The 57,671-nt window shown below is 38.2% G+C and carries 55 protein-coding genes and 1 riboswitch (1 of these 56 running past the window's edge); of the genes, 35 read left to right on the top strand and 20 right to left on the bottom strand.

Annotation, left to right across the window (positions count from 1 at the left end):
* From J7E52_RS09215 to J7E52_RS09205, 3 genes are all read left to right on the top strand, one after another.
* Window positions 1-619: the 3' portion of an ABC transporter ATP-binding protein gene (locus J7E52_RS09215; RefSeq protein WP_034308746.1), read on the top strand. The gene continues 164 nt to the left of window position 1, outside the view; only the last 619 of its 783 coding nucleotides appear in the window; the start codon falls outside the window, past its left edge; the stop codon is at window positions 617-619.
* Complete coding sequence (locus J7E52_RS09210; RefSeq protein WP_214745196.1) at window positions 619-1,326, top strand: ABC transporter ATP-binding protein; 708 nt, start codon at window positions 619-621, stop codon at window positions 1,324-1,326. The genes J7E52_RS09215 and J7E52_RS09210 overlap by 1 nt, the downstream gene beginning before the upstream one ends.
* Before the next feature lie 794 nt (window positions 1,327-2,120).
* Window positions 2,121-4,004, top strand: coding sequence for a S8 family serine peptidase (locus J7E52_RS09205; protein WP_214745194.1), 1,884 nt, complete (start codon window positions 2,121-2,123; stop codon window positions 4,002-4,004).
* A gap of 49 nt (window positions 4,005-4,053) precedes the next feature.
* Here the strand turns inward: J7E52_RS09205 and J7E52_RS09200 are convergent, their stop codons facing one another.
* From J7E52_RS09200 to J7E52_RS09190, 3 genes are all read right to left on the bottom strand, one after another.
* Complete coding sequence (locus J7E52_RS09200; RefSeq protein WP_214745192.1) at window positions 4,054-4,527, bottom strand: VOC family protein; 474 nt, start codon at window positions 4,525-4,527, stop codon at window positions 4,054-4,056.
* Window positions 4,528-4,654: 127 nt separating this feature from the next.
* Complete coding sequence (locus J7E52_RS09195; RefSeq protein ID WP_048681418.1) at window positions 4,655-4,846, bottom strand: hypothetical protein; 192 nt, start codon at window positions 4,844-4,846, stop codon at window positions 4,655-4,657.
* A 166-nt stretch (window positions 4,847-5,012) separates the two neighbouring features.
* A complete protein-coding gene (locus J7E52_RS09190) occupies window positions 5,013-6,191 on the bottom strand; it encodes an MFS transporter (protein ID WP_214745190.1) in 1,179 nt (392 codons plus the stop codon).
* Window positions 6,192-6,750: 559 nt separating this feature from the next.
* On the opposite strand from J7E52_RS09190, the gene J7E52_RS09185 reads away from it, so the two are divergent.
* On the top strand, window positions 6,751-6,954 hold the full coding sequence (locus tag J7E52_RS09185; RefSeq protein WP_214745188.1) for a hypothetical protein: 204 nt from the start codon (window positions 6,751-6,753) through the stop codon (window positions 6,952-6,954).
* 199 nt (window positions 6,955-7,153) lie between these two features.
* Here J7E52_RS09185 and J7E52_RS09180 read toward each other — a convergent pair whose 3' ends face one another.
* Window positions 7,154-7,453, bottom strand: a complete 300-nt coding sequence (locus J7E52_RS09180) for a helix-turn-helix domain-containing protein (RefSeq protein WP_214745187.1) — start codon at window positions 7,451-7,453, stop codon at window positions 7,154-7,156.
* A 463-nt stretch (window positions 7,454-7,916) separates the two neighbouring features.
* On the opposite strand from J7E52_RS09180, the gene J7E52_RS09175 reads away from it, so the two are divergent.
* From J7E52_RS09175 to wecB, 12 genes are all read left to right on the top strand, one after another.
* Window positions 7,917-8,606: a YveK family protein gene (locus tag J7E52_RS09175; protein WP_214745184.1), complete on the top strand. Its 690-nt coding sequence runs from the start codon at window positions 7,917-7,919 to the stop codon at window positions 8,604-8,606.
* 36 nt (window positions 8,607-8,642) lie between these two features.
* Complete coding sequence (locus J7E52_RS09170; protein ID WP_214745181.1) at window positions 8,643-9,320, top strand: CpsD/CapB family tyrosine-protein kinase; 678 nt, start codon at window positions 8,643-8,645, stop codon at window positions 9,318-9,320.
* 134 nt (window positions 9,321-9,454) lie between these two features.
* Window positions 9,455-10,228, top strand: coding sequence for a tyrosine-protein phosphatase (locus J7E52_RS09165; RefSeq protein WP_309476870.1), 774 nt, complete (start codon window positions 9,455-9,457; stop codon window positions 10,226-10,228).
* A 110-nt stretch (window positions 10,229-10,338) separates the two neighbouring features.
* On the top strand, window positions 10,339-11,214 hold the full coding sequence (gene galU / locus J7E52_RS09160) for a UTP--glucose-1-phosphate uridylyltransferase GalU (protein ID WP_214745177.1): 876 nt from the start codon (window positions 10,339-10,341) through the stop codon (window positions 11,212-11,214).
* Window positions 11,215-11,242: 28 nt separating this feature from the next.
* On the top strand, window positions 11,243-11,923 hold the full coding sequence (locus J7E52_RS09155) for a sugar transferase (protein ID WP_286197601.1): 681 nt from the start codon (window positions 11,243-11,245) through the stop codon (window positions 11,921-11,923).
* A gap of 19 nt (window positions 11,924-11,942) precedes the next feature.
* Window positions 11,943-13,217: a UDP-N-acetyl-D-mannosamine dehydrogenase gene (wecC, locus tag J7E52_RS09150; RefSeq protein ID WP_214745175.1), complete on the top strand. Its 1,275-nt coding sequence runs from the start codon at window positions 11,943-11,945 to the stop codon at window positions 13,215-13,217.
* 28 nt (window positions 13,218-13,245) lie between these two features.
* Window positions 13,246-14,004 (top strand): WecB/TagA/CpsF family glycosyltransferase, encoded by a 759-nt coding sequence (locus J7E52_RS09145; protein ID WP_309476869.1) that lies wholly within the window; start codon window positions 13,246-13,248, stop codon window positions 14,002-14,004.
* Window positions 14,005-14,045: 41 nt separating this feature from the next.
* On the top strand, window positions 14,046-15,101 hold the full coding sequence (locus tag J7E52_RS09140; protein ID WP_214745171.1) for a glycosyltransferase family 4 protein: 1,056 nt from the start codon (window positions 14,046-14,048) through the stop codon (window positions 15,099-15,101).
* Between the two features lie 69 nt (window positions 15,102-15,170).
* A complete protein-coding gene (locus J7E52_RS09135; RefSeq protein WP_214745169.1) occupies window positions 15,171-16,250 on the top strand; it encodes a glycosyltransferase family 4 protein in 1,080 nt (359 codons plus the stop codon).
* Window positions 16,251-16,334: 84 nt separating this feature from the next.
* Window positions 16,335-17,567, top strand: coding sequence for a hypothetical protein (locus tag J7E52_RS09130; protein ID WP_214745167.1), 1,233 nt, complete (start codon window positions 16,335-16,337; stop codon window positions 17,565-17,567).
* 72 nt (window positions 17,568-17,639) lie between these two features.
* Window positions 17,640-18,911 (top strand): oligosaccharide flippase family protein, encoded by a 1,272-nt coding sequence (locus tag J7E52_RS09125; RefSeq protein ID WP_309476868.1) that lies wholly within the window; start codon window positions 17,640-17,642, stop codon window positions 18,909-18,911.
* A gap of 47 nt (window positions 18,912-18,958) precedes the next feature.
* Complete coding sequence (gene wecB / locus J7E52_RS09120; protein ID WP_214745165.1) at window positions 18,959-20,098, top strand: non-hydrolyzing UDP-N-acetylglucosamine 2-epimerase; 1,140 nt, start codon at window positions 18,959-18,961, stop codon at window positions 20,096-20,098.
* A 611-nt stretch (window positions 20,099-20,709) separates the two neighbouring features.
* On the opposite strand, the gene J7E52_RS09115 is transcribed toward wecB, so the two are convergent.
* Complete coding sequence (locus J7E52_RS09115; RefSeq protein WP_214745162.1) at window positions 20,710-21,462, bottom strand: heparin lyase I family protein; 753 nt, start codon at window positions 21,460-21,462, stop codon at window positions 20,710-20,712.
* Between the two features lie 699 nt (window positions 21,463-22,161).
* Here J7E52_RS09115 and J7E52_RS09110 point away from each other — a divergent pair.
* Complete coding sequence (locus J7E52_RS09110) at window positions 22,162-23,085, top strand: hypothetical protein (protein ID WP_214745160.1); 924 nt, start codon at window positions 22,162-22,164, stop codon at window positions 23,083-23,085.
* Between the two features lie 169 nt (window positions 23,086-23,254).
* On the opposite strand, the gene J7E52_RS09105 is transcribed toward J7E52_RS09110, so the two are convergent.
* From J7E52_RS09105 to J7E52_RS09060, 10 genes are all read right to left on the bottom strand, one after another.
* Window positions 23,255-24,796 carry a glycoside hydrolase family 55 protein gene (locus J7E52_RS09105; RefSeq protein WP_214745158.1) on the bottom strand — a complete coding sequence of 514 codons (1,542 nt, stop codon included), beginning with the start codon at window positions 24,794-24,796 and terminating at the stop codon, window positions 23,255-23,257.
* Window positions 24,797-24,901: 105 nt separating this feature from the next.
* Window positions 24,902-25,948 carry a glycosyltransferase family 4 protein gene (locus J7E52_RS09100; RefSeq protein WP_214745156.1) on the bottom strand — a complete coding sequence of 349 codons (1,047 nt, stop codon included), beginning with the start codon at window positions 25,946-25,948 and terminating at the stop codon, window positions 24,902-24,904.
* 5 nt (window positions 25,949-25,953) lie between these two features.
* Window positions 25,954-26,757 carry a glycosyltransferase family 2 protein gene (locus tag J7E52_RS09095; RefSeq protein WP_214745154.1) on the bottom strand — a complete coding sequence of 268 codons (804 nt, stop codon included), beginning with the start codon at window positions 26,755-26,757 and terminating at the stop codon, window positions 25,954-25,956.
* Entirely contained in the window at window positions 26,735-27,955 is a 1,221-nt protein-coding gene (locus tag J7E52_RS09090; protein ID WP_214745152.1) for an O-antigen ligase family protein, read from the bottom strand. The genes J7E52_RS09095 and J7E52_RS09090 overlap by 23 nt, the downstream gene beginning before the upstream one ends.
* Window positions 27,936-29,402, bottom strand: coding sequence for an oligosaccharide flippase family protein (locus J7E52_RS09085; protein WP_214745150.1), 1,467 nt, complete (start codon window positions 29,400-29,402; stop codon window positions 27,936-27,938). Before J7E52_RS09085 ends, J7E52_RS09090 begins: the two co-directional genes overlap by 20 nt.
* 17 nt (window positions 29,403-29,419) lie before the next feature.
* On the bottom strand, window positions 29,420-30,412 hold the full coding sequence (locus J7E52_RS09080) for an NAD-dependent epimerase/dehydratase family protein (RefSeq protein WP_214745148.1): 993 nt from the start codon (window positions 30,410-30,412) through the stop codon (window positions 29,420-29,422).
* A gap of 22 nt (window positions 30,413-30,434) precedes the next feature.
* Complete coding sequence (locus tag J7E52_RS09075) at window positions 30,435-30,986, bottom strand: sugar transferase (protein WP_286197610.1); 552 nt, start codon at window positions 30,984-30,986, stop codon at window positions 30,435-30,437.
* Window positions 30,987-31,090: 104 nt separating this feature from the next.
* Window positions 31,091-31,711, bottom strand: a complete 621-nt coding sequence (locus J7E52_RS09070; RefSeq protein ID WP_214745144.1) for a CpsD/CapB family tyrosine-protein kinase — start codon at window positions 31,709-31,711, stop codon at window positions 31,091-31,093.
* Window positions 31,701-32,444 carry a YveK family protein gene (locus J7E52_RS09065; protein ID WP_214745142.1) on the bottom strand — a complete coding sequence of 248 codons (744 nt, stop codon included), beginning with the start codon at window positions 32,442-32,444 and terminating at the stop codon, window positions 31,701-31,703. Before J7E52_RS09065 ends, J7E52_RS09070 begins: the two co-directional genes overlap by 11 nt.
* Window positions 32,445-32,519: 75 nt before the next feature.
* Window positions 32,520-33,695, bottom strand: a complete 1,176-nt coding sequence (locus J7E52_RS09060; protein ID WP_214745140.1) for an acyltransferase family protein — start codon at window positions 33,693-33,695, stop codon at window positions 32,520-32,522.
* 909 nt (window positions 33,696-34,604) lie between these two features.
* Window positions 34,605-34,686, top strand: a riboswitch (cyclic di-GMP riboswitch).
* Window positions 34,687-34,702: 16 nt separating this feature from the next.
* Here J7E52_RS09060 and J7E52_RS09055 point away from each other — a divergent pair.
* Window positions 34,703-34,837, top strand: a complete 135-nt coding sequence (locus J7E52_RS09055) for an anti-repressor SinI family protein (protein ID WP_214745138.1) — start codon at window positions 34,703-34,705, stop codon at window positions 34,835-34,837.
* 870 nt (window positions 34,838-35,707) lie between these two features.
* Window positions 35,708-35,839: a YwzD family small protein gene (locus tag J7E52_RS26870; RefSeq protein WP_255294649.1), complete on the top strand. Its 132-nt coding sequence runs from the start codon at window positions 35,708-35,710 to the stop codon at window positions 35,837-35,839.
* A gap of 976 nt (window positions 35,840-36,815) precedes the next feature.
* Here J7E52_RS26870 and tagU read toward each other — a convergent pair.
* The gene (gene tagU, locus J7E52_RS09050) at window positions 36,816-37,745 is read right to left on the bottom strand and encodes a polyisoprenyl-teichoic acid--peptidoglycan teichoic acid transferase TagU (RefSeq protein ID WP_214745136.1); all 930 of its coding nucleotides are present in this window, start codon (window positions 37,743-37,745) and stop codon (window positions 36,816-36,818) included.
* 702 nt (window positions 37,746-38,447) lie between these two features.
* Between tagU and J7E52_RS09045 the strand changes: the two genes are divergently transcribed.
* Together J7E52_RS09045 and J7E52_RS09040 are read left to right on the top strand one after the other, a co-directional pair.
* Window positions 38,448-39,491, top strand: coding sequence for a hypothetical protein (locus J7E52_RS09045; protein ID WP_214745134.1), 1,044 nt, complete (start codon window positions 38,448-38,450; stop codon window positions 39,489-39,491).
* A 245-nt stretch (window positions 39,492-39,736) separates the two neighbouring features.
* Window positions 39,737-40,384 (top strand): DUF2642 domain-containing protein, encoded by a 648-nt coding sequence (locus J7E52_RS09040; protein WP_214745132.1) that lies wholly within the window; start codon window positions 39,737-39,739, stop codon window positions 40,382-40,384.
* Between the two features lie 29 nt (window positions 40,385-40,413).
* Here J7E52_RS09040 and J7E52_RS09035 read toward each other — a convergent pair whose 3' ends face one another.
* The 3 genes from J7E52_RS09035 to J7E52_RS09025 all read right to left on the bottom strand — a co-directional run bounded on the left by J7E52_RS09035 (window position 40,414) and on the right by J7E52_RS09025 (window position 42,876).
* Window positions 40,414-41,679: a replication-associated recombination protein A gene (locus J7E52_RS09035; RefSeq protein WP_214745255.1), complete on the bottom strand. Its 1,266-nt coding sequence runs from the start codon at window positions 41,677-41,679 to the stop codon at window positions 40,414-40,416.
* Between the two features lie 226 nt (window positions 41,680-41,905).
* A complete protein-coding gene (locus tag J7E52_RS09030) occupies window positions 41,906-42,763 on the bottom strand; it encodes a nuclease-related domain-containing protein (protein WP_214745253.1) in 858 nt (285 codons plus the stop codon).
* Window positions 42,670-42,876 (bottom strand): hypothetical protein, encoded by a 207-nt coding sequence (locus J7E52_RS09025; RefSeq protein ID WP_214745130.1) that lies wholly within the window; start codon window positions 42,874-42,876, stop codon window positions 42,670-42,672. The genes J7E52_RS09030 and J7E52_RS09025 overlap by 94 nt, the downstream gene beginning before the upstream one ends.
* A gap of 460 nt (window positions 42,877-43,336) precedes the next feature.
* Here J7E52_RS09025 and cymR point away from each other — a divergent pair, with 460 nt between their 5' ends.
* The 14 genes from cymR to J7E52_RS08955 all read left to right on the top strand — a co-directional run bounded on the left by cymR (window position 43,337) and on the right by J7E52_RS08955 (window position 57,039).
* Window positions 43,337-43,756, top strand: a complete 420-nt coding sequence (gene cymR / locus J7E52_RS09020) for a cysteine metabolism transcriptional regulator CymR (protein ID WP_034308657.1) — start codon at window positions 43,337-43,339, stop codon at window positions 43,754-43,756.
* 61 nt (window positions 43,757-43,817) lie between these two features.
* Window positions 43,818-44,963: a cysteine desulfurase family protein gene (locus J7E52_RS09015; protein ID WP_214745128.1), complete on the top strand. Its 1,146-nt coding sequence runs from the start codon at window positions 43,818-43,820 to the stop codon at window positions 44,961-44,963.
* Between the two features lie 30 nt (window positions 44,964-44,993).
* Window positions 44,994-46,109, top strand: coding sequence for a tRNA 2-thiouridine(34) synthase MnmA (gene mnmA, locus J7E52_RS09010; protein WP_101222649.1), 1,116 nt, complete (start codon window positions 44,994-44,996; stop codon window positions 46,107-46,109).
* Window positions 46,110-46,231: 122 nt separating this feature from the next.
* Window positions 46,232-46,897 carry a tetratricopeptide repeat protein gene (locus J7E52_RS09005; protein WP_214745126.1) on the top strand — a complete coding sequence of 222 codons (666 nt, stop codon included), beginning with the start codon at window positions 46,232-46,234 and terminating at the stop codon, window positions 46,895-46,897.
* Between the two features lie 36 nt (window positions 46,898-46,933).
* Complete coding sequence (gene recD2 / locus J7E52_RS09000; protein ID WP_214745124.1) at window positions 46,934-49,339, top strand: SF1B family DNA helicase RecD2; 2,406 nt, start codon at window positions 46,934-46,936, stop codon at window positions 49,337-49,339.
* An 80-nt stretch (window positions 49,340-49,419) separates the two neighbouring features.
* Entirely contained in the window at window positions 49,420-49,989 is a 570-nt protein-coding gene (locus J7E52_RS08995) for a LemA family protein (RefSeq protein WP_396020264.1), read from the top strand.
* Window positions 49,989-50,759, top strand: a complete 771-nt coding sequence (locus J7E52_RS08990) for a TPM domain-containing protein (protein WP_214745120.1) — start codon at window positions 49,989-49,991, stop codon at window positions 50,757-50,759. The genes J7E52_RS08995 and J7E52_RS08990 overlap by 1 nt, the downstream gene beginning before the upstream one ends.
* A 304-nt stretch (window positions 50,760-51,063) precedes the next feature.
* Complete coding sequence (locus tag J7E52_RS08985; RefSeq protein WP_214745118.1) at window positions 51,064-51,522, top strand: PRC-barrel domain-containing protein; 459 nt, start codon at window positions 51,064-51,066, stop codon at window positions 51,520-51,522.
* A complete protein-coding gene (locus J7E52_RS08980) occupies window positions 51,512-51,727 on the top strand; it encodes a hypothetical protein (protein WP_034311361.1) in 216 nt (71 codons plus the stop codon). Before J7E52_RS08985 ends, J7E52_RS08980 begins: the two co-directional genes overlap by 11 nt.
* 226 nt (window positions 51,728-51,953) lie before the next feature.
* The gene (locus J7E52_RS08975) at window positions 51,954-53,030 is read left to right on the top strand and encodes an AI-2E family transporter (protein ID WP_214745116.1); all 1,077 of its coding nucleotides are present in this window, start codon (window positions 51,954-51,956) and stop codon (window positions 53,028-53,030) included.
* Between the two features lie 309 nt (window positions 53,031-53,339).
* Entirely contained in the window at window positions 53,340-55,976 is a 2,637-nt protein-coding gene (alaS, locus tag J7E52_RS08970) for an alanine--tRNA ligase (RefSeq protein ID WP_214745114.1), read from the top strand.
* A 66-nt stretch (window positions 55,977-56,042) separates the two neighbouring features.
* A complete protein-coding gene (locus tag J7E52_RS08965; RefSeq protein WP_034311358.1) occupies window positions 56,043-56,312 on the top strand; it encodes an IreB family regulatory phosphoprotein in 270 nt (89 codons plus the stop codon).
* On the top strand, window positions 56,312-56,737 hold the full coding sequence (gene ruvX / locus J7E52_RS08960; RefSeq protein ID WP_034308633.1) for a Holliday junction resolvase RuvX: 426 nt from the start codon (window positions 56,312-56,314) through the stop codon (window positions 56,735-56,737). Before J7E52_RS08965 ends, ruvX begins: the two co-directional genes overlap by 1 nt.
* Before the next feature lie 11 nt (window positions 56,738-56,748).
* On the top strand, window positions 56,749-57,039 hold the full coding sequence (locus J7E52_RS08955) for a DUF1292 domain-containing protein (protein ID WP_063232962.1): 291 nt from the start codon (window positions 56,749-56,751) through the stop codon (window positions 57,037-57,039).
* Window positions 57,040-57,253: 214 nt separating this feature from the next.
* Here the strand turns inward: J7E52_RS08955 and J7E52_RS08950 are convergent, their stop codons facing one another.
* Window positions 57,254-57,409: a hypothetical protein gene (locus J7E52_RS08950; RefSeq protein WP_214745112.1), complete on the bottom strand. Its 156-nt coding sequence runs from the start codon at window positions 57,407-57,409 to the stop codon at window positions 57,254-57,256.
* Window positions 57,410-57,671: the final 262 nt, after the last annotated feature.

Here is a 57,671-nt window from a genome sequence, read left to right as displayed (position 1 = left end):
AGGAGTTTACGTCCCGACGGAGGGCACGATTTCTTTGGAAGGTGAGAACTTAAGAAAACTGCCTCCATATAAAATCACGCAAAAAGGGATCAGCCGGACATTCCAGAACATTCGCTTATTCAGTGAACTATCCGTGATCGATAATGTAAAAGTGGCCTATCATTCACTTTCGAAGCATGGCATCTTAAGTTCGATCTTCCGCATGCCGATCCATTTTAAAGGCGAAAAGGAAATGGATGAAAAGGCGATCGAGTTCCTGAAGATTTTCAACCTCGATCAATATAAGGATGAAAAGGCGAAGAACCTGCCATATGGAAAACAAAGACGTTTGGAAATCGCCCGTGCACTTGCAGCCAACCCGAAACTTCTTTTGCTGGATGAACCGGCTGCGGGGATGAACCCCCAGGAAACGCACGAACTAATGAACCTAATTGCCCTCATCCGTGAGAAATTCGATTTGACCGTATTATTGATAGAACATGATATGCCGCTTGTCATGGGTGTTTGCGAGCGCATATACGTACTCGATCACGGACAACTGATCGCTCAAGGAAAGCCTGAGGAAATCCGTAACAATCCAAAAGTCATCGAGGCCTATCTGGGCGAGGAGGTTTCATAATGTTAAAAATCGAGGACATCAACGTCTATTACGGAAACATTCAAGCCTTGAAGGGAATCTCGCTTTCTATTAATGAAGGCGAAATCGTAACCCTGATTGGGGCGAACGGAGCCGGGAAAAGCACGCTGCTTAAAAGCATTTCCGGCCTATTAAAACTAAAACAAGGGAAGATCATATACGAAGGGCAATCCATCGGCGGTAAGGCAGCACAATCGATCGTGAAAATGGGCATCTCCCATGTCCCTGAAGGCCGGCGGGTCTTTGCTAACATGTCCGTTGAAGAAAACCTTCAGCTTGGTGCTTATTTACGCAAAGATAAGGCAGGCATCAAGCAGGATATGGAGAAAGTCTATGAATTATTCCCGCGTTTGCTGGAGCGCCTGAAACAGCAATCCGGAACCCTTTCCGGCGGGGAACAGCAAATGCTCGCAATGGGAAGGGCACTCATGGCCAAGCCCCGGCTTCTGTTATTGGACGAGCCATCGATGGGACTTGCGCCATTATTGGTGAAGCAAATCTTTAATATCATTGAAGAAATCAACAAAACAGGTACAACGATCCTGCTGGTAGAACAAAATGCCAACTTGGCACTATCCATCGCGGACAGAGCCTATGTTGTCGAAACCGGCCGTATTGTCCTATCAGGTAAATCAGAGGAACTGACCGCAAGCGAAGAAATTAAGAATGCCTATTTAGGAGGACATTAAACCGCATTATAGCGGTTTCAGACTGTAGGGAAACTCGAAGGAAAGCGAGTTTGCCTGCAGTTTTTTTTTGAGGGTTTGTAAAATAAGAACGTTGATTTCCTTTCCAGGAACTCGCTTTCCGCGGGCGGTCCGGGAGCCTCCTCGACGCTTCGCGTCTGCGGGGTCTCCCTTGGACTCGCTTTTCCCGCAGGAGTCTCGTACCTTCCGATCCAATCAACTTTGTTTTAACAGTAAGATAAACTTCTTTTGCCTACAGTATTTTTGAGGGTTTTGATTTCCTCTCTAGGCACTCGCTTTCCGCGGGCGTCCGGGAGCCTCCTCGCCGCGTCGCGCCTGCGGGGTCTCCCTTGGACTCGCTTTTCCCGCAGGAGTCTCGTACCTTCCGTTCCAATCAATTTTATTTTAACGGTAAGATAGAACTCCTTTTGCCTGCAGTTTTTTTGAGGGTTTGTAAAATACGAACGTTGATTTCCACTCCAGGCACTTGCTTTCCGCGGGTGGTCCGGGAGCCTCCTCGACGCCTTTACGCCTGTGGGGTCTCTATTGGCCGCGCTTTTCCCGCAGGAATCTCGTACCTTCCGTTCATTTAAAATATAGGTAGAACCCCATTTTGCCGACGAACTGAAGCCGCTTTATGGCGGTTTTTTTTGTGCAAATAAGTTAATTTAACTAGATAAAAAGGTTAGTAAATCCAAATCAGACGGTATACAATCTAGTTAGGAATAATAGTAGAATTGGTTCATGATATAACCTCATCGATAGCTATTCTTAATCATATTTTTTGGAGTGATTGTATGAACAAACTTATTCAGGTTATACTGCCGGTATTATTACTGTTTATTATTCTGCCAATCTACGAGCCAGATGCTGCTTCTGCGGAAGAGACGCCGCAATCTGATGGTGTCATCGTTAAATATAAAGAGAAAAACGATGAGCCGATCAACGAGTTGATAGAAAAGGTGGAGGTTCCTAAAGGGGAAACGACCGACAACCTGATCGAGGAACTTGAAGAACAGAAGAATGTGGAATATGCAGAACCAAACTATCTTTTCAAGAAGATGGAAAGCCCGAACGATCCAGCCTACATAGACCAGTGGCACCATAAAAAGCTTGGTACGAATGCAGCGTGGACAAAAACAATGGGATCAAAGGAATTGATCGTGGCCATCATTGACGACGGCATCGATCGCAACCACGAAGATTTAAAAGGGAGGATTGTCAATGCCTATGATACGATACGCAATCGGAAGCATATCGTACCAAAAGGGGCGCATGGAACGCATATCGCTGGCATCATTGCCGGTTCTGCGAACAACGGCATCGGCGGAACGGGTGTTGCTCCGAACGTTAAACTAATGCCGATCAATGTCTTTGATGGGGAGTATGCAGATACTGCCGATATCATTGAAGCGATACATTATGCCGTTCAGCAAAAGGCAAACATCATCAATATGAGTTTAGGAGACACCAGTTACTCGGAGGCCTTGAACAAGGCTGTCCAGGAAGCCTATAAAAAAGGCGTACTGATTGTCGCGGCTGCCGGGAATGAAGGGGATATGGGGAAAAATGTACAGCGTGTGTACCCAGCGGCATTCAGCCACGTCATTTCCGTTGCTGCCACTAACTCAAGTGACAAGCGTCCCAGTTATTCCAATTACCATTCAACAGTTGATATTGCGGCACCTGGAGATGATATCCTTTCAACCTTGCCATATGGTAGATACGGCTGGATGAGCGGAACATCTATGGCCACGCCGATGGTTGCTGGTGTAGCGGCACTGATTTGGTCACATGAGCCCAAACTCAACACAACGGAGGTCGAATACCGCCTCTATGATTCAGCCGTGGACCTAGGCGCAAAAGGGAAAGACATATACTATGGAAACGGGCGGGTCAATGCCAAAAAAGCACTCGAGATGAAGACGCTGACCAAACCGGCCGTGACCGCGATATCCGATAGAGACACCAAGATCAATGGGAAAATCCCGACCGATTTCAAAACGGGGACCGTCACCATTTATACCGATAAAAAACAACTCGCCACAGTGAAAATCAACGGCGGAAAAACGTTTACAGCGACTATTGCAAAACAAACAGCAGGCACGACCATATTTACTAGGGTCATCGATAATTCGGGAAATAAAAGTATACCTGTTTCATTTAAAGTGGCAGATAAAACGGCTCCTGCAAGACCGTCGGTAAATACGGTAGGTGACAATACCGTCAAAGTAACCGGCAAAGCGGAAGCAAGCTCTTCCGTCACTGTCAAAGCCGGCAGTACGGTTCTAGGCAAAGCAAATTCGAACAGTGCTGGGAATTTCACTGTAACGATGACAAAAAAACAAAAAGCCGGAAAAGTCCTATCCGTTACAGCAACCGATAAAGCAGGAAATATAAGCTCGATCAAAACCGTGACCGTCGCAGACAAAACAGCACCAAGTAAACCTACGGTCAACACCGTAACCACAAAAACAACAAAAGTAACAGGCAAAGCAGAAGCCAACTCCACGGTATCCATCAAAGCATCAGGAAAAGTGATCGGCTCTGCCAAAGCAACGGCCAAAGGCACATTCTCGGTGAAAATCCCCAAGCAAAAAGCCGGGAAGAACCTATATACCTATGCCAAAGACAAAGCGAAAAACATAAGTGAATCAAGAAGAGTAACGGTTAAAAAGTGATAGAAAAACAAAAGCAGCCCCCAATAATAAATTGGGGGCTGCTCTTGTATCAATCTTTATTTCCATACATCAATTCCGTGCTTCGGCTGTAAAGCTCAATGATATTGCCGAAAGGATCCTCACAATAGATTAAATAATAGGGCTTATTCTCCCAGGTATTCCATATATCGCTTCGCCTTCTTCCGCCAGAAGCAGCAATATCATCAGCGAGCTTTTCAATATCATCCGATATTAAGCAAATATGAAAAAAGCCCTCATAACCGCGACTCTCACCTTTAGGCATTCTCGGCTCCTCAAACTCAAAAAGCTCTATCCCCACTCCATTATCCGCCATCAAATGAGCATTACGCATCTTCTTAACAGTATCACCAAGAAGATCATTCGTCATATTATATTCATTCTCCTCACTCGCATCAAACGAATAGGGACCCGCCAATAACCTGAAACCCAACACCTGCTCATACCACTTAATCGCAGCATCCAAATCAGGTACAGCCAATCCAACATGAGTAATTGCTGTCATATGTATCCCCCCTGATAATAAAATACCCTTTTAGGTGAGGGGCAAACGGCACTGTTTTGGGACAAAAAAAAAGAAGCAATAGCCAATATTGCTTCTTTGATTACATATATCGACCTCATGAAATTCATTAAATCTCACCCTCTTCAAGCCTCCTATTATACTCAACTTTACTTATTAACCCTTTTGCATTACAGGTAAGACAATCTGTATAAATATCGTAGGCACCTGTACCTGCACAAACATGGCATTTAACATGAGTTTCCGGTATATCCTTATGCATGAATGAAAAAACTTTTCCAATATACTGCAGAATAATCATTCCCAAAACTCCTTTTTTTTCTATAATACAACGAAAAAGAGAGAAGGAAACAGGGATTACAATAACATTACTTAAAACAAATAAAACCATAACATAGTTTACATGGGATTAAAAAATGTGCTGATGCAAATAAAGAACATCCACAAAGATGTCCTTTAATGTGTAATTAATTCATTTTTCTTAAAATCCATAGGTAAGCCAATATTGAAATCCCCACAGAGACTGCTGCCATTATGTAAATGCTTATATACCCGAAAAGATAGCCGATTTGACCGAAGAGGATGGCCCCGAAACCGATTCCAAGATCAAAGAAGGAATAGAAAGTGGCATTGGCCATGCCTTTTCGATTTCGGGCAGCGTGTTCAAGAGACCACGCTTGAAGAGCCGGTTGAACAGCACCGAATCCAATGCCATAAAAAATAGCTGCCATATACAGAATCATGTTACTTGGCATCCAGGCTAGCAATAGCATCGCCACTACGATAAAAAGAGTGGATGGAATGAAGACAGCTTGATGTCCTTTTTGATCATAGATTTTTCCAGCAAACATCCGTGTGAAAAAAAGCGCTAAAGCGTAAAGAAAAAAGTAACCTTGAATACCTGTCAGACCTTTTTCGATTGTATAAAGCGGTAAGAAGGTAGCAGTCCCGCCAAAAGTTACCGTAATGAAAAAAACAAGAACGGACGGAGCAACAGCGCTTTTTTCATAAATGTCAAACCTATTAGTTTTAACAGGGACAGAAGCATGATCTACTTTTTTATAAGTAATTGTTGAAGCCATGATCCAAGCTGCCAGGCTTAATACACCGCAAAATAAAAACAAATGTTGAAAGGTTAAAACATCCGCTAACAAAAGCCCAAATGAAGGACCAAAAGCCATCGCCAAATTACCCGATAAAGTGAAGTATCCCATTCCCTCACCCCGACGCTTTGCTGGGATAAGATCGGAGGCAATCGTACCTGATGCGGTGGTCGTATATCCCCAGCCAATCCCCTGTACAGTCCTCATAGCACATAGAAGGAAAATACTCATCATAAATCCAAACGAACCAATCGCTACAGCCAAAAGAGCTAGACCGAACAGGAAAACAAAACGTCTGCCTTTTGTTTCCAGGGCCTGTCCAGCAAAGGGTCGGACAATCAGGGCAGAAAATAAAAACATGCCAGCAACTAACCCAATATACCGTTCATTGCCGCCAAGCTCCTTTACAAAAAGCGGAAGGGTCGGGGAAGTCATCTGAAAAGATAAAAAAACAAAAAAGTTAGCCAAGAAAATCATAATAAAATCACGCGACCAGATTTTATTAACAACCGGAAGTTCTTCTTTTAACAAGGGTACACCCATAATAGTTATTCTCCTTAATTGATAGTAATTATCATTCTCATTTTACTAAAGTTATAAAGAACAATCTATAAAAATTAAGTGATCACTATAAATCTAAGTAATATTGACTACAACAAAATAAAAAGAGCCCTAGGGCTCTCTAAAATAAACTATTAATAATCAATTTTATCCAACCAATAAAAGAAATCCATAACGGTATGCTCAAAGATGTACCAAACAAAAGTCCTTTTAAAAAATTCCCTTCATTTTCACCTACCATATTGAACACACCTTTCGGCTTGGTTTTCTTGTGATAATTATAAATGAAAGCGCTTTCTTTTTATATGAGACATTTGATTCATTTCTACTAAATTATGCAGGGCGCTTAGAAAAGAGTTTGCGCGTGACACTTCGTTTCATTAATCATGGACATTAGGGGTTTTCAACAGAGGATTTGATAAAAGGAAAGAAAATTGATTGAAGCGTTCATACAAGAAGATCCAGATCTGATAATTTTGCTAATAATAAACATTATCAATCATTAAGCTTTGAACAGACGGAAAAAGATTTGGAAAGCATCATGACAAAGTTACAGAAAGAGCTGCCAAATGCAAAGGTTCTAATATTTTCACCAAACCCAGTTGCCAATTGTAAAACGAAGAATAGTTTAGGGTTTAATTATTTGGATTATATTCAAGCTTCCGAGCAGGTCACCAAAACGAATAAATGGGCATATATGAATAGTAAAGAAGAGATAGAAAAGAAGCTGAAAAAAAGAATATGAGATTGGCTGATATACTGACTAATGATAACATCCATCCCTATGACCAAGGGCATTACATATGGTTCGAGGTTTTACAGGAATATTTTAAGTTGAAGAAGTAGTAAAAGGGGGGAAAGTGGCTAAATCGACGTTCCCCCTTTAATTTTATTTATTGCACCTAAAAGAAAGCGATTTCATAGCTTCTCAATCCTTATAGGCATCACTTTCTATCTTGAATAAATTCGCGCATTTCCTCTTTCGATATTCCTGACCCCATAACATCCTGCATGATTTCCATCCACTCTTCATCCATGACCTTGACTGCTTGTTCATTTAACAGAGCATCGACCTTAATACATAGGATTCTAGCGATTTTTTCCAAGACTAAAATAGTTGGGTTTGTTTGAAGGTTTCTTTCCAGTGAGCTTATATAGGACTTGGCAACGCCGGATTTTGCGGAGAGTTCACTAATTGACATTTTCCTTTCTTCCCTAAGCGACTTGACTCGGTAACCTATCATAATGACCACACCTAACCATTAATATGAATATTATATACACATTTAAACTATCACTTTCAGTTTACACATTTTCCTTACATTTTTAATGATAACTAGGCACTAAAATACTTGACACAATTATATGTATAAACGGATTTTTATGTTTAGGTAGGCATTTAGTTAGGTTTGTTTTTAGAAAATATTGTTAAATCACAAAAAGGCATAACAAAATATGGTAATGAGTGTATACTTAGGTTTATTAAAATTTCAGGCGCAAATATTCTGGAAAATGAGTAATTTAATTGTCATTAATACAATATTTTAAATTTAGAAATTTGGTGTTTTCTTTTTTGTAAAATTAATTTGGTATTTGAAAAGTATTCTTAGATTGTAAGTTTCATGTAAATTTCCTTGAAAATACATAAAAGTAGGCAATATTATGGTATAATGCAATAGGTCATTTTTAACATATCAGGAGGATGAAATGGAAGAAACTATTAGTATTAAAGATATTTTTAAAACATTAAAGAAACGTTGGAAGCTAATCATGCTGCTGACATTAGTTGCCGCTTTGATTAGTGGAACAATTTCTTATTTCTTATTAACACCCGTTTACGAATCTTCAACACAGATTCTTGTTAATCAGAAAAAATCGGATAACTTATTGGACTCTAATCAAATACGATCTAATATCGACATGATCAATACATACAGTGTGATCATAAAAAGCCCCGCCATTTTGGATAAGGTTATTGATGAGCTTGAATTAGACCAAAGCGTAGAACAACTAAGTGAAAAAATCACGATTAATAGTCAAGAAAATTCGCAGGTCTTCTCTTTAACGGTTCAAGATAGTAAACCGTCACAGGCTGTAGAAATAGCAAACACTGTTTCTGAAACTTTCCAAAAGGAAATCAAAAATATCATGAACGTCGATAATGTTAGTGTTCTTGCCAAGGCAAAAATAGAGGAGAACCCTACTCCTGTAAAACCTAATCCATTATTGAATATCGCAATTGCGGTAATAGTTGGATTGATGGCTGGAATAGGCTTGGCATTCCTACTAGAGTATATGGACAATACGATTAAGGACGAGGAAGATATTGAGAGACTCCTAGAGTTACCTATACTTGGATCTATTCAAAAGATTACACAGGTACATAATAAAGGATAAACAAGATAAGAAGCAGTATGAAAGGAAGCGGGATTTTTGAGAAGTAAAGATAAAAAAAAGGTGAATTTGATTGCAGAGACAAACCCTAAGTCACCTATCACTGAACAATATAGATTAATTAGAACGAACATTCAATTTTCCTCAGTTGATAAGGAAATACAAACCATTGTGGTAACTTCTTCGGAGCCTAATGATGGAAAATCGACCACAGCCGCCAACCTCGCCATCGTTTTGGCGCAGGAGGATAAAAAAGTTGTGCTTGTGGATGCAGACTTAAGGAAACCATCGGTTCATTATGCTTTTAGCCTTAGTAATATAGAGGGACTTACGAGTGTGCTAACGAAGGATATGAGCATAGAAAAAGCAGTCATAAAAACGAATGTGCCTAATCTGGAAATTCTCACAAGTGGACCAATACCGCCAAACCCTTCGGAATTGTTGAATTCCAAAGCGATAGAAACAGCCATTGATGAACTAAAAGGAATGTATGATTATATCATTTTTGATACACCGCCCGTTCTGGTTGTGCCGGATTCTCAAATTGTAGCCAATAAATGTGATGGCGTTATAATGGTAGTGGCAAGCGGCAAGACAAATAAACAAAGTGCAGTAAAAGCAAAAGAGCTTTTAGTGAAAGCTAATACATCCTTGCTTGGAGTCGTTTTGAATGGTGTAGAAACGGATAACAGCAATTATTATTACTATCAATCTTAATGAACATAAAACAAAATTCGACAAAATAACACCCTGTTTAATGGCAGTTTTATATGCTACTATTAGTCAGGGTAATAATTCCTATCTGATTTCTTAGTGATTAAGCCCATTATCCCGTTTTTATAAAAGGAAGTGTGAGAAATTTGATTGACATACATTGTCACATTCTACCAGGAGTTGATGATGGATCCGCTGACATGAAGGAAAGCTTGAATATGGCAAAAAAGGCGGTAGAAGCAGGAATCACCCATTTATATGCAACGCCACATCACTTAAATGAGAAATATGTAAATGTTAAGAGTGGTATCATTGATCGTGTAGTGCGATTAAATGAAAGGTTACAACAAGAGGATATTCCTCTTACCATTCATCTCGGACAAGAAGTAAGAATTCACCGGAACATATTTACTTCAATTGAAAAGGAAGAAATCTTAACGTTAGACGATAATGGTACATATTTGCTACTAGAGCTTCCGTCGGGAAGTGTCCCTACATACACCCAAGAAGTGATTTACGAGCTGCAGCTAAGAGGAATAACACCGATTATCGTACACCCGGAAAGAAATAAAGAATTGATCGAGAATCATAAACTATTATTTGAGTTGGTTCAGGAGGGTGCGTTAACTCAACTTACCTCTGGTAGTATTATCGGTCTCTTTGGGAAAAACGTTAAATCGTTTTCAAAAAAAATAATTGAGCACAATTTAACTCATTTTATTGCAACAGATGCCCATAACATTGGCTCGAGGGGGTTCACGTTACAACAAGCCTATGAAAAAATTACAAAAGAATATGGGATAGAACGTACATTTTATTTCAAAGAAAATGCTGAACAGCTAATAAAAGGACAAAGTCCTGCTGTTGAAAAAACAGTGCCATTCAAAAGGAGAATATTAGGAATCTTTTAGAATGATAGATAATTAGGAAACGCTTTCATCATTATAATATAATTTTTGCCTATGTAAAACTATATATCGTTTTTTTTTTGAATAAAAGAGCTAGAAAGGGCTGATATCTTATGAAAAAAGTACGTAAAGCAATAATACCAGCAGCAGGATTAGGAACAAGATTCTTACCAGCTACCAAAGCAATGCCAAAGGAAATGCTTCCTATAGTAGATAAACCGACCATTCAATATATTATTGAAGAGGCTGTAGCATCTGGAATCGAGGATATTATTATTGTTACCGGAAAAGGTAAACGAGCAATTGAAGATCATTTCGATAACGCGTTTGAGCTGGAAAACAATTTAATGGAGAAAAATAAATTTGAATTATTGGAGAAAGTCCAAGCACCTTCTAAAGTAGATATTCACTATATCAGACAGAAAGATCCAAAGGGATTGGGCCATGCGGTTTGGTGTGCAAGAAAATTCATTGGTAATGAACCATTTGCCGTATTGTTAGGTGATGATATCGTCCAAGCAGAAACACCTTGCCTAAAACAGTTAATGAATGAATATGATAAAACCTTATCTTCTGTCATCGGTGTACAAACTGTTCCTAATGAAGAAACTCATCGTTATGGAATTGTCGATCCTAGTAACCAAAATGGACGACGCTATGAAGTAACTAACTTTGTCGAAAAGCCTGCAAAGGGTACAGCCCCATCCAACTTGGCAATCATGGGCAGATACATTTTTACACCTGAAATATTTATGTTCTTGGAAAAACAAGAACTAGGAGCAGGGGGAGAAATTCAGCTGACTGATGCGATTCAAAAATTAAATGAAATTCAACGAGTATTTGCTTATGATTTTGAGGGGAAACGATTTGACGTAGGGGAGAAGCTAGGGTTTATCCAAACGACAATTGAGTTTGCTTTGAATGATATAACTCTAAAAGATGATGTTTTAGAGTTTATAGAGAACCTACTAGAAAAACAAAAGATATAAGAATAACTGGAGTAAGGGAGGAGCCAATTTGAAAGCTGTAGCAGTTGAGCAGAGAGTGGCATCATCTGACCACTTATTAACGGCAGATCAAGTAAATGCTGATTTGAACTATTTAAGAATGAAAAGATTGACAGATATTATTGGATCACTTATAGGACTCATCTTACTTTTACCCGTTTTTATGATTGTGGTTATTTTTATTAAAATAGAAGATCCAAAAGGACCAATATTTTTTAAACAAGTTAGAATAGGCAAAGATGAAACCGAATTTTATATGTATAAATTCAGATCGATGGTTACAGATGCTGAAGATAAGTTAAAAGATATACTTGCTTTAAATGAAGTATCTGGTGCAATGTTTAAAATGAAAGAAGATCCAAGGGTTACGAAAATTGGTAAATTCATTCGGAAAACAAGTATTGATGAACTACCACAGTTATGGAATGTCCTTAAAGGAGAAATGAGTTTAGTTGGACCGCGGCCACCATTAACAAGAGAAGTAGAACAATATACTTCATTTGATAAGCAAAGATTACTAGTTACTCCTGGGTGCACAGGATTATGGCAAGTAAGTGGAAGAAATAGTTTGAGCTTCGAAGAGATGGTTGATTTAGATATTCAGTATATTAACAATCGTAGTATATATAGGGATATAAAAATAATTCTTAAAACTGTAAAGTGTATGATAAATTCAGACGGAGCATACTAAATATTTGGAGATGATGAAGTTGGATAAAAAAGTTTGTATAATTGGATTGGGGTACATCGGATTACCGACTGCGGCTGTATTAGCGAATAATGGATTTTTAGTTCATGGTGTCGATGTAAATGAAAAGGCTATTAATTTAATAAATAATGGGCAAATACATATATATGAACCTGACTTAGAAAATGTTGTAAAAAAAGTTGTTTCAGAAGGGAGGTTAAGAGCAGATAAGAAGGCTGAAAAAGCAGATATTTTTATACTAGCTGTTCCGACACCATTTAAAGATGACCACAAGCCTGATTTAGCTTTTGTTGAATCAGCGACAAAATCCATCATTCCCTATTTAGAGCCCGGGAATTTAATAATTTTGGAATCCACTAGTCCAGTAGGTACAACTGAAAAAATAGTAGAATGGATTTTAAATGAAAGAACTGACTTAAGTGTGGATGAAAATAAATCGAACCAAATATTTGTATCACATTGTCCAGAACGTGTACTACCAGGAAAGATATTGAAAGAATTAATTGAAAACGATCGAATTGTTGGTGGTATCAACTTGGTATCTACAGAAAAAACAGCAGAGTTCTATGAAGAATTTGTTAAAGGTAAAGTCTTACAAACAACTGCCAGGACAGCCGAATTATCAAAGCTCACAGAAAATTCATATCGTGATGTGAATATTGCCTTTGCGAATGAGCTTTCTATGATTTGTTCTGATTTCAATATTGATGTTTGGGAATTAATTAAGTTAGCAAATCATCATCCTAGAGTGAACATATTACAGCCAGGTCCTGGAGTAGGTGGTCATTGTATAGCGGTTGATCCATGGTTTATTGTAGATGCAGCTCCTGAAAGAGCTCAATTAATTCATACTGCTCGTAATGTAAATGACGCTAAACCATATTTTGTTATAGAAAAAGTAAAAGAAGCTGCAAGAAAATTGACCAATCCTACAATAGCTTGTTTAGGTCTATCTTTTAAAGCTAATATAGATGATTTACGTGAAAGTCCAGCCGTAGAAATTGTATCAGAGTTAGCTTCTGTAACTAATAATACTCTATATGTATCAGAGCCACATATAGAACAATTACCAACACATCTTCAAAATTTAAACATTAAACTTTCAAGTACTGAAGATGCCTTAATACATGCAGATATTGTTTTGCTATTAGTTGAACACGATTATTTTAAGTTGATAGATGCTAAAAGTTTGGAAAATAAAGTTGTGATTGATACTAAAGGGATCTTAAAATATAGCTCCAATATAGTTGTTGAAAATGAACTAACTAGACAATAAATATTAATGAAAATGGATGAGGGATACTGTGAAAACAAGTAATTTGTTTGACTGTGAAGTCGCTTCAATTAATTTAAACGAAACCCTAAAGGTAGTAGAAGAGATAATTGATACAAATACCTATACACAACATGTTGTTCTAAATGCAGGTAAAGTGGTTTTAATGAAAAAAGATTCGGAGCTAAAAAATATTATTAAAAATTGCTCATTAATTAATGCAGACGGCCAATCAATAGTATGGGCGTCGAAGATATTAGGTTCGCCGTTACCAGAAAGAGTAACGGGAATTGACTTGATGGAAAAGATTATTGAATTGGCCGCAAAAAAATCTTATGGTATTTATTTCTTTGGTGCAAAAGAAGAAGTAGTACAAAAAGTTGTAAATCATTATAAGGAAATATATCCGGGCTTGAAATTAAGTGGTTATAGAAATGGATATTTTTCTAATGAAGATAATAGGGAAATAGTTGATTCCATAAAATCATCAAATGCTGATATTTTACTTGTTGCATTTAGTTCTCCAAAGAAGGAGTACTGGTTATCAAAGTATGGAGAAGAAATGGGTGTTCCTTTTGTAATGGGTGTAGGGGGAAGTTTTGATGTAGTAGCTGGAGTTACTAAACGGGCACCAAAGTGGATGCAGAAATTAGGAATGGAATGGTTTTATAGGTTTGCCCAAGAACCTAAAAGGATGTGGAAGCGTTACTTGGTTGGGAATACTAAGTTTATTATTTATACATTAGAAGAAAAATTAAGAATCCTAACTAAAAAAAATGAAGTGAGATAGTTTTCTTTTCAGAGAATATGAAAATAGAAATAGGTGAATACATGAAAGTTATAATGATAGGTTCTCATTTGCGTACTACAGGTGGAATTACTCGTGTGGTGAAAAACTATCTCCAATCTGATTTAAATAAAAAAGTAAATTTGGAATATTTCCCAACTTATTTTGGTAGTAACCATTTGGTAAATATATTATATTTTTTAATTAGATTGATAGTTTTGTATTATAAATTAAATATTTTAAATATCAAGTATGATGTAGCTCACATTCATATGTCTTATAAAGGTAGTTTCTATAGGAAAAAAATTATTATAAATATCCTAAAGAAAAAGAATATACCAATTTTATTACACATGCATGGTTCACAATTTAAGGACTTTTATAATCAAAGTTCAAAAAAACAACAAAAAGAAATTACTAATACTTTAGATAAAGTCGATATTATACTAGCCTTAGGAGAGGAATGGAAAAATTATTATAATACAATTTGTAAAACAACTGTTATATCCTTGGATAATGCCGTCTTTCCAAAACAATTAGAAAGTGATACAAGTGAAAAAATATATATAACAACGATGGGTGTATTATCACATAGAAAGGGGACTTATGATTTATTAGAAGTCGCGGCTAAGATTAAGGGGAAAATTGATGATAAATATAAATTTCTTCTAGCTGGTGATGGTGAAATTGAGAAGGTCAAAAAGATAATTATCAGTAAAAAATTAGAAGATTTTGTAATCATTCCTGGTTGGATTTCAGATGAAAATAAAATTGAAAAAATATATAGAGAAAGTGCTATATACGTCTTACCTTCCTATAATGAGGGTATGCCAATGTCAATTTTAGAGGCTATGAGTTATGGTCTACCTATTATATCAACTAATGTTGGGTCTATACCTTCAGTTGTTAAAGAAGGGAATGGATATATTATAGAACCAGGAGATATAAATGACTTAGAGGATAAAATTATTAAATTATTGAAAGATGATACTTTAAGAAATTCATTTAAATACAATAACTTAAATACAATAAATGAAAATTATAATATATATTCCTCAATCAATTCTTTAATTTCTGTATATAAAAAAGTGAAAAAATAGTATTTTTTAAAAAAGTTATTTTGGGGGAAGATAATTTTTGAACTAATAAGAATTAGGAGAAAAATGATTATGAATGTATTACACTTAAATTCAGGATTAATTTTTGGTGGTGGTTTAGAACGAGTTATAGTAGATTTAATGCAACATAATAAAGAATGCAATAATTTTTTATGTATAGTGAATGATCAATGGAGCAAAGAACATACGGAAAATTTAGACAAAAATCGAGTGTTGTTGTGTAACAGAAAAGTAGGTTCTAAAAATATATTAATGAATTTAAAATGTTTTTTAAAAATTTATAAATTTATAAAAGAAAAAAATATTCACATTATACACTGTCACAATACTTTTAGTTTAAAACTAGCGTATTTTTTTAAAAAAATATTAAAGCTTAAGGTTGTATTCACAGTACATGATACAAATGTTTATAATGAAAACTTAAATAGGTACTCAATTGATAAATATATAGCTATTTCAAAATCGGTTTATAACACAATTTGTGTTCATGTACCTAAGGAAAAAGTAAAACTAATATATAATGGGGTAGATCTTGATAAATTTATTCATTCAAAGGATGTCAATAAAAATAGAAATCATTTAACATTAACTTGTGTAGCAAGATTAATGCCTGAAAAAAAGGGTCAAGATATTTTAATCAATGCACTAAATTTATTAAAAAACGAATATAACTTTTCGAATTTTAAGTGTTATTTTGCGGGGGCAATAGAAAATCAAAACTCATTTTTAAAATTAAAACACTTAGTAGAAAAATACAAACTTAACGAGAATGTTGATTTTCTGGGAAACGTTGTGGATATTGGGGGAATTTATAAACAAACGGACATTTTTATTTTACCTTCAAGATACGAAGGATTTGGTTTAGTAATTGTTGAAGCACTAGCAGCTGGATGTAATGTTATTGTTAGTAAACTGGATGGGCCTCTTGAAATAGTAAAAGAAAATGAAGAATTTGGATTGTTTTTTGAAAAAGAAAATTATGAAGAACTAGCTAAAAAAATCTTCCTTTTGATGAATAATGATAATTATAAAAATAAATATAGTGATTATAAGAAAATTAATAATTATCTTGAAAAGGAATATTCTTTAAAAAGGATGATCAAGGAATATAATAAGATTTATAGTGCATGATTTGTTATTTTGTTTGAATATAGCTTTTAATGCAAGCTAATTGAGTTAATAATTAAGAATATAATAATAGTGTGGGTGTTTAATTTGCAATTACAAAATCACCGTATTCAAGCTCAGAAAGTTTTTTTTGTTATTTTAGTGTTTTATACTTTTTGTTTTTCTAATATTATACGTTTAATTTTAGGGGATATATTAAAAATAAATTTATTATATTCAATTATATTACCAATAATAATTATTTTATATATTATTTTTTTTCAAAAGAAAAATTATTTTATTTTATATATAATGTTCTCAATTTGTGCCTTGCAGGCAATAAGTATTATATATTATCAAATAGAAATTTCAAATATCTATAGATTTGTGTATGGAATCTTATCTCCATTACTTTTAATTGGAATACGGTTAGAACGAACAGATTATGTCTTTAGGAAGTTTCTTAATTTTTATAATTGGCTAATAATATTGAATGTTATTTATGGACTAATCGATTATTTATCAGGCAAGAAATTGCAATTAATTTTGGGAGATTTTTTATATTTTACAAGTTTTTATGACAGTATACATGGAGATTATTCAATAGGTGTGTATAGACTATTTTCTTTATTAGGTCATCCCCTTACAAATATGCTATTACTTCTTATATTCCTTTGTTTTAATTTAGCTAATAGACATTATTTAAGGATAAAAACTAACGTGTCTATTGTAGTTGTCTATCTTATAACGATATTAGGAATGATTCTTTGTAACAGTAAACTAGGAATCGCTTTAACTTGTATAATACTTTTATCTACACTATTCATAGGGAAAAAAAAATATAGGAATTTTATATATATGTTTATCCCTTTCATCTTAGTACTTAGTAATGATGCCCTTAAACAAAATGTATTACAAAGATTTATAAATGCTTCTGATCAAGGCGATATTACAAATGGAAGGTTTTCAGCGATAAATTCACTTTTAGAAAATGGTGTCTTACCAAATATGTTTATTGGAAGAGGGATAGGGTCTTCTGATAGTATATTACAATCTGTTAGTAACAATTTAAGCAATATTGAAATTCCTTTAGTAATGTTTATGTTTGATTACGGAATTTTTACCACATTTCTTTTTTACATTTTAATATATTTCTTCCCTGCGTTCGTTCTATTGAAAAATAGACATTTGTATCTATTCTTTCTTTTTAATATGATTTTTTTATTTTCAAACTCTTATAATGGTTTAGCAGTTAGTATTGGAATTGCCCATATTGCTTTTTTTTCAACTATGATGATTTTAAATCTGTCTATCTATTTAACTATTAAAAGAAAAATATAAAAATATTCTTAAGAAAAAGCTTCAGGAAATATTGAGACTAATAAATTAGTCTCCTTAAAGGGTTGAAATAAAGTGATTTCTACTATTAAAACAAAATATATAAAAAGTGGTTTAATAAAAAACTTAAGTGTTGCGTTTACCGAAAGTATAATTACAAAAATATTAAATTTTATAAATATTCTTTTATTATCACGTATCCTAGGACCGGAAGATTACGGTAAATATTCTTTTATTTTTGTAGCTATAGCTACTTGCAGTGCATTTTTTGATTTTGGAATGGAAAATACTGCAGTACGTTTTGCTGCACGAGAACAAGAAAAAAACCAATCAATTTTTGGTTTTTATATATTTGTTAAATTAATAATAATATTTTTTTTTAGTGCTATATTTTTAATTTTTGGTGAAGATTTTTTAACTATGATAGGGAAATCGGAAATTTCAGTATTTTCACCTTATCTTGTAATTGGTTTTGTGGGAGAATCTTTATTATTTATTAATGATACTTATTTACAGGCGATAAAAAAATTTAAGGCTAGAGCAAAAATTAATATAATAAGGTACTTAATCACATTAGGGATTATTATTTGTTTAAGTTTTAATAACTTAATTTTATTAAAATATGTAGTATTTCTTTATTTTATCCCTTTATTAATTTCTCTCTTTTTTCTGTTAAAGTATGTTAGTTTTCTAAAAGCATTTTTTCTTTACTCTTTCAATAAACAATTATTTAAAGAAATATTGGTCTATCAAAAATGGATGATACTAATATCTATCCCTAACAATATAATTGGTAGAATAGATTTCTTTTTAGTTTCTTTATGGGTAACTTATAAACAACTTGGTATTTATAATGTAGCATTTCAAATATCGGCTGTTGTTTCTTTTTTACCGTTTGTTTTTGGTAAAGTATTGTTGCCGAAGATGGCAGAATTAAGTGAAGAGGAATTAGAAGATAATTTTAAAAAAATATTTAAACCAACTGTATTACTTGGTTTGCTAATGTTATTGGTAATTCCTTTAGTCAATTTTATAGTCCCATTAATTTTTGGTGATAATTATTTAAATTCAATCGTAATTCTTCAAGTAATGTTAATTTCTGCAATCGTTGCTTTTATTATTGTACCTTTAGAACAGGTTTTTTACTCAATAGGGAAACCCAATTATATTACAGTAGGAAAATATGTTCAAATCTCGATAATTTTGATCTTAAGCTGGTACACTATTCCTACTTTTGGTATGTTATGGGCTGCAATATCTGTGTTGATTGCAAGGGTAATGTATGGTTTCATTCTAATGATATTTTATTATAAATATAAAAGAAGTAAAACTCTTACAAATATATAGTTTTAAGCAAGGAAACGTATATAAGGTTTTTTGAGAGGAAGTATAAAATGGAAAAAATAAAAGTTATGGTAATATTCGGGACAAGACCTGAAGCTATAAAAATGGCCCCGTTAGTACTTGAGTTAAAGAAATATCCTAAAATTATTGAAACTATAGTTACTGTAACTGCCCAACATCGTGAAATGTTGGATCAAGTACTAGAGAAATTTAATATTAGTCCAGATTATGATTTAGATATAATGAAGGATCGGCAAACTTTAATGGGTGTAACTACAAAAGCTTTAAATGGTTTAGACAGTGTTATGAAAGAAATTAAACCAGATATAGTTTTGGTTCATGGAGATACTACTACAACATTTGTTGCAAGCCTTTCAGCTTTTTATAATCAAATTTTAGTAGGTCATGTTGAAGCTGGTTTAAGAACATGGAATAAAAATTCACCTTTTCCTGAGGAAGTAAACAGGCAATTGACAGGGATAATAGCAGATTTACATTTTGCACCGACAATCAAAGCAAAAGAAAATTTACTGAGTGAGAATAAGAACAAGGAAACAATCTTTGTTACAGGTAATACTGCTATAGATGCATTACAAACTACTGTAACAGATTCTTATAAACATGAAATTTTGAATAAGATTGGTATTAACAAAATGATATTACTAACGGCTCACCGAAGAGAGAATCTAGGAAAACCGATGGAAAATATGTTTAATGCGGTAAAGAGGTTACTAGAAGAGCATAAAGACTTACATGTTGTATATCCTGTACATTTAAATCCTATTGTCAAAGAAATGGCAGATGAAGTGTTAGGTCAAACAGATAGAGTACATCTTATACCGCCATTAGGAGTATTTGATTTCCATAATTTTTCTTCTAGAGCATACCTTATTTTAACTGATTCTGGAGGTGTCCAAGAAGAAGCACCTTCTTTAGGAGTACCTGTTTTAGTACTTAGAGATACAACTGAAAGACCAGAAGGAGTAGAGGCAGGAACCCTAAAACTTGCAGGAACAAATGAAGAAGAAATATATAAACTAGCACAAGAACTGTTAACTGATAAAAAGAAATATAATAAAATGGCAGAAGCTTCAAATCCTTTTGGAGACGGAAGAGCCTCATATCGAATAGTACAACATATATTATCACACTTTGGGAAAACCAATTCTAAACCAAGTGAATTTTTCTGATGTTAATATAGCTTAAAATAAATAGTGTTTCTGGTAACTTATGGTGCCATATAACCGGTAATATAATAAAAGAAATAAGTAGAAGACACTAAGGGATGCTTGCTGTATTTGAATAATTTTAATGGCAGGAAACTGGTGGTTTATTGAAGATTATACTAATCTGTTAAAAAGCGATTTCATAAAAGAATTTCTAATTGGTGTATAAAGAGAGTGTCCTCTAAAAAACCACCTAATAGAAACCGGAAAAAGTGAGTAAGTGTCAACATACAAGCATGAGTAGAGACTTATAAAGAATCCTCGGCCACCAAGTCAAAAGGATTCTTGTTTTCCTGCTCTTATTTTGTTTTGGGAAAACCTTTACGTTAATCTACTTTTACTGATTCTTTATTTCGCTGGACACTCATACACTATATTTCTTTTTCTTCCGCAAATCATTTCACTTACTGCATATTCAATTTACTAGTTTCTAAAAACAGCATATACTTAAAGTTTGTTTATGCTTTGGATATGAGTGGTTCCATTCTCTCTAAAGATTTTTATTGAACATTAATTTATTTTTCAAGTATATTGAAATAAAAATTGCACAAATTTTTTTTATTTGTAATCTATCTTTACTCTAAATGATCCCCTATTAAAACCTCATCGTAGTACGCTTCAACAGTTGTATTAATTTTAGGAGATCTGTATAAACCAATCCTAAAATTAGTATTATCATTCAAGTCTGAATAACCAAGCCTTCCAGAGTAATCTACAATGAGGTTCTTGTTCTTCCATACCTTTAGAAGTCCATTAGTGTCATTATTATCATTAACGCGTAACTTGATAATGAAATCGATCCATTCACCTTTTTCAATGTTTTCTATGTAGTGACTAACAAGATTAAAATTTTGTGATGTTCCATCACGTGTAAGGATTCTTAATTGGAACTCATTGGAATTTGAATTGATTTCAAATGCAATAGGGGGAGAGGCAGGAGAGCCTTGCCACCATTGGGCAATTAAATTCCAATCTGTTGGTACTTTGTAATTTAAAGGGAAATAAACGCTAAAAGCAATGTACTTAACGGTGTTATTGGGGATATCTAAAACTTTTAGTTCCTTTCTGCTTTCCCCTGGGTGTAATTGAAAAGCCAAAGAGTTGTTTCCTTTTCTACTTAGTTTGTTTTCCAACCATACACTATTCGTAGAACTATGAATTGAATAAATTTTACCGTTTGTAAAAATAGAATCTTTGTTTACTGTAGCATCTTCAAAATTCAAAGTTTGGTCAATAACAAATTCAGGTGGTTTTTTCTTAGTATGATTGAAAAAAAGTAAACTAATTAACAATATAGAGAGTATTAGTATAAATATTTTTTTTTGCACTTTTCCCTCATCCTTTCCTATAATTTATATTTTATGTTATGTAAGGAAAAGTCACAACCAGAACTTTTTTGTTCGGTAAATGATTGTGACTTGAGGAATTAGCGCAAGTACTTTTTTGGATTCTTCTGATCAATATCTCTAATAGACCCCTTAAAAGTGATTACTATATTTTAAAAAGGTCGGACCATTAATTGTAAAGGATCTTGCATGTAATCCATGAATGGACTGGCTATATACACCAATGGTAATAGCTATGTTCTACGGTCGAGGATGAAGACTTTGATTTTGCTATCAATATTCTGGTAAAATTTTTAGAGAGTATATTAATTAAAACTATATGTTTAAAGGGAAGATCGGAAAAGGGTTCTAAAATTGATGTGGTATAGTTGTAAGACAATTAATTTCTAGCTGGTCTCCAGTTTTGAAAATCTTTCAACTTATTTTCAATCTTAATAAAACTCATAACTTATCATTATCCTAAATTTTGCGAAGATCCTAACATTAAATTTTTCCTTATGTTGGGTTGCGGAAAAGCAACATTTTCAATACCTCACTAGTATAAACTAATTTGAAAATTACCTTAGTAATGTATAATAAAATCCATCTTCAATAATTCTAGGAATGTAAGGTGATAAGTGTTCATTGAAAAATTTCATCTCATACCTAACTACAAAATCTTTTAAAATAAGGATGAATTTCATGAAAAAAATAATCGGTTTATCTATATGTATAGTGCTAATTGTTTTCTTCATTTTTCAGCAGAAACATTCACTATCAAATCACAAAGAAAAGATATACGTTGAAGATTTTAAAGGGACCAATGATTCTGTGAAGATTCAAGCAGCCATTGATCATGCAAAGGCCAATAAGTTAAAGACAGTAATGCTGGATGATAGGGAGTATACGGTTTCATCACCGATCATCGTTAGGAAAGGTGTTAAGCTGTTATTCGGTTACGGAACGAAGTTTATTGTTGAGGGGAACTTCAGGGTGCTTAAGCTTGAGCAGAATGCTTCCATTGAAGGTGCTTATATAGTGATAAATGATTCTGAATTTAATTCAGAGGTCATTTACTTAGATGGTAAATATAAATATTATAATACCTGGAACAAAACGCAAGTGAAGGATGTAAATATCATTAACTGGTCTGAGAGTAATCAGGGAACAGGGATATCTTTATATGCTGGCGGTAAAGAACATGAGATTTCTTTCGTGAACTTTGAAAATGTCAAGGTTGCAGGAATGGAGACTGGAGTAAAGCTAATTGCTGAAGAACCGTCTTCTGGTAAGTCCTGGATTAATGCTAATCGTTTTTTGAATCTCTCATTAGAAGATTGTGTAAATATGATTTACATAGATAGTAACTCTACCGTACCGAATGAGGTTAGTGGTAATCAATTTACCAACATACAGATACAGCCCTCAGGGAAAACAAAGAGCATTTTGAAGGTAAGTGGGCAATACAATAAGTTTGAAGGGATGGCTTGGGATTTGGACAAGATCACACTTCAGAACGATGTTATTGAACTTAAGGATAATAGCATGGGCACTATCATTGATATCCCATCTCTGCCTATTAGTCGAATCACTGACAGAGGTCAAGCCAATATCTTGAATCAATAAATAAAGCGAAAGGGTGATTAGCTAATGGATAAGCACTCACCCTGTAATATAATTTGGAGATAACATTAATGACCATTAATGAACTGGTACTATTGATCTTTATCCATGGGGAATAATCCCTTCCTCTTTGGATAACGAGTATATATGCCAGTTTTTTTATATTTAATAGTCATAGCTTTGCAGTGATAATTTGGCCTTGATCATTAATAGTCACTTTCCACTTTGTTCCGTTGGGTGAAGCCATTGTCACAGCTTTCCCTTTTTGAAGTTCTAAATCTCCATATAATGTTCCGCCTGTAGTAGGCAGCCAAGCTGCACCTTGCTGTAACGATGATCTTGCGAAGATCCGATTGATCCGGAATCGTTTGTGCTCTTGTGTATACCCGCTTAACGTCAGTCTGATTTTATACAGTGTTTCTGCTCTTGCTTCTGAGATAACAGTGTTACCGGCGTTAAATGGGAGGTTTTTAGCTGCGGTCCATGGTCCATTTAAGCTTTGTTGATATTCAATTAAAACTCGGCGGGGACTTTCATTCCATCCAAAATAAATACCAAAGCAATTCAGCATTTTAATAGGCTGTTTTGTAAAATCCAATTCAATCACAACCGGTTGGGAACTAGGGACATCGAGGTAATTTACACTTTGTTCATCGAGTAAATTGAAGCAGTTATTGATATTTCCTCCATAAGGAGCCTTTCCAGAAAGCTGACGTACAGCGTAGCGAACGTTTGCATTTACTAGGATATCGTCTTGATTCCCGACCAGGTGGGCTTTTCCTAAGGCAAGAGGTGGATACATTTGGAGCGATTCTTCATGAGGAGATATGCAACGATTGTATTGGCCGCGATCGAGGATGGATGTGGATACCTGATTCGAGCTTAGGTAGTTGTGATGGGAAGTGGAGGAGAATTCAATGACGAGCGGGGGATCTTCCATACGGTAGGTATCCCATATGATCCCTTCAAATATATTATAAGCACCTGAGCATCGAATGACTTTTTTCGTTTGTTTTCGGCTTTGAACTTGAATTCCAGTAAAGGTGTTGCCGGAAATTTCGTAAGGGAGATCACTGCTTCCTACAATCTCGATTCCGTACTGGCAGCCGTCTATAAAAATGGACTCGAAGGAGTTGGCATTAATCCAACAAGGGGTATCTACATTTGATAGTTTTTCGGTTTTTAAATAGAGTGCTGTATGGAAGTTTGTGATTTGGAGGGAGCTTGCCTTAAAGAAACTGATGAAATCCCATGCTTTGTTACAGTATAGATGGATGGCTATACCTTGGTACGTTGTTGTACGGTTAATAATATTGATATTGGATATAGCTGTATGATTATGGATTTCAATTTGCTGCGCTCCGGAAAGGAAAATGACGGATGAATTGAAGCTATTATCGACTATTTCAATCGTCCCGCCGGAGAGGGAAGCATCCTTTTGTAGCTCAAAGACCTGAAAGTTACCTTTGACTATTAATGTTATCGTCGGATCAATTTCTAGATGGACATTTTGCTTAATGACAATGGGGGAGGAAAGGGTATATTGCTTCTTCCCTGTAATGACAACTTTAGAGTAGTTATTATCTACACAATAATCAATCGCTGCTTGAATGGCTGGAGAATTATCCGCTAGATTCGGATTGGCGCCAAAACAATCAATATTAGCAACATCCCTGTTCTGGCAATCCTCAGGGAGGTTGAGTGGGTCTGCCATATATAACACTCCTTTTATGGTGATGTTATATAGCATATGCTTGTCCAAAAAAGTATGTATAGGTATAAAAAACAAAAACAAACGAGGTCATCGTTTGTTTTTCGTTCATTGATAGGTTTTCAGTGTAGAATGAATCATATTCGAGAGGGAGAAGGATTCTTCTACCTTTTGTCTTGCTTTGCTTCCCAATCGTTGTCTTAAATCAACATTATCTTGAAGTGTTTTAATTTGTTTGGCAAATTCCTGTTCAGAATGTTGGGAAATGAGAATCCCTGTCTCATGGTCCACAACCGCCTCTTTAATACCGCCTACATCGACTGACATAATGGGCGTTCCTGCTGCCATTGCTTCCAGGACGACCATTGGAAAGACTTCTCTAAGTGATGTTAAAAGAAGCAAGTCCATATTGCATATAAATTCATATGGATTGGAGGCATTGCCTAGGAGCATCACTTTATGGCGTAACTTTAAGTCTTTAATCATTTTTTCTACAAATTCCCGCTCCGGTCCGTCTCCAGCAATATAAAACATCACATTAGGTACATCCTTTAACTCATTAACGATTTTCAAGAAAAGTTCATGATTTTTCTCTTTTGATAAGCGGGCTAAAATTCCCACATTGAAGGTTTCTTTAGGCTTTGGTTGTTGAAAAGAAAAGTGTTCAACATCCACTCCGTTGTAAATCGTCCGAATAAGCTCATTCCTTACACCCAGCTGAAGTAGGTTATCTCGTTCAAAATTACTGACCGCAATGATTTGCTCAACATGCTTATTCAGCACTCTTTTAAATAGAAAGGGCACCTTTTTTTCAAGAATGGTTACATTATGCTTGGTATACACCAGTTTGATATTTCTTCTGGTCAGTTTCTTGATGGCAATTGAATATAGCAGCATTCGTAAACTATTGGCATGAATGACATCAATGCGTTTTAAGCGAACTTCTTTAGTTAATATTTTAATATTGGCAAGGTGATTCTTTAAGCTTAAAGGAATGAATTGTTGCTTGTTATGAATTTGCTTGTACAATTCGCCCGTAGCAGCTGCAGAGTAAATCGTCATGTTTTCATCCTGGAGGTGGTTCTCCAATTTACAGAAATACATCTCAGCTCCGCCTGTTATCAGCTTATCTGTAAGTAGCAGGACATTATTCATATACCTTATTTCCCTCCATTAAGTAAAGAGGCAGGCTGTGAACCTCTGTTTTTGTTGTACGCGTTATAGGCGTATTTGCTAAAATAAAAGTTAGCTTTTACGAAGTTTAATTTTTCCTGGCTACGTAACAGCTTCCAATATCGGTAAGCAGCCTTAAATTTATTTCTTGAAGTAGAGTTACTTACAATACGATATTTGGATAAGACTTTCGGTAAGCCATGCGCTTTATATCCTTGTCGTAACAGTAACAGCCATAATGCAGTATCCTCCGGCTGAATATCGGGCATTTCGATATGCTTGATTTGCAGCCTATCCAGTATCACGGTTAAACAGCCAATTGTTGTATTTCCAATCAGATGCTTATAGTCCACTACTTTAGGTGCATTAACTTCAACATCAAGAGACTTTCCTTTTTCATCTATTAATGAATAGGAGGTGAAAGAAAATGCAAGATTTCCCTTTTGCATAAAACCGACTTGTTCTTCCAATTTAGTTGGGAGCCATAAATCATCGCTATCAAGGAATGCGATATAATCTCCATGGGCTTCTTTTATGGCTATATTTCTTGCGCGGGCAGCACCGACATTCTTGGATAAGGGAATAAGTCTGATCCGTGGATCATTCTCTGCATAGGATTTAATGATAGATACAGAATCATCCTTTGATTGATCATCTACAATGATCATCTCCCAGTTAAAATAGGTTTGATCTTGGACAGTTTTTATCGTTTCAGTAATAAAAGACGAGCTATTATACGAGGGAGTTATCACGGAAACTAAAGGGCTGTCATCCTTTTTGCTGTAGGTCATTACATTCCACCTCTTTTTTCTCATATACGGAAATATATTTTAAAGTTAGGGCTAAAAAGGAAAAAAATGCTTCATTAATCATGAGTGAAAGGGACATCATCTGTATTAAGAAAGCAAAAAGAGTAAGCACGATGAACGGTTTTTCTTTATGTAATTTAGTCTTGAATAAAGTGATGATAAGCATCAATAAAAAGGAAAGGTAAAAAAGAAAACCAATGATTCCAGACTCTACTAAAACCTCGAGATACGTATTGTGAACATATAGCTTTTCATTATGCTCGAAAGCGTAATAATCGGAAAAATTAAAAGCGCCAATGCCAAAAAGGGGATTTGACATAAAGTAGTTAATCGCCTGCCCCCATAATTCAAACCTTCCGCTGCCCCCATCAGTTGAAAAGTCAGTAATGCGGCTCGTGATGATTTCATTGAAATCTATATTGATAAGAGATCCAGCAACATATATTACCGCTAAAAATAATAAGGAAACAGCTAACATTTTGATTTTTTTTGAAAAATTAGCTAACAGCATGTACAAAACGACCACCAGTACAAGCGCTAAAACACCACCTCTAGAAAATGTAAGAAGGGAAGTAATCATACATAGGAGGAATCCAATTGAATGCTTGAATCCCTTTAAATTGGTTAAATAAAAGGAAAAAAAGATTGTGTTAAAAAAAATGAAGATGTTTGGGTCATCCAGCAAACCGATTAATCTTGGATAATCACGGTCTAATAATAATCCATACGATGTAATCTCAACACCTGTTGGAAATCTTCCTGTCACCTGTATACCAATGAAGTATAATAATAGGCTACTAATATTAAAGATGATTCCGACATTTGCAATTGAATTCTCAATGGCACTTAGCGTTGTTAGCTCCAGTACATATCTCATGATGAAATAACAGCCAAGTACGAGTATCACTCCTAGGATGACCCGAATGCTCGATTCAGGATATTGGGAAAACGCGCCGCTCAGACAATAGGTGAAATAAAATAAAAGCAAAAGGATTTCATAATGATAAAGGGTATGGAAATAAAAATCCCGAAAATGAATGCAAAAGAAAATGGCTAGAAAAATCATGTAAATTTTTAATGAAAAACCGATGGAGATATTATATTTACTGAGCGTAATAAAAAATAACAAGAGAAAGACTGACCACATAGAGGTGTTTTTATTAATTAGCAATCTTTCCATTCTCTTTTTGTCTCCCATCTTGTAAAAGTCTGGTGTCATGTTTCTTTTTAATAAAGCCAACGATTAATTGCTTGATGCTCTTATCGAGCAGCAAAATTAAAGCAGTGACGAAAAGGATGGTTGAAACCATGGCTATAAAAGGATACTTGGATAATAAGTTGAGCATCAGGATGAAACTAATGAAAAAGAAGGTACCATACGGCAGGATGACCTTAAAGAATACCGTTCTTTTTTCTGGGTTGGCAGCGACATAGCCAATGAATGAGACGATTTCCATGGTAAGGACGGCAAAAGCTGATCCAGCCACTGCATAGTTGACGCTCAGAAAATAGAAGGAAGCCAAACCAACGGTGATGGTTATAAACTGGACTATTGTACGCCGGTTCTGTAATCCCCTTGTTGTGAGACCGTCAGCAATAGCAATGTTAAAACCTTGCAGAACGATTATAAAAGCCAATATTTCTAAAGGCTGAACCGCAGATCCCCATTCGGGTCCAAATAAAATGGTGACGAGATAAGTGGCCAAATAGAATAAGGTTACAGTCATGCACATGCCGATATAGGACATGATTTTCATTTGCAGGATATTCAATCTTGTGTGTTCTGCAAGCTCACCCTGGTTGTATCGCTTAAATAAAAGCGGAAAAAAAGCGCCTGCGATGACCCCTGGTATTTGGTATAAAGCAGAAGGAATCCGATAGGCTACTGCAAAGAGACCCACTAGCGCTAAAGGCAGTGTTTTTTCCAGCACCAATGGACCCAATTGTGGGGTCAGCATAATAAATAACCCACTGATTAAAAACGGACTGAGATTCGTTAATAATTGTTTTTGAAAAGGAGATTTCCATTTTATTTCCGCTTTTTTCAGCAGTAAATAAAGGCTGTAAAATCCACCGGCTAAATAAGAAAATCCATATAAAAAGGCTGCTAGATGAACATCCACTTTTAAGCCCATACTCACCGAGGTTGAAAGTATTAACGCACAGGATGAAAAGATTTTTATCGACGCGATGAATTGCATCCTTTCAATTAATTGAAAATAGGTTATTCCAATACTTTGCATCGCCAGGCCAATGACCATCGGGATCATTAGGCTATAGATCATATAAAGAATTTGTTGTTCTTGATAAAGAATGTGAATGCCGGCAAAAAAAACAAAAAAGGTCGAAAGGGAGCAAACAATTCGAATCTTAATATAGGAAGAAAACGTTCTTCCTAAGTTTTCCTTCTTCGTTCCTTCCCTTAGAAAAGTATTACTTGTCCCGAGGTCCGTAAAAAAGTTCATGACCATGGCAAGAGCTAATGCCACACTGAAAATCCCATAATTCTTTGAGTTAAAATAATTTGCTAATAGAATGAGCGTGGCCGCATTAAGAACATTAGATAGAATGGTACTGTAAAATAAATGGACAATATTTTTTAAAATAGAGTTCTTCTTCGTATTCACTTTTTTCGCTCCCGATTTTATGACGATAAAGTCGTTGGCTTGAGTAGTGGTGCTGGTGAATGAATTGTCTTTGTGGTTAAAGAAGGCTGATTTTGGTTTAAATAATATTCATATGTGCTCGCAAGACCCTGTTCAAGTGAATGAGCGGGGTGCCAACCTAGTTTTTGAATGGTCGTTTTATTACAGAGTAAGCTTTCTTTGATGTCACCATTTTTCGCTGGCTGATAAATAGGAGATAAATCATGACTGCCAAATGATTGAATCATCGAGAATAATTGATTGATGCTTGTACTGGTGGTTGATGAGATATTGAAGGTGCCGCTTCCTTCAAATTCCAAAGCTTTCAGATTGGCATCCGCCACATCTTTAACATAGATGAAATCCCTCGTTTGAGTGCCGTCTCCATAAATAATGGGCCGCTCATTATTTATGACAAGATTGGTGAAAATCGATATAACACCGCCTTCGCCGCTAGCTGTCTGTCTTGGTCCATATACATTGCTGTATCGAAGATTCACATAATTTAAATCGTATAATTTTTTAGCAAGCTTTAGATAATCCTCTGCCGTTTTTTTTGATGCACCATAGGGTGATAATGGAGAAGTAAGATGTGATAAGGTGATTGGCATGACATCAGCATCTCCATATACAGCTGCTGATGAAGCAAACACAATCTTTTTTACGGCATACTTGTGAGAAAGCTTAGCGATGTTTATCGTTCCCATGATATTGATCCGAGCATCATTCGTAATATCCGAAATGGATTGTTGTACACTAACTTGTGCAGCTTGATGAATGACATAGTCAGGTCTAAATGTCTCCATCGCATTTTCAAGCAGGACCTCATCTTCAACATTTCCAAAGAAGGGAGTGACTTTGGCCTGAACATTCCCGATAGACCCGGTGGAGAGGTTATCATATATAGCCACTTCATAATTATTACGGATTAATGTATCGACAATATGAGAGCCAATAAATCCAAAGCCCCCAGTTACTAGTACTTTATTCATTTTTCACTACCCCTTTTTTAGATTATCTAGCTCCACTACCAGTAAAGACTATGGTCAATGTTCGGAACAAAATCTTGATTTCCATAGCAAATGAGCGGTGTTGAATATAATATAGGTCGAAATGCAGCTTTTCTTTTGGTGTTAAATCGTATCCCCCATTTACTTGTGCCCACCCTGTTATTCCAGGTTTCACATACAAACGGTTTTTAAAGCCAGGCAAAAACTTTTCAAATTCTTTATAAAAATATTCTCTTTCAGGTCTTGGACCGATGAGCGACATTTCTCCTTTTAAAACATTAATAAGCTGAGGGATTTCATCAATGCGTGTTTTTCGTATAAAGGCTCCTATTCTGGTTACCCTGGAATCATTTTCACTTGCCCACCTAGGTCCATTTTTTTCAGCATCGATGCCCATCGAACGCAGTTTAATTATATTGAAAGGCTTCCCATCCAGACCTAGTCTTTGTTGATAAAAAAAAGGGGAGCCAGTTGAATCAATAGGGATAAGAATGCAGAATAAAAATAAAATAGGTGCTGTTAGTATCAGCATAATAAACGAGATGATTATATCCATAGCGCGCTTTATATAAAAATTAGATGATGTCGATAGTGGTTTTATCAGGATTTCTTCCTGCCTATCGACTCTGACTTTCGAATCCACTGGTTATCCTCCCTGAATTAAGAAATGATCATTGATCCTGAAATTTCAAGATTTGCCCTTTCAAATTGCATTTTCACCCCTGCAATTTTCTCTAACTTGTCTCTTCCTTCTTGTATCGCTAAAATTATGCCATCACAATGTTTCGCAATGATATTTCCATCAGGTTTATTTAAACTATCTGATGTATGGAATAAAATGAGGTCAAAATCCTTCTTCCATTCTCCAATCAGAGTTGGAAGGGTCTCTAATGTTAATAAAGTTGCCGGTTCATAAATGGCTTCGCTTGTAGGTATACAGAATAGATGACCCTTTATATGTATAGCATGATCGTTAATGGGATTCTCATTTAAAAGCAAGTTGGTCAAACCAAATGAATTATCGATATTAAACACTTGATGGAGCGAAGGTTGACGCAGATTAGCATCCACTACCAACACTCGTTTACGCTGCTCAGAAAAGGCAAGTGCTAAGTACGCGGTAGCATTCGAAATATTCTGTGATTGTGAAAGAGATGTAATCAGTAATATTGAATCGCCTTTTTGAAGATTCGACTCGATATTGGTACATATTGAATAAAATTGCTCTTTATTGATTTCATTTAGGTAAAAGGATTGTTTCCTTGTGAATTTAATACTCACTATATTCACCCCGTTTTGTGGAAGGTAAGGTTTTATATGTAGTTTTACGATTTCTGTTTTTCCTTTTGGTTTTCAAATCCAGCCTCCCTAATAATGGAATTCCAAGAAGTTCAAGCTCCCTATCGGAGTAGGTTGAATCATCAAAGTGCTCTCTAAGAAGTGCTAAGCCTATTCCAGCAAAAAAGCCTATTACGATTGAAATGGCTATAATGAATTTCGGCTTTGGGAAAAGCAGTTCTGCTTGTCCCATTTCATTATCATTGAGAATACTAATCTGTTTAACTTTTGTAATGTCTTTAAATTTGGCTATTGAATGCATCGCGACAGTCTGGGCGATGTCTTTAGCGGATTCAGGATGTGAATCCTTGACGGTAATGGTAATGATTTGTGAATTATCTCTATTTGTAATGGAAACTTGCTTAAGTAAGTCATAGCTTGAAGTCTTAAGGTTCAATTCCTCCTTAACTCCTATCATGATTTGTGGACTTTTAATGATGTCCATATAAGATAGTGCAAGCTGTCTGTTCTCTTGTACTTTGTTTATGGAAGCTTCCTTTTCATCCATGCTTAAAGATCCTGCCAGAACTTGAGTGGAATACTGATAGGTTGGTTTCATAAGGTACATGGACGAAAAAATAATGAAACCAGTAATACAAAGGGTAGAAAGAATAATGATAAATATTCGCTTTTTTAAGATTCGTATAAAATCTTTAATTTTTACTTTTTCATTCATCGATTTCACCACTTTTTTAGAGATAGTTAGAATACGTTCACAACTTGCAAAAAATTTTTATAAAATAGTAAGCAATTATCCTATTTTGCGTTTTAAAGCTATGTGATCTTTGGAAATTACTTTTTCTTGTTTGTTTCTTGTGAAATACGATCCGAGCTTCATGCATGGTTTTTCCACGAGTAGATAGGACGCTGAAGAGAGTAAAAAAGATAAGAAAAATGAAAATATCAATATTAAACCGGTAGGCAGCTTGTTATAGAATAGGTACATCAATGAGAATAAGGATATGAGATGGTACAAATATAGGCTATATGAAATTTTCCCGAGAAGAGTTAGCAATCTAGACCTTAAGACCGTCGAAATTTTTTTGGAACATACGCTCATGATGATAAAAACGCAAACACCGAACGAGACCACATAATCCCTGAAAATATAATTGTTAAAAAAATCCACTTCGCCAATGATTCCTTCGTACATAAAACAAGTAATTGCCCCCAACAACAATGCGATTTTTACAGGTTTTTTCATTTTCAAGGTATAGGAAAAGAGTTCATGTCGATATTTCGCTATTATTGCTCCCATTAAAAAAAGAGTACTGTAATGGAAACTTAAAAGTATGCTGGTTATATCCACACTAGAACCAAACAAATACAAAAACAAAGTCGATGAAACAATTAAAACAAAAAGCCATAATAAAGAGTTTTTAAGCTTTTTTCGTACAAATAAAAAAATCAATACAGGAAAAATAATTGAAATTCTCATTTCGTGTACAAGGGACCATATCACATTGTTATAGGCGTCTGTATTGTACTGCCCAATAAACAGAAGATGTTCTATTAATAAGGTAGGAGTATCCAGGGCTGTCCAAGATTTACTAAACCAGTTGGTGATAAAGGGCAAATCAATTTGACTTAATAGCATTTTAGCCAATATAGCCAGGCTTATTGCTACTAGATATGGTATATAAATTCGAAACACTCGTTTTATTAAGTATGTAGAATAGTGGAATTTAGCACTATTAACTGATAAATACAAAACAAAACCACTCAATACAAAGAATAGAATGACAGACTCATTTCCACTGCTGAAAAAAAGGCGTAGTGGAGTTTCCTTGAATAAATAAAACATGTCGGAGCTGTTTGAATCATACTGATAATTAGCATAAGAAGGGTATACCATCAAATAATGCCCGATTAACACTGCGAGAGCGGCTAAACCCCTTAATGAGTCGAATTCCTCATATCTAGTCATATCCTCCTCCATATGAACCTTTTTTTTTATAATATAGCACTTGTTCTCAATAAAGTATAGTAAGTTCTTTAAAACAGACAAAAAAAGACAAAAAATATAAAGTTAACCATAATATACCAATCATAAGCTCGATTATGTAATGTTTAATCAGCGAATAATACTTCTGGAGAACAGTTGAAGACGGAATACATCATGCTAAACTTCGGCACATTGGCTAAATCATGTTCTTATCACCTAAATCAACATAAGTTTTAAAGATCAGCTAGCAAGATTTGAGATGGTTAACATACAAGTAGATGAAAAGAGATACAAATAACTAGAAAAGATTAATAATGAAATTATTGACAGAATAATGTAAAGATGGTAAGTTCAAATTAATTATTCGTTATAGAGAACAGTTTGTTCGTTGTGGGTTATGACATATCTATCGGAAATGTAAAATAATAGATTTTACTATTTAATATATACCTGTCATTTTTATTAAAAGCAAAAGCTCCATTAATAAATTATAGAAGAAAGGATGATTTTTAATGCCTTTATACCAAATGAGAGAAATATGGACACCTTTAAAATTAGTTGGAGTTAAGTTTTTTAAAACAGAAGAAGGATCTATTTTTATGAAAGTATTTAATAAACGTCGTAGAAAGTTAATGTAATTATTATTTCGCGTTATGCTTGTTGTGATGATGCAAAAATTCCCAATACCTAGTTGTTTTTTTGAAGATATTGTAGAATGATGACGGAAATTAACGAAAATTATTTTAATTAATTCGTCAGGTTTTTAAGTATAATTAACTTGCATATAGTATTAATACGTAGCAAAAATTGTCATGGGGTATGTCGACTCAGAAAAGTTAAAATCGCATATTTTGGCCATGAAACTAAAGTTGAAAACATACTGTTAAATATTCTTGAGAAAAGCAAACCTATTGAAAAATAGGGACGCAAAATTACAGGTCTAAGGCTTTGCTAAGACGGCTGTGTTACCACAAATTAGGCGGAATTGAATGGAAGCAAACAATGAATTGGAAGAATGGGTTTATTTAATGTTAGAGGCGAAAAATTCAGGCTTGTCCATTAAAGATGTGAATGATTTTATCGTAGAAAATGGATCAAGAGAAAAACATTGTATCATGGGATAAGCAATATGTACCTTAGGGAAGGCTGTTATACAGTCTTCTTTTTTTGTTTTCATTACCCGATAATTACCGTAAAAGGTATCCAAAATAAACAGCATGGGAACAATAATAAGAATTTAACTAATTTGAGAGGGATTTTTATTATGGATGGACTTAATGCTTTTATGAAGGGATTAATATGGGGAACTTTATTCAGTGTACCGTTATGGTTGTCATTTTGCGGTTGGATAAAAATAATAATCAATTTTATAAAGTAAGCGCTTAATATTTAGATTATAAAAAAATACCTAGGCAGGATTTAACATGATGATCATTGAATTTAGTTAAAATACATAATGCGTTAGTCGCAACCTTCTACAGATTTGCGAAATATAGCAAAAAAATTGTTAATAAAAACTTAAATATTTTTGTTTATATGCCGATACTACATATAGAGATCAAGCAAAGTGACTTCGCAAAAGGCGATGTCAGATAGCTGCCATCAAAATAGAAGGAGATTATTTGATGACAAAAAACAAATTCATTACGTTCGAGGAAGTTTATGAAAAGAAACAGAGAAGCAAGAAAATTTTTATTGGGACTTATATTACTATTATTTTAGTTTTGATTTCATTAATGACTTATTTTATGGGACAAGCATAATATGGGGTGTCGAAGGGGCTGAGGAATCGGTCCTTTTATTGTTTTTTATCCATATATATTGACTAATACTGAATATTAAGAAAATGTTAATTTTCAGTTATTTTTGCACTATTAAACTAGTTTCCGCTTGCCAATCCCTGCTATATATGTGATTATCAGATAAAAGAGATATATTCCTTATTTTTGAAATAATATGGAAAAACTCAATAAATGGTGGAGTGGAAATTTCAAATGGATTTTTTTGATATTTTAAAAGACACTTTTGCAAAAGGAGAGTCTGGGCAGGATGTTACTGTAAATGAACTTGTGGAGGAGATCAAGGAGAAATTAAGCGGAATCATCGAACAACCTGATAGTATATGATAGATACTTGTCCCGACCTTACTTGGAATCTTCTGTTTTCCTTTCATTTATCGATGGAGAAGGCGTCATCGAATTTAAAGAATATTTCGATACATATAATTAAGGAGCATTCCTACAACATGCTTCTTTTTTTATGCTTTTCTCCTATATATATAAATGAAAGATAACCTGTGAAAAGTTAAATTCTAATAGGCGTTTTTGGCGAGTATTCTCTGATGCAGGTGCCTGTATCATTTTTCATTGGCAGCGCGGTTGAAAAAGCGTATCAAAGCTGCGATTTAATTCGGGTGATTATGGGCATTATCTTTTCCTTTTCAGTATGATTTGTAGGACGGTACTTAAGAAAGTGAAGAACTGGAGTCTGGATAAGGTTGGAGGGCAGCATAAAACGGCCTATGAAATTCCAGTTACACAGGTCTTCAATTCTCGCATTAGGATGTATATTGAATAAGATTACTATGTCGTCACAGAAAAAGGCGAATACTGTTTGTTATGGGATTATCGGTTTAAATAGATTCCTCTCCTTTTTCAGGCTCATGTTCGTTTTATTGAAAAGGGAGAGGTGATGCTCTCATGTAAAGCCGAAAAGAGCTACTTCTCATGAAACATATTTCATTCTTGATCGATCACTGATGGCTTTCAGAATAAACATTTTGTCCTGTTTGCTTAGCATAGCCCAGCTGCCTGCTTTGATTTTCATACAAATCCACTCCTTTTGTTTAGGATTATTTTTATAGTTGATGAATGATGGTTGATGGAATTCCGGGTCCAAAGAATAATAGCGTCAAGTGATGAAAGGGGCAAGGGGAAGATGGAATTGTCAGCTCATATTAGATTATACCGTCTTTTTATGCCTAATAAACAACAAATATTCCAACAAATCTCTACAATTGGTGTTCGTTTTTTGTCAGAATATTGGACGGGAAAAATGAAAAAGCTGTCAGGATGCGGGTCCGGACAGCTCTTTCATTTTTTCTTAATTGATGGATAATTGTTCTTTTAATTCGGATTGAACCTTTTCTTTTTCTTCATCCGACACGATATTATAGTAGACTCCGTCGATTTTCGTTCCATTTCCTGGAATGGTTGCTTGGGTTATGCTTTTGCTTGCGTCCCTGTAGTTCTTTTGGATGTCCATCATGTCATCAAACGTCAAATTCGTCTGGATATTTTTACTTAATGCATCGAAGACATCATCGTATTTCGTCAGGGATGAAAGGCTAGCGCCTTCCTTGATGACTGCCTCGATGATGGAACGTTGTCTGGATTGACGGCCATAATCACCATTCGGATCATCATATCTCATTCGTGAATATTTAAGCGCATCTTCTCCATTAAGATTAATGCTTCCCTTGGCAAAATGGACACCTTCATAAGTGAAGTCCAAATCGTTTTGCACAGTCACACCGCCGACTGCGTCAACGATATCCTTAAAGCCTTCCATATTGATCTTCATATAATAGTCGATTGGGATATCGAGGAAGTTTTCAACGGTATCCATGGACATTTTCGCGCCGCCGAAGGCAAATGCATGGTTGATTTTATCCTGTGTACCATGTCCGACGATCTCGGTCCGTGTATCACGCGGAATGCTTAGCATTTTGACCGATTTCTTTTGCGGATTGACTGTCAAGACGATCATTGTATCTGAACGGCCTTTGTCGCCATCACGTTCATCGACACCGAGCATGAGCATCGAGAATGGCTCCTGATCGGATAGTGCAAGGTCTTTTGTTCGTTTATCCGTAGTACGGTCTATTGGTGTATGCATCGTGTCAACGGTTTTTGTCAGTGAATTCCATACGGAGTAGGCAAAGGCTCCCCCAGCTAATATGAATAGCAGGACAATTATCCCGACTACCTTCAGCCATGTCCGTTTCTTCTTCTTCTTTTTTTCATGTCTCATATTTTACTTCCTTCCTCTTTTTGTAACCACTTCGTCTATTATATTTAATTTCAATATAAAAGAATAGTATATTTTACTACTTTATAATACCTTTGACATATTTGGTATCCAATAATAGGTTTTTGCAGCGACTTAAAGTTTAATAGTTTTTTATTTCTGGTTAAAAGTTTTATGAAATGAATGCTATTCTAGCAATGGTTTTAAAGCTATGACTTTGTAGTAGCACGCTAAATAAAGGGCTGGATTACTTCTAGGGAAATAGTCATGGGTTTTTCGAAGTTTCCTGGAAAGGACCTTTTGCAAACGGTGCTTCCAGGTTCCTTTTCTATTCCCAGTGACAAACAAACGGGTATCCCGGTATCCGCCGCTGGTCGAGATGTGTTTTCATTTCCCGATATACAGGTCTCAGTTTGGCAAGCAGTATGTGACCGTGACAAAATCCGGGCAAAGGAAAGCGTCCGTGTAGCATTTCATTCAATATGTAACTCCGGAAAAAATTCCCGAGTTTTTTTATTAAAAAGTAAGGCCCTTTTTTAAAAGTTGAATAGAATGGAAAAAGTGATTCTCCATAGATTTATCTAGGCGTACAACGATTTACTGCAAAATTGGGTGATTAGCAGAGTCCGTATTAGAAAGCAGGCGCATATATATGCAGTACGGATATCATTAAAGTATAAATAACTATTGGAGGCTAAAGGAAAAATGGAAGAGACTGTAGGTTTACCGTACCTTGATGCTTTAACAGGGAAATTTGTGAGGGTGTTTAAAGGCGGGCCTGATTCTAGAGAAGGCAAGCTTTTAACAGTGGAGAGCGATTATATCTTGCTTCAAACAGAACAAAATCAACTCGTGTATTACGCAATCGATCATTTGAAAATAGTTGTCGGGAATACGAAAAAAGCACAACTTGATCTATTTCCAACCAACGATGAAGAAACAGTATATCCAGCAAATTTTTTAGAAGTGCTGGCATCACTTCAAAATTGCAGCATTCAAGTGAATGGCGGCGGTCCGTTATCTAAAGTTGGGCGGGTTATAGATGTGAAAGCGGAGTTTTTAGTTTTATCCACCGAGAAAGACGGGCTTGTTTTATTCCCGATTGCCCATATTAAAAATGTAACAGTTTCAGAACAGGCGTTCGATGAGATTTCACCTGAATTTTGTGATAATGGTATTGAAACATTTAATGGCTTACTATCGCGGTTAGTCCACAGCTGGGTATCCATCAATGCTGGAGGACCTGAGAAGGTTGAAGGCATCCTTATGGAAGTGGCTGACAAGTACCTTATCGTTGTGCATAATCAAGAGTTATTTTTTGTGACAACGGACCAAGTCCGATTCGTAGCTTTAACTGTGCAGGTAAAGGAAGAGGAAGAAGCTGAAGACGAAACAGGTGAAAAGGATGCAGATGGAGGTTCGTCAGACGGAGGAGCATCAAACGGAAATTCATCTGGTGGAAGTTCAGCAAACGGAAATTCATCTGGTGGAAGTTCAGCAAACGGAAGTTCAGCAAACGGAAATTCAGCAAACGGAAGTAAAAGTTCATCAGATGAAAGCAGTTCATCAGACGAAAGCAGTTCATCAGCCGAAAGCAGTTCTTCATATGAAAGCAGTTCTTCATATGAAAGCTCTTCAAGCTCAAGCTCAGAGGAAAGATCAGGAAGACGCAGAGGTCCTCGTGTAAATGTATTCAAGCAAATGTGGATTGAGAACCTAATCAAGGCATCGAATCAAAACATCCGGTAAAGAAATACCAAACAGGTACAGCAACCAAAATCGAGTTGTTGTGCCTTCTTATGGAAGGTGGACATGCCGCTGTCGCCAGTGATGGAATCATTGGGATTCATTATCCAGATTTGATTATTTTTTCATTCTCAAAAGTTTCCGTTCAAATGCTTTTAGAATGGCCAAGCAAGAGGTGAGGTGGTGTCAGGTGGGACAAAGCATAATTTACTGTTTGTTTGATATTAATAGAAAGGGGGAAGCGACGCTTGTTAGCAAAACATATAGGCCAGTATATGGTACTGGAGCTCGCTGGGAATATACAAGAAGCGGGGATTTTAATTGAAACAAGCTCGGACATCATCGTTTTGTATACTGGAAAAGTGTACCGTTACGTTCCATTCCGGCACATTAAGAATTTTTCCTTTCCGATGATCGATGAGGAGATTGGTTCGGGAGGAGGGCCGGAGATCAACGAGACATCGTTCCGGAAATTACTGATGAACGCGAAGGGGATGTTTGTTGAAATCCTGCTCACGAAAAAAAACTCGGTTCATGGTTATATCGTGGGCATCATGAATAACTATTTCGTCTTTTATTCGCCAGTTTTTAAAACGATGTTCATCTCGATGGATCATTTAAAGTGGCTTTCGGTTTGTGATGATGAAAAGGGTCCATACGGTTTGAATAAAGGGGAACAATTGGCACAGGTTTCATCTTTAAGCTGGGCCAGGACATTGGAGGAACAGGTGAAAAAGCTAACCAATAAACTGGTGGTGCTCGACTTGGGGATGCACCCGCAGAATATTGGTATGATCTGTGCGGTGAAAGATGGCATCATTGAGATGGTGAATGCTCAAGGGGAGGCGATTTTTGTCAACATGAGGCATGTTAAAAGTTTTCATTTCCCACAATAAAGAAACTCCGGGTCTGAAGTGATCCGGAGTTATTTCTTTTTCTCGATATTTTCATAGACCGAGGCAAGGGCTTGTTCAAATTTCCCGCTCTTTTTCGGTTTGTAATATTTTTTGCTGCGCAGTTTGTCCGGTAAGTATTGCTGCTTCACCCAGCCATTCTCGTAGTCATGCGGATACAGGTAGCCGATGCCGCGTCCGAGTTCAGTGGCTCCTTTGTAATGGGCATCCTTAAGATGATCCGGTACATCTCCACTATGGCCGCTGCGGATGTCGGAAAGAGCCGCATCAATCGCGACAATGGCCGTATTCGATTTAGGCGAAAGGCATAACTCGACCACTGAGTTGGCAAGTGGAATCCGGGCTTCAGGAAACCCGAGCCGTTCAGCGGCTTCAACTGCAGCGAGGGCCCTTGGACCAGCCTGCGGATTGGCAAGACCTATGTCTTCGTAGGCAATGACCACCATGCGGCGGGCGATGCTGACAAGATCGCCGGCTTCGACCAGGCGCCCCAAATAATGAAGGGCTGCATTCACATCACTGCCGCGAATTGATTTTTGGAAAGCCGACAGAACATCATAATGGGCATCTCCATCCTTGTCATGTGAGAAGCTTTTTTTCTGCATGCATTCCTCGGCAATTTGCAGATCTATATGAATCGTTCCGGACTCATCTGGTTCGGTGGAAATGACGGCGAGCTCAAGAGCGTTGAGGGCGCTGCGGACATCTCCGTTCGAAGCAGTCGCGAAATGGGTAAGGGCATCAAAGCTGACATCCGTTTTATGCGCACCAAGCCCCCGCTCTTCATCATGAAGTGCCCGTTCCAGAGCTTTGGTTAAATCATTGGTTTCCAATGATTTGAGCTCGAAAATCTGGCACCGGCTTCGGATGGCCGGATTGATTGCATGATAGGGATTGCTGGTTGTTGCACCGATCAAGGTGATCATCCCGTTTTCAAGATATGGCAATAGGAAATCCTGTTTTGCCTTATCGAGTCGGTGAACCTCATCAAGAAGCAGAATCACTTTCCCGGACATCTTAGCCTCGGCTGCCACGATTTCCATATCCTTTTTATTATTGGTCACCGCGTTCAGCGTCCGGAAAGCAAACTTCGTGCTTCCGGCAATCGCACTTGCAATCGAAGTCTTGCCAATTCCCGGCGGACCATACAGGATCATGGAAGAAAGCTGCTTGGCTTTCACCATCCTTGCGATAATTTTCCCTTCACCGACCAGATGCTCCTGCCCGATGATCTCATCAATCGACCGAGGCCGCATCCGGAAAGCAAGCGGTTTAATATTCATTGCGCACCTCTCCTTTTTATATAAGGTATCACAACTGATGGGGGAAATGCGCTGATTATGCTGTAAAAGAGGGTGATTTCCTTTTATGGTAGTCTGTTGGGGGAATTAATTTGTGCTGTGAGGTTGATAATTCGATCTACCAGTGGACTAATTCGACCTACGAGCGGAAAAATCCGACCTACGAGGGAACTAATTCGACCTACCGGCATAATAATCCGACCTATCCTTCTATGAGAGAATTTAATAGATAAACTCTGCCTTTAGTATGGCCGGAATGATTCAGTTTCAGTGAAAGTAAGAGTTTTTTTGCACTGGATGGGGATTGGAGTTGGAGGAAGTTTCGAAATTCGCTGTTGGTAATGGTAGGTTTAACGAGGTATAGATAATCATAAAGTGCCGAAATGTGAGCATCTAGGGAAATATCCAAACAGGTACGGCAAATCCACTTTTTTGTTTTCCGCTCCATGGTAAATGCCTGACACTTGTTGCAGAATACTCCGGTTTGGAGGGCGGCTATCGGAATTCTATAATTCTCCAGCGGTTTAGGAATATAAGGGATGTGACCATCAAGCAATAGATTTGATAATCGTTTCATTGCTCTATTAGAAAGGACCGCTTCGTTATACTTGTTTTTTAATTCCTCAATTTTAAGTAGAATTCGATCCTTACGTATCACTTTTCTATTAATATCCGTATTCACGGCCCGAATGATCGTTGAAGAATTGGCACTGACAACGAGGGTTTCAACTGGAAGGTTGTTCGTCCTTTTTGTTTTTAACCAGTCTAACAAGTGCTGTCGCTGCCGGCTCACTTGCAATATGGGATCATCAAAAGCTTCGGTTTTTCCATCGGGATTTGTACGGATAAGTTGATGGAAAGTGTTGTCGAAAAAGATTTCCCCAGCCATGTTTTTGACTTCAAGGATTAAAAGGAAAAAGGATGTGAGAATGAGGATGTCCATTTGGAAGGGGAAAGGTGATCCAATTAGTCGGAGGTCATGAAAGAGTAGATACTCTTTTTCAGGAAGGGATTTAAGAGATTGGAAGACTCTGTTTTCACCATTGTATCCTGCCTTGATTTTTTGATATCTTCAATTATTGCCGTTTGCTTCGCATGTCCAGGAGGTAAGCGTCTCATCAGAGCTTCGAGCATGTCTATTTTTAAAGGCATCTTGCAGTTTTTAATGATCATGATAACCACTCCTTATAGATTTAAGTAAAGTATTCTCGATTAATAAAGTGATTTCCTGTATTACAGTGAAAATAAATGTGGCATGGATGAACTTTTGTATTAATTCGACCTACACCCGCAATAATCCGACCGTCCGCTCGAAAAATCCTTTCTAGCGCACAAAAGTTCGGCCACCCGAGCAAAAATCCGGCTTAGCAAACAATAATCCAACCGTTCGCGCAAAAAATCCGACCTATCCCCGCAATAATCCGACCGTCCCGAGCAAAAAATCCATCCTAACCCAAAATCCTATCCCACACCCAATTAAAATTCGTCAGTCCATCGGTTACAATCCACTTTTTCCTACCTCTCCAATTAGGATAATTTGACAAATAAAGGGCGGGTGAATGCATTTCCAGCGGGAATATGCTATAATTTCAAAAGAATTTAGAAACGGATAAATAATTTGAGGTGTATATGTATGAAGATATCTACTAAAGGCCGTTATGGTTTGACGATTATGATCGAGCTTGCTAAACATTATGGAGAAGGCCCAAAGAGTTTGAAATCGATTGCCCAGACGCATAATCTGTCGGAGCATTATTTGGAGCAGTTGATTGCGCCGCTTCGTAATGCGGGGTTGGTGAAGAGTGTCCGCGGTGCGTATGGCGGGTATGTCCTGTCCAAAGATCCTCAGGAGATTACTTCGGGTGATGTCATTCGTGTATTGGAAGGTCCGATTACCCCTGTTGAAGGAATTGAGGATGAGGAGCCGGTGAAGCGTCAGCTTTGGATCCGGATTCGCGATGCTGTGAAGGATGTATTGGATAATACGACGCTTATGGATTTGGCGAGCTACAAGGATACGGGTGAAATCGATTCTTATATGTACTATATTTAATTGATTAGCAATGCGCCTATTATGTAGGCGCTTGCGTTTTTTTAATGGAGGCGACAAAAAAGTGGACAGAATATATTTAGATCATGCTGCGACTTCACCGATGCATCCAAATGTGATCGATAGGATGATGACAGTCATGAGCCATGACTTCGGGAATCCGTCGAGCATTCATGCTTTCGGGCGGGAGGCGCGCCATGTTTTGGATGAGGCGCGTTCGAGTATTGCAGCGAGCATCGGTGCGGGGCGGAATGAAATCATTTTCACGAGCGGTGGAACCGAGGCGGATAATACGGCGATCATTGGTGCTGCGAATGCTTATAAAGATAAAGGGAAGCACATCATTACGACGGAGGTTGAGCATCATGCGGTTTTGCATACATGCCAATTCCTTGAGAAGTCTGGCTTTGAGGTCACATATTTACCTGTGAATGAAGCGGGGCTTGTTTCAATTGCCGATTTAAAGGCGGCATTGCGGGACGATACGATTTTGGTTTCGGTCATGTTCGGCAATAATGAGGTTGGAACGATCCAGCCGATTGCCGAAATTGGACAGCTGCTCAAGGGTCATCAAGCCATTTTCCATTCGGATGCGGTTCAGGCATATGGCTTGATCTCTATCGACGTTCAAGAGCTGGGTGTGGATTTGCTGAGTGTATCCGCGCATAAAATCAACGGTCCAAAAGGGATCGGCTTTCTTTATATACGTGAAGGCTTGAAGCTGAATCCACAATTATATGGCGGGGAACAAGAACGCAAGCGCCGTGCTGGTACGGAGAGTGTGCCGGCGATTGCCGGTTTTGCAGAAGCCGTTTCAATTGCACAAAGCATGATGAAAGAGAAAAAGGAGCAATACAAGCGGTTTAAAGACGTATTGCTTGCCGTCTTTGATGAGGCGGATGTACAATATGAAATTAACGGATCTATGGAACAGTCGCTGCCGCATGTGCTGAATGTCAGTTTTCCGGGTACGAATGTGGAATCGATGCTCGTTAATATGGACTTGGCAGGTGTTGCTGTATCGAGCGGATCCGCTTGTACTGCTGGGTCAATCGATCCGTCGCATGTGCTTGTGGCGATGTTCGGGAAAGATTCGGAGCGGACGAAGAATTCGATTCGTTTCAGCTTCGGTCTGAACAACACGGAAGAGGAAGTAAGGCAGGCGGCTGAAACCACCGTTAAAATCGTTAATAGATTAGTGAGAAGATAATTCTTACTTTAAATAAATGAGGTGACAAGAATGAGAAAAGCACCACAGGACACCCGCGTCGTCGTGGGTATGTCAGGAGGCGTCGATTCTTCTGTGTCAGCCCTGCTATTGAAGAATCAAGGCTATGATGTGGTCGGGATTTTCATGAAGAACTGGGATGATACAGATGAAAACGGAGTCTGTACGGCAACGGAAGATTACAATGATGTAATTGCCGTTTGTAATCAAATCGGCATCCCTTATTATGCGGTCAATTTCGAGAAGCAGTATTGGGATAAAGTTTTCACTTATTTCTTGGATGAGTATAAAGCGGGGCGCACCCCGAATCCGGATGTAATGTGCAATAAGGAAATCAAGTTCAAGGCCTTTCTTGAACATGCCGTAAGCCTTGGTGCCGATTATGTGGCTACAGGTCATTACGCACAGGTTGAATACCGGGATGGCGAATACAAAATGCTTCGCGGTGTCGATAATAATAAAGATCAAACGTATTTCTTGAACCAGCTTACTCAAGAACAGTTGGAAAAAGTCATGTTTCCGCTTGGACACATTGATAAGAAGGAAGTCCGTGAAATTGCGAAGGAAGCGGGTCTTGCCACGGCAACGAAAAAAGATTCCACAGGCATCTGTTTTATCGGTGAACGCAATTTCAAAGAGTTTTTAAGCAATTACCTCCCAGCTCAGCCGGGTGATATGGTCACGATGGATGGCAAGGTAATGGGCAAGCATGACGGATTGATGTATTACACCATCGGTCAGCGTCACGGACTGGGGATTGGAGGCAGCGGCGAACCTTGGTTTGTTGCGGGAAAAGACTTGAAGCGCAATGTTTTATATGTGTGTCAAGGCTTCGATAATGATGTGCTGTATTCCAATTCCCTTCGTGCAGTGAATGTCAGCTGGGTAGCTGAACATATACCTGCTGGTGAATTTACATGTACGGCAAAGTTCAGGTACCGTCAAGAGGATAGCGGTGTTAAGGTGAAGGTCTTGGACAATGGTGATGTCGAAGTCATCTTTGACGAGCCCGTCCGCGCGATCACACCTGGACAAGCAGTCGTATTCTATGAAGGCGAAGTGTGCCTTGGCGGCGGTACGATTGATGAAGTATTTAAAAAAGGTGAAAAACTGACTTACGTAGGGTAAAATAAGCATGTCCCCAGCTGTGTTTGCGGTTGGGGACTTCTTTTGGATTGCGGGTATACCGCCTGAATTCTACCACTGGCTTATGCTATACTTTTTAATATAAAAATGGAGTGTGAATGGATATGGATAAGAATCAACAAGGAATTGAATTTATGCAGCAAGGGAAATACGAAGAAGCGGCGAAAGTTTTTAATGAGGCGATCGAGGAAAATCCGAATGAGCCTGTTGCTTACATAAACTTTGGGAATGTATTGACTGCCGTGGGTGAAACGGATAAAGCGGTCAAGTTTTATAAAAAGGCGATCGAGCTGGATGAAAATGCAGCAGCGGCTTACTATTCATTAGGAAACTTATATTATGAATCAGATTCTAAACTAGTCGAAGCGAAGGATATGTTTGAAAAGGCAATCCGTTTAGGACTGGATAACAGCGATGCTTACTTCATGCTTGGATTGACATTGATGGCGTTAGATCAGCCGAAATTGGCGATGCCTTATTTACAGAGAACGGTGGAGCTGAGCCCCGAGGACGTTGATGCGAGATTCCAATATGCGTTATGTCTTGCCAATGCGGAATTATATGATGAATTGATCAATCAACTGAATTTAGTTGTGGAACAGGATCCGGGCCATGCGGATGCTTATTATAATTTAGGCGTTGCGTTTGCAGGGTACCGTGAGGATGCGCAAGCGGCGATGGCTTATTTTGATAAGGCTTTGGAAGCACAGCCTGACCATATGCTTGCTGCGCACGGTAAGAAACTGTTGGAAGAAATGAATGCTGAGTAAATAAAAAGCATATGCATGGAAAGGTGGGGAGAAGCGTTGAGCCAGCAAGATTCGTTGGATTTGTTTTCAGAAGAGAAAATGTTCATGAAAGGAAGTCATTTAGTGACGATCTTTCATAATGAAGAAAATATGTACTCGGTTGTAAGAATTCGTGTGCATGAAACGAATCTGAATTATGAAGAGAAGGAAGCGGTCGTAACAGGTTATTTTCCAAGGATGCATGAGGATGAGATCTATATTTTTTATGGGGCCATGAAGGAGCATCCGCGTTTTGGCCTTCAATTTCATGTAGAGCATTTTCGCAAGGATCTGCCTCAATCCAAGGAAGGCATCGTCAGTTATTTATCAGGTGACCTATTCAAGGGCATTGGGAAAAAAACAGCCGAAAGCATTGTTGAGACACTGGGTGAAAAGGCAATTTCAAAAATTCTGGCTCAGCCCTCGCTACTTGATGATATCCCGAAGCTATCCGGGGAAAAGGCAAAGGGCCTCTATGATACATTGGTCGAGCATCAAGGTCTGGAGCAGGTGATGATCGCCCTGAATCAATATGGCTTCGGTCCGCAGCTGTCTATGAAGATATATCAAATGTATAAGCAGGATACGATCACGATGGTTCAGGGAAATCCGTATAAGCTCGTAGAGGATATTGAAGGGATTGGTTTTGGACGGGCGGATGAGCTTGGGCATCAGCTGGGCATTTCCGGCAGCCATCCTGACCGAATCAAGGCTGCGTGCTTGTATACGCTTGAATCACAATGCCTCCAGGACGGAAATATCTACATAGAAGCCGAGCAGCTATTGGAAGCGGTCAAACGGCTGCTGGAGGAAAATAAACGGGATCGCATTGAGTTCACGAACATTTCCTCGGAAATAATCGAATTGACGCAAGAGGGGAAAATAGTTGTCGAGGATCAACGAATTTATCCGCCTTCGCTATTCTATTCGGAAAAGGGAATCGTAATGAACATCAAGCGGCTGCTTGCTCAAACCGAGTATGAGGACCAGTTCCCGGAATCGGAGTTCTTGCTGGCACTTGGGGAGCTGGAAGAGCGATTGGATGTATCCTATGCCCCTGCCCAAAAGGAAGCGATCCAAACAGCCCTGCAATCACCCATGTTAATCTTGACGGGCGGACCGGGTACCGGTAAGACGACAGTCATCAAAGGAATCGTTGAGCTATATGCAGAGCTGCATGGTGTATCCATGGACATTAACGATTATAAAAAAGAAGGAAGCGATCCATTTCCATTCGTACTTGCGGCTCCTACTGGCCGGGCAGCGAAACGCATGGCCGAATCGACTGGACTCCCCGCTGTTACGATCCACCGTTTGCTCGGATGGAACGGGAGTGAAGGCTTTTCCCATGATGAGGATAATCAGCTGGATGGCCGTATTGTAATCATCGATGAGGTTTCCATGGTGGATACTTGGCTGGCCCATCAATTGTTTAAAGCTCTGCCGGAAAATGTCCAAGTGATATTGGTTGGTGATGAAGATCAGCTTCCATCTGTAGGCCCTGGGCAGGTTTTAAAGGATTTGCTTGCATCGAATTGTGTACCCACCGTCAGTCTGGAACATATATATCGTCAAGCTGATGGCTCATCGATCATTGAATTGGCCCATGAAATCAAAAAAGGAAGGCTTCCGGATGATGTCACGAAACAGCAAGAAGATCGATCGTTCATTCGCTGCCAGACCGGTCAAATCGCCCAAGTAATCGAGAAAGTGGTTGCCAATGCCAGGACGAAGGGCTTCACAGCCAAGGATATACAGGTGCTGGCTCCCATGTATAGAGGGCCTGCCGGGATTGATGCACTGAATAAAATGCTTCAGGAAGTGTTCAATAGCAATGCGGATGAAAAGCGGCGGGAAATAAAATTCGGAGATGTGATATACAGAACGGGAGATAAGGTGCTTCAACTGGTGAACCAGCCAGAGGAGGGTGTCTTTAATGGCGATATGGGTGAAATCGTGTCCATATTGTTCGCTAAGGAAAATACCGATCATGTCGATAAAGTAATCATATCGTTCGAAGGCATCGAAGTGACTTACACGAAACAGGACTTGAACCAGATTACACATGCATATTGCTGCTCGATCCATAAGTCGCAGGGAAGCGAATTCCCCATTGTCATTTTACCTGTAGTGAAAAGCTATTATCGGATGCTCCGACGTAATTTATTGTATACGGCGATTACCCGCAGTAAAAATTTCTTGATCCTTTGTGGTGAAGAAGATGCATTCCGTTTAGGGATCGAGCGTAATGATGAGATGCGCCGCAAAACGACTTTGCGTGAAAAGCTGCGGGAAAGTTTGAGTGAAGAAGAAATGCCGGTGGAAAAGGAAGAGGTACCTCAACAATCAAGTTATCTTGATATTCTCATGCATGCTGATCCGATGATCGGGATGGAGAATGTCACTCCTTATGATTTTATGTAGCTGGTTCTTTTTGTTGAATTTTGTTTAAAATCCATAGTTTTGGTGGAACTATAACTTATATGTGAAAGAGTAGGGGGGATTTGATGAAAAAAGGGTGGATAATAGGAATAGTGGTTGTCGTTTTACTGGTCATTTATGGGGCATCTTCATACAACGGCCTTGTAAGTGCCAGTGAAGACGTCGACAATAAATGGTCACAGGTGGATAACCAATTAAAACGAAGAGCGGATTTGATTCCAAACCTTGTTGAAACGGTGAAGGGATATGCTTCGCATGAAACGGAAGCCATTAAAGCGGTGAGTGATGCACGCTCGAAGTTGGCTGGTGCCAATTCGACTGAAGATGCGATTGATGCCGATCAAGAATTGAGTGGGGCCTTGAGCCGTCTTTTGGTGGTTGTCGAAAACTATCCGGATTTAAAGGCCAATGAGAACTTCAAGGGTCTCATGGATAGTTTGGAAGGAACGGAAAATCGGCTGACGGTAGCACGAAAAGACTATAATGATGAAGTTACCAACTATAATAAAATGATTAAACGCTTTCCGAAGAATATGATGGCAGGAGCGTTTGGGTTCGATTCCAAACCATATTTTGAAGTGACCGATCAAGAAAAAGAAACGCCAAAGGTTGATTTCGGGAGCGATAAATAATGAAAAAACTCGCTGTGTTTGCGCTTTTCTTCATTCTCACGTTCAGTTTAGCAAACGTAGTCGCAGCACAACCTAACATTCCTGAACCAGTTGGGGATATATATGTTCAGGACTTCGCCGGAGTCCTGGATGATCAGGAAAAATCCGAACTCATCGAACTTGGGAAACGATTGGATGATGCCACAAAAGCACAAATTTCCGTTTTGACGGTTGATTCGATGGAAGGATCCGAAATCGAGGGGTATTCGGTCGAGGCGTTTAGATCATTCAAGCTTGGCGATGCCGAGCTGAACAATGGAGTCCTCATTGTGCTGGCCATGGAAGAACAGAAGATCCGCATTGAAGTGGGGTACGGCTTGGAAGGGGCCATTACCGATATAAGGTCTGGACAGATTTTGGATGATGTGGCTATCCCGGCGCTGAAAGAGGGTAAATATGATGTTGCCCTGACGGAAACCTATAAGGCCGTATATAACGATGTCACGAAAGAATACGACCTAGGTGACGAGTTTCATCAAAATCTCTCCGTCCAGCCCGAGTCAGAAACCTTTCAGCCATCAGGTTTACAGATTTTCCTCATTATCATCGTCGTCATCATCGTATTCATCCTCGATGCCAAGTTCTTTAAAGGATTTTTCCTTCAAACGCTAATTAATATCCTTTTGATATTCATCAGTCGCGGAGGCGGCGGCGGCCGTGGAGGCGGAGGCGGTCCACGGGGCGGCGGCGGAGGAAGTTCCGGTGGCGGAGGTGCCAGCAGAGGATGGTAAGGTAAATGTTTTAGTCCGGGAAACCGGTCTCGGTTAGCTCTCATCCCGAACCATGATTAAGCTAGGTTATACTTTATGGTTATTTACAGAGTTGAAAACGACTGAAACGTTTTTTTAATAAAAAGCTGTAGGCAAACTCGCCTTTTTTCGAATTTGTCTACAGTCTGAGACCGGGAAACCGGTCTTTTTTTATGGCCTGGTTTCTGTATTGCCGGAAGAGAGGGACCAACAATGGAAAACCTTTCAGCACATCTAATTACATTAGTAAAGAGATAATAAAAATGTTCGGAAAGGCGGGATGACCTTGCGGACGTTTTCTTTATTGAAAGGAATGCCGGTTTTTACAATCAAAGGAGAAAGAATCGGCACGGTCCACGATTTATCAATTTCTGAAATGGGTCAGGTAACAGGCTTGGTCGTTCACCAACAAGCATTGTTCAAAAGAGCTTTTCATTTGAAACTCGACGATATTTCTTCATTCGGTCCAGATGGGATCGTCATCTTGCAACAGGATTCAACCTTAAGGAAAGTGCCTGCGGATTCCATTTGCCTATCGAAGGACGAATTATTGGGACGCATGCTTTTTTCAGAAATGGGCGAAGAGCTTGGTTTACTGCAGGATGTATATTTCAAGGAGAAAATGGGCACGATTATAGCGTATGAAACAACGGATGGGTTTTTCTCGGAGTCGACAGTGATAGAATCAAAACAGCCGCCTGCATTAGGGAAGGATACCATCATTGTTTCAGTTTATGAACAGTGAGGTGTCCATTTTGGAAATTAAATGTCCGAATTGCCGCAGTAAAGATGTTGGGAAGATTGGCGTAAATCAATATTATTGTTGGAATTGCTTTATTGAAATGACTCTATCCGAAGGGCTCATAAATACGCACCAGGTCGAGGAAGATGGAAGTTTAAGCTCATTGGACGATTTGTTTGAGGAAAATGACCGCCGCTTCGGTATGTAATTAACGGAAGAGGTGTTTGCAATGGCTAGACGTTCACGCAATACTCTAATGAATATGGGTTCGGACTTGATGAACTCGAAGATGTTTAAACGGAACATGAAGAAAATACGCAAAAGATTAAAGTCATTATTATAGCGGCAATGGGTGTCCTGATAATGAGGGCACTCTTTTTTATGTATGAAAACCTCCCGCCTTTCGAAGAATAAATGAGCGGGAGGTGTTTATTTTGAGTATTCGTCTAAAGTGGTTTTATCGCCTGGGTTTTTTATTGCTCTTATTTTTCGTTATCTATATCTTTATGAAACTTAAGCCCATGTGGGGACCTGTCGTAACAGTATGCGTGACGGTACTGCTGCCTTTTTTGATTGGTGCGTTCATCAGTTACTTGCTGCACCCTGTAGTGGAATATTTAAATGAGAAAGGGATGCGACGCTGGCTTTCGATTACGATCATCTATTTATTGTTTTTCGGAGGGATCGGCTTTGCTGTTTATAAAGGCATTCCAGTGATCGTCAGCCAGGTTAGGGAGCTGTCGGAAAGCGTGCCGGAGCTGGTTGAACAGTATCGGGGCAGCATTGATAAACTCAATCATCAAACGGCCGCCTGGCCGTTCGGGATTCATGAAAGATTCGAAGAAGGTGTCACCCTTTTCGAAGATTGGCTGAAGCGTATACCTGAAAAGGCGATGGAGTATGCCATGAAGATGATTGATTTCATCGTCCTTATTGCGTTGATTCCATTCATTGCATTTTATATCCTGAAAGATTTTACTGTTTTAAAAAAAATGGCATGGTATATGACGCCGAAAAAATGGCGAAAGCAGGGACGGGCATTCGTTCGTGATGTGGATGCGTCGCTTGGCGGCTATATCCGCGGACAAATCATCGTCTGTGTCGTGATCGGTTTGATTTCCTCGCTGCTCTTCTGGATAGTCGGAATGCAATATCCGCTACTTTTGGGGGCGATAATCGGGATAACGAATGTCATACCGTATTTCGGACCGATTATTGGGGCCATTCCTGCACTGGTCATCGCCGCGACAATGTCAGTTAAAATGGTGTTGATCATCGCGGCCATCGTGCTTGTACTTCAATTTCTTGAGGGAAATATCCTGTCGCCGCTTATAGTCGGTAAAAGCCTCCATATGCATCCGCTGTTCATCATGCTCGCATTATTGGCCGGGGGTGAAATAGGAGGTATCATGGGCATGGTCCTTTCGATTCCGATCTTGGCTGTGTTGAAAGTTTTTGTACTTCATGCCCGCGTTCATTTTAGAAAGAAGCCGCCCCTTATTGACAAATAAAAGTCTTGTGAATATAATCCATTACATAAGATAATTCGTTGAAGGATGAAGTATGCTGAAGTCCACCTAAAAGAGAGGGGTCCCCTAGGCTGAAAGGGACTGCCAGGTGAAGAGCAGCAGAAAGCTAGTCCTGAGAGCAGCTAATACCTGCCGTCATGCCGCGTTAAGGCTTTTATGAAGGTGATGGGCCTGGGATAAGTTCCTGCGTCCATAATCAGGGTGGTACCGCGAGTCAACTCTCGTCCCTGTTTTTGGGATGGGGGTTTTTTGTGTGCTCAAAATTACATAATTTAAAAGGAGGATATATATATGAAGTATTTAACTGGTGCTCAAATCCGCCAAATGTATTTAGATTTTTTTAGTGAAAAAGGCCATAACATCGAACCAAGTGCGTCATTGGTTCCACATGAAGATCCATCATTGCTTTGGATCAATTCCGGGGTGGCGACGTTAAAGAAATATTTTGATGGACGGGTGATTCCTGAAAATCCAAGGATTACAAATGCTCAAAAAGCCATCCGTACAAACGATATTGAAAACGTGGGGAAAACGGCACGTCATCATACGTTTTTCGAAATGCTCGGAAACTTCTCCATTGGTGAATATTTCAAAGAAGAAGCGATCACATGGGCATGGGAGTTTTTGACGGATGAAAAATGGATTGGGTTCGACAAAGAGAAATTGGCTGTGACGATCCATCCTGAAGATGATGAAGCATTCGAACTCTGGAATAAGAAAATCGGTGTTCCTGCTGAAAGGATCATTCGCCTGGAAGAAAACTTCTGGGATATCGGTGAAGGTCCAAGCGGCCCGAATACAGAGATTTTCTATGACCGCGGACCGGCATATGGCGATGATCCGAATGATCCGGAACTATATCCAGGCGGTGAAAATGAACGGCATCTGGAAGTCTGGAATCTTGTGTTTTCTCAATTCAACCATAATCCGGACGGTTCTTACACACCGCTTCCAAAGAAAAATATCGATACAGGCATGGGCCTAGAACGTATGGCTTCCGTCGTTCAAGATGTGGCGACGAACTATGATACAGATTTATTCATGCCAATCATCCGGGCAGTCGAAGAGATTTCCGATGTGAAATACGGTGTTGATTCAGAAAAAGATGTAGCTTTCAAGGTCATTGCCGACCATATTCGTACGGTAGCCTTTGCAGTAGGTGACGGGGCTCTTCCATCCAACGAAGGCCGCGGTTATGTATTGCGCCGTTTACTCCGCAGAGCGGTTCGATATGCTAAGCAAATCAACATCAACCGACCATTCATGTTCGAGCTTGTGACGGTCGTCGGCGAAATCATGAAAGACTTCTACCCTGAAGTCCTCAAAAATAAAGACTTCATTGCAAATGTGATCAAGAATGAAGAGGAACGCTTCCATGAAACTCTAAATGATGGACTGGCCATCCTTTCTGAAGTCATTAAAAAGGAAAAGGAAAAAGGCGGTACAACCATTCCGGGCAGTGATGCATTCCGTTTATATGACACATATGGCTTCCCGATTGAGTTAACGGAAGAATATGCAGAAGAAGAAGGCATGACGGTCGATCAGGCTGGATTTGAAAAAGAAATGGATGCACAGCGTGAACGTGCCCGTTCAGCCCGTCAAGATGTTGATTCCATGCAAATCCAAGGCGGGGTATTGGGCGATATTAAAGTTGAAAGTGAATTTGTCGGCTATGATCAAGTTGCTGTCGAAGCCAAGGTTGCTGCCATAGTAAAAAATGGTGAGCTTGTAACGGAGGCACAAGAAGGTGAAGAAGTTCAAGTGATACTGAACAAGACTCCTTTCTACGCGGAAAGCGGCGGGCAAATAGCCGATATAGGAACGATGGCCAGTGAATCAGTGAAGGTTGATGTCCTTGATGTCCAAAAAGCTCCTAATGGCCAAAATCTGCACCGTGTAACTGTTGCTGCCGGCACCTTAACAGCAGATTCCAATATCGTTGCTGCGGTAAATCAAGAAAATCGGATTCATATCACGAAAAACCATACAGCGACACATCTTCTGCATCAGGCGTTGAAAGATGTGCTTGGTACACATGTCAATCAAGCTGGTTCACTCGTACAGGCTGAGCGCCTTCGCTTCGATTTCTCTCATTTTGGCCAGATAACGGCGGAAGAGATTGAAGAAATCGAAACGATTGTAAATGAAAAGATTTGGCAAAGCTTACAAGTGAATACGGACTATAAAAACATCGAAGAAGCCAAGGCTATGGGCGCAATGGCGTTGTTCGGCGAAAAATACGGCAAGATTGTCCGTGTCGTTCAAATAGGAGATTACAGCCTTGAGCTTTGCGGGGGTGTCCACGTTCCGAATACAGCGGTAATCGGCTTGTTCAAAATCGTTTCGGAAAGCGGCATCGGTGCAGGGACTCGCCGTATAGAAGCGGTAACGGGTGCAGGGGCATACAAATTGATGACTGATCAAATCGGTGTCTTGAAAGACGCGGCTGCTAAATTGAAAACGAACTTGAAAGATGTACCTTCAAGAATTGAAACGGTACTAGCTGAAGTGAAGGATCTTCATCGTGAGAATGAAAGCCTTACTGCAAAATTAAGCAATATTGAAGCAAGCAGCCTTGTTTCTAACGTAAAAGACGTGAATGGCGTTCAAGTATTGGTGGCAAAGGTTCAAGCTACCGACATGAATAATCTGCGTGCCATGGCGGATGATTTGAAACAAAAGCTCGATTCTGTCATTATCGTATTAGGTTCGGCCCAAGGTGATAAAGTCAATTTGATTGCCGGGGTGACTAAGGATTACATCGACCGCGGCTTCCATGCTGGTAAATTGGTCAAAGAAGTTGCTTCCCGCTGCGGCGGTGGCGGTGGCGGACGTCCTGATATGGCCCAAGCCGGCGGAAAAGACCCTGAAAAATTGGATGCAGCACTTAATTTTGTTGAAGAATGGGTCTTATCGATTTCATAATCAATGGAAAGTGTTGTACAATGTAGGTAATAGTGGATTTTGGACGCTGAGGAGAGGTGCATGTTAATGAGTTCCTTTGATAAAACGATGAAATTTAATTTTCCCGAAGAACCATTCGAAAGAGATGTACAAGAAGTATTGTCTCAAGTTTATGTTGCACTTCAGGAAAAAGGTTATAACCCGATAAACCAGATTGTCGGTTATCTATTATCTGGTGACCCGGCCTACATCCCGCGCCATATGGATGCTCGAAACATTATTCGTAAGCTTGAACGCGATGAAATCATCGAAGAATTGGTTAAGTCGTATCTTAAGAACCATCGAGAGGAATACTAATGCGCACAATGGGACTTGATTTAGGTTCAAAAACCATCGGCGTTGCCTTGAGTGACGCGATGGGTTGGACTGCACAAGGATTGGAAACGATCAAAATTAACGAAGCTGGAAATGACTTCGGCTTTAAACGCCTCAATGAAATTATAAAAGAGCATGATGTTTCTAAAATTGTCCTCGGTTTACCTAAAAACATGAATGGGACAGTTGGACCGCGAGGCGAGATCAGCCAAGATTTCGCTAAACGATTAGAAAACAAATTCAAGCTGCCGGTGTTTCTCTGGGATGAACGGTTGACAACTATGGCGGCTGAACGTGTCCTTCTTGAGGCGGACGTGAGCCGAAGCAAACGCAAGAAAGTCATTGATAAAATGGCAGCTGTCATGATTCTGCAAGGATTCTTGGACAGACAAACAAATTCAATATGAGGTGAATACAAATGGAACACGGCGAAAACAACATTACAGTAGTAGATGAAAACGGAAACGAGCAGCTTTGCGAAATCCTTTTCACATTCGACTCAGATAAATTCAACAAATCTTATGTACTTTACTATCCGATGTCTGCAGAAGATGATGAGGAAGAAATTGAAATCCACGCTTCATCATTCGTACCAAGCGAAGATAATAAAGATGGTGAACTTACACCGATCGAAACAGAAGAAGAATGGGATCTTGTCGAAGAAATGTTAAATACATTCCTTGACCAAGAAGAAGCTGAAGAAGAATAATCACCAGAAAAAACTGACCTCCATCGAGGTCAGTTTTTTAGTTTGTAGACAAAAGGGGTTCTATTTGGAACAGGTGTGCGAGACTCCTGCGGGAAATCAACGTTCGAAATTGATAACCCCTCAACCTTTAAGTAAAATCAATTATTTATCGAGTTTGTCTACAGTAACCCACCTCCATCAAGGTCGGTTTTTTCATGTATGTACCAGTAACCCCTTATCTTTTCTCTGCGAATAAAAGAATAAAAGTTGCAAGCGGACCTAAGAATAATGAAAGCATGAACCAATTTAAGGCCGTTCTATTTTTACCTTGAGCAAGTCCGGCGTTTATGAGTGCCAACGTTCCCCAACCTACAAAAAAAGAATTTTCCATCTCATTCACACCTTTCTCTCATTGAATCACTAGTAGCATACGTATATGAATATTCCTGGTCATTGCATGAGATGCCTAATACATACAGGAAACAAATTGAGTGCATTTTTTAGGCTGAGTAAATAAAACAAAGCTGACTGGAACGGAAGGTACGAGACTCCTGCGGGAATACGCGTCCAAGGGAGACCCCGCAGGCGCAAAGGCGCCGAGGAGGCTCCCGGACCGCCCGCGGAAAGCGAGTGCCTGGAGTGGAAATCAACGT

It is taken from the genome of Bacillus sp. ISL-34 (assembly GCF_018613325.1).
Lineage (GTDB): Bacteria > Bacillota > Bacilli > Bacillales > DSM-1321 > Peribacillus.
This window is presented reverse-complemented; position numbering and strand designations above follow the sequence as displayed.

Coding starts and splice junctions, on each gene's coding strand:
- alaS (WP_214745114.1), top strand. CDS start 53,340: ATGAAGTATTTAACTGGTGCTCAAATCCGCCAAATGTATTTAGATTTT.
- J7E52_RS09005 (WP_214745126.1), top strand. CDS start 46,232: ATGGATAAGAATCAACAAGGAATTGAATTTATGCAGCAAGGGAAATAC.
- J7E52_RS09090 (WP_214745152.1), bottom strand. CDS start 27,955: ATGGAAAGATTGCTAATTAATAAAAACACCTCTATGTGGTCAGTCTTT.
- galU (WP_214745177.1), top strand. CDS start 10,339: ATGAAAAAAGTACGTAAAGCAATAATACCAGCAGCAGGATTAGGAACA.
- J7E52_RS09045 (WP_214745134.1), top strand. CDS start 38,448: ATGGAAGAGACTGTAGGTTTACCGTACCTTGATGCTTTAACAGGGAAA.
- J7E52_RS09055 (WP_214745138.1), top strand. CDS start 34,703: ATGGAAGCAAACAATGAATTGGAAGAATGGGTTTATTTAATGTTAGAG.
- J7E52_RS09200 (WP_214745192.1), bottom strand. CDS start 4,527: ATGACAGCAATTACTCATGTTGGATTGGCTGTACCTGATTTGGATGCT.
- J7E52_RS09175 (WP_214745184.1), top strand. CDS start 7,917: ATGGAAGAAACTATTAGTATTAAAGATATTTTTAAAACATTAAAGAAA.
- J7E52_RS09075 (WP_286197610.1), bottom strand. CDS start 30,986: ATGGATATAATCATCTCGTTTATTATGCTGATACTAACAGCACCTATT.
- J7E52_RS09105 (WP_214745158.1), bottom strand. CDS start 24,796: ATGGCAGACCCACTCAACCTCCCTGAGGATTGCCAGAACAGGGATGTT.
- J7E52_RS09095 (WP_214745154.1), bottom strand. CDS start 26,757: ATGACCTACAGCAAAAAGGATGACAGCCCTTTAGTTTCCGTGATAACT.
- J7E52_RS09185 (WP_214745188.1), top strand. CDS start 6,751: ATGACAAAGTTACAGAAAGAGCTGCCAAATGCAAAGGTTCTAATATTT.
- J7E52_RS09180 (WP_214745187.1), bottom strand. CDS start 7,453: ATGATAGGTTACCGAGTCAAGTCGCTTAGGGAAGAAAGGAAAATGTCA.
- ruvX (WP_034308633.1), top strand. CDS start 56,312: ATGCGCACAATGGGACTTGATTTAGGTTCAAAAACCATCGGCGTTGCC.
- J7E52_RS09060 (WP_214745140.1), bottom strand. CDS start 33,695: ATGACTAGATATGAGGAATTCGACTCATTAAGGGGTTTAGCCGCTCTC.
- J7E52_RS08980 (WP_034311361.1), top strand. CDS start 51,512: ATGAACAGTGAGGTGTCCATTTTGGAAATTAAATGTCCGAATTGCCGC.
- J7E52_RS08955 (WP_063232962.1), top strand. CDS start 56,749: ATGGAACACGGCGAAAACAACATTACAGTAGTAGATGAAAACGGAAAC.
- tagU (WP_214745136.1), bottom strand. CDS start 37,745: ATGAGACATGAAAAAAAGAAGAAGAAGAAACGGACATGGCTGAAGGTA.
- cymR (WP_034308657.1), top strand. CDS start 43,337: ATGAAGATATCTACTAAAGGCCGTTATGGTTTGACGATTATGATCGAG.
- J7E52_RS09195 (WP_048681418.1), bottom strand. CDS start 4,846: ATGATTATTCTGCAGTATATTGGAAAAGTTTTTTCATTCATGCATAAG.
- J7E52_RS09135 (WP_214745169.1), top strand. CDS start 15,171: ATGAATGTATTACACTTAAATTCAGGATTAATTTTTGGTGGTGGTTTA.
- J7E52_RS26870 (WP_255294649.1), top strand. CDS start 35,708: ATGGATTTTTTTGATATTTTAAAAGACACTTTTGCAAAAGGAGAGTCT.
- J7E52_RS09110 (WP_214745160.1), top strand. CDS start 22,162: ATGAAAAAAATAATCGGTTTATCTATATGTATAGTGCTAATTGTTTTC.
- J7E52_RS09140 (WP_214745171.1), top strand. CDS start 14,046: ATGAAAGTTATAATGATAGGTTCTCATTTGCGTACTACAGGTGGAATT.
- J7E52_RS08965 (WP_034311358.1), top strand. CDS start 56,043: ATGAGTTCCTTTGATAAAACGATGAAATTTAATTTTCCCGAAGAACCA.
- wecB (WP_214745165.1), top strand. CDS start 18,959: ATGGAAAAAATAAAAGTTATGGTAATATTCGGGACAAGACCTGAAGCT.
- J7E52_RS09100 (WP_214745156.1), bottom strand. CDS start 25,948: ATGAATAATGTCCTGCTACTTACAGATAAGCTGATAACAGGCGGAGCT.
- J7E52_RS09210 (WP_214745196.1), top strand. CDS start 619: ATGTTAAAAATCGAGGACATCAACGTCTATTACGGAAACATTCAAGCC.
- J7E52_RS09065 (WP_214745142.1), bottom strand. CDS start 32,444: ATGAATGAAAAAGTAAAAATTAAAGATTTTATACGAATCTTAAAAAAG.
- mnmA (WP_101222649.1), top strand. CDS start 44,994: ATGAGAAAAGCACCACAGGACACCCGCGTCGTCGTGGGTATGTCAGGA.
- J7E52_RS09205 (WP_214745194.1), top strand. CDS start 2,121: ATGAACAAACTTATTCAGGTTATACTGCCGGTATTATTACTGTTTATT.
- J7E52_RS08990 (WP_214745120.1), top strand. CDS start 49,989: ATGAAAAAACTCGCTGTGTTTGCGCTTTTCTTCATTCTCACGTTCAGT.
- J7E52_RS09080 (WP_214745148.1), bottom strand. CDS start 30,412: ATGAATAAAGTACTAGTAACTGGGGGCTTTGGATTTATTGGCTCTCAT.
- J7E52_RS08950 (WP_214745112.1), bottom strand. CDS start 57,409: ATGGAAAATTCTTTTTTTGTAGGTTGGGGAACGTTGGCACTCATAAAC.
- J7E52_RS09025 (WP_214745130.1), bottom strand. CDS start 42,876: ATGATCATTAAAAACTGCAAGATGCCTTTAAAAATAGACATGCTCGAA.
- J7E52_RS09190 (WP_214745190.1), bottom strand. CDS start 6,191: ATGGGTGTACCCTTGTTAAAAGAAGAACTTCCGGTTGTTAATAAAATC.